Origin of the sequence: Mycobacterium alsense (assembly GCF_002086635.1) — a bacterium.
Taxonomy (GTDB): Bacteria; Actinomycetota; Actinomycetes; order Mycobacteriales; family Mycobacteriaceae; genus Mycobacterium; species Mycobacterium alsense.
The window spans coordinates 1-54,688 of the sequence record NZ_MVHD01000034.1; the positions used below are offsets into that span (position 1 = coordinate 1).

The window sequence follows — 54,688 nt, forward strand, 5'->3', positions numbered from 1 at the left end:
CAGCCAACCGCCGGTACCCCCGGCACCGCCCGCCGCGCCGTCGCCCCCGAACCCGCCCGCGCCGCCGAAGCCGATCAGGCCGGCGGGCCCACCGGCGCCGCCGGGTTGCCCGGTCACCCCACTCGACCCGCCGGCGCCGCCGTTACCGATCAACAAGCCGCCGGCCTGGCCGTTCGCGCCGCTACCCGGGGCCGCGTTGGCGCCATTGCCGATCAATGGGCGGCCGAGCAGCAGTTGGGTCGGCGTGTTGATCGCCCCCAACACGTCGTGGCCAAGGGCTTGCAGGGGTGAAGCGTTGGCCGCCTCGGCGGCCGCGTAGGCGCCGCCGGCGCCCGCCAGGGCTTGGACGAATCGCTCGTGGAACGCCGCCACCTGGGCGCTGATCGCCTGGTATTCCGCGGCATGGCCGGAAAACAGGGCGGCGATCGCCGCCGACACCTCGTCCTCGGCGGCGGCCACCAGACCGGTGGTCGGGCCCGCGGCCGCCGCGTTGACCGCGCTCAGAGACGACCCGATACCCGCCACGTTCTCGGCTGCGGTCGCCACGACGTCGGGCACTGTGACCAGGAACGACATCGCCAACCTCCCAAGTCCCCGAATGGGTCATCGCCGTGGGCGATCGGCGATAGCGCGATGCTAGCCCTTTCAGAGAGTGAATTAGATGCATTTGCAACGATTGGCGGCGGATTCACAGCGGGCGGTCGGGGCGGGGCGGCGCCGCAACATAATGGGTGTCGTGATCCCGCTACTCACGGCCTGCGGTGGCTTTCTGCTCGCCGTGCTGTGGATGGACCTGATCTTCGACGTCCAGGTCCTTCAAAACCGAAGCGCGGGAACGGAACTGCCCGAGCCCGTGCTTGCCTCCATCGCGGCCTACTACCACCGTGCGACGACCACGTCGCGACCGATGAGTCGGCTCATCGCGCTTGTCATGCTTACCCTGTTGGGCGCGTTGGGGTTTCGGGCCGCACAGGGCCACGACCCCGCCTGGCTGCTGACGACGTCGGCCGGGCTCGCGGGCGTCCCGATCGTGCTGGCGTTGACCCGCACGGTCCCCCACGCCGTTCGGCTCGGACGGCGCACTGACAATCCCGCCGAACAGAGCCGCCTGGCGCGAGCCGTCTGCCGGGATCACCTGGTCTGCGCCGGCGCCATGTCGGCGTTCGTGGCCCTGTGGATAGTGCGCGCCTCCTGACATGTCGTAGTGACGAAGCGCTGGTCAGGGGCGGCTGGCCACGTTGACCAGGTCCGTACTAAACTAGAACACGTTTCAGTTCTATTTCGCATCGGTCAAAGCTTCCAGGAGTAGGCATGCACACCGCGATCTGCGACGAACTCGGTATCGAGTTCCCGATCTTCGCCTTCACCCACTGCCGCGACGTCGTGGTCGCTGTCAGCAAGGCCGGTGGCTTCGGCGTGCTCGGCGCCGTCGGATTCACGCCCGAACAGCTGGAGATCGAGCTCAACTGGATCGACGAGAACATCGGCGACCACCCCTACGGCGTCGACATCGTCATCCCGAACAAATATGAGGGCATGGACTCCCACCTCTCCGGCGAGGAGCTGGCCGAGACGCTGCGCAAGATGGTGCCCCAGGAGCACCTGGACTTCGGCAAGAAGATCCTCGCCGACCACGGGGTGCCGATCGAGGACAGCGACTCGGACAGCCTGCAACTGCTCGGGTGGACCGAGGCGACGGCCACCCCGCAGGTCGAGGTCGCCCTCAAGCATCCCAAGGTGAAGATGATCGCCAACGCGCTCGGCACACCGCCGGCCGAGATGATCAAGCACATCCACGACGCCGGGCTCAAGGTGGCCGCGCTGTGCGGCTCGCCGTCGCAGGCTCGCAAGCACGCCGACGCGGGCGTCGACGTCGTCATCGCCCAGGGCGGCGAGGCCGGCGGGCACTGCGGCGAGGTGGGCTCAATTGTGTTGTGGCCGCAGGTCGTCAAGGAAGTGGCCCCGCTTCCGGTGCTCGCCGCGGGCGGCATCGGCAGCGGTCAGCAGATTGCGGCCGCATTGGCGCTCGGCGCCCAGGGGGCGTGGACCGGCTCGCAGTGGCTGATGGTCGAGGAATCCTCGAACACTCCGGTGCAGCAGCAGGCCTACGTCAAGGCGGGCAGCCGCGACACGGTCCGCAGCCGTTCGTTCACCGGCAAGCCGGCCCGGATGTTGCGCAACGACTGGACGGAAGCCTGGGAGCAGCCGGGCAACCCCAAGCCGCTCGGGATGCCGTTGCAGTACATGGTTTCCGGCATGGCCGTGCGGGCCACCAACAGGTACCCCAACGAGTCCGTCGACGTCGCGTTCAACCCGGTCGGCCAGGTGGTCGGGCAGTTCACCAAGGTGGAGAAGACGTCGACCGTCATCGAACGGTGGGTGCGGGAGTACCTGGAGGCGACCAACAGGCTCGACGAGCTGAACGACGCCGCGTCCGTCTGACGCCGACCCGGCGACCAGTCAACGGCTATTCGTCGCCGAGATCGTCGTCGAGATCACCGTCGAGATCGACGTCGAGATCGTCCGGGTGGTCGCGGCCGGTGAACACTTCCTTGGCCCGGTCCACCGCGTGCGTCGCGATGTCGATGGAGCTCTGGATGATGCCGCTGGCGCCGCCCGCGATGTCACCGCGGATGATGTCGCTGGCGTTTTCGACGATGTCCGAGGCCTTTTCGACGGCGTTGGTGGTGATGTCCCTGGCCGCGTCGACTGCATCTTTGGGATTGAAGCCCATCGGAGTCCCCTTTCGTGCGAGCCGGTTGAGTTGCAAGCCGGTTGATTCGACTCTAACCGCGGCGAGCGGGCGTCAGTAATGGACCAGCGTGCGCCAGTAGTCTTCGGGGATCTCGGCGCCGGACCGCAATACCCGCGCCAGGCCGACGGCCATCGCGACGCCGAGCAGCCCCAGCCACAGGCCGGCCAACCCGATGACGCCCCAGAGCACGGCGGTGACGGCCGGCCACGGCGACAGGACCGCGAGCACCGGGGCGAAGAAGAAGCCCGTGCCGATGTACCAGGCCGAGCCGGCGCGATCCGACGCGAGCACGAAGCGCAGCCAGCGCGGGACCGGCGCTTGGGCGGGCTTGGCGGCGCTCATGCGGTCACCCCGACGGTGGGAAGAACCCCGCCCCGGTGAACCACCCCTCCTGCCAGCCGCGATCTCCCAGGCAGAGCATCGGCAGCCCGGCGTCCGATTGCGCCGCGGCTTGCGGGCCCGGGCATTTCGCGCCGGCCTGCTGCACCCCGTACAGCGGGTAGGAGATCACCCAGTAGCCGATGGTGGCCGGGGGGAACTGGTTGGGCGGCGGGAAGTGACAAGCCTCGGCCTGCCCGCTGGGGCCGCGCCCGAAGATGAACCGCTCGTAGTTGTCGCAGGGGGCACCCAGCGAGGCCTGGTAGTTCATCCCCGGCACGTCGCCGTCGTAGTGCGGATCGGCGGCCGCGCACGGCGCCATCCCGATCGCGATGCCCGCTATGGAAGCGGCACTGAGCAATTCCCGAATCATGTTCCACCCCGCCTGTCGCCGGTGACCTGCACCAAAGCATATCGACTGCGCCGTGGGCCACAAGATCCTCGGTTCCGGTCGGCGCCGCCGACGCCCGTTGCGCCGCGGGTGCCCGGCCGCCGCCGGCGCTGAACATGTTGCAATTCGGGGCGGCGATATCGTTTCGGTCCTTCCCAACCGCGGTGCGGCAATGGTTTCCTTGCACTTAGACGCGTAAGAAGACGCCTAGAGGGCTTCGTATCGAGGAGTGCGCTATGTCAACCGCCGAGTCGACGGCCAAGAGGGTCCCCAATCTGCCGCCCGGCTTCGATTTCACCGATCCGGACGTGCACGCCGAGCGGCTGCCGGTGGAAGAGCTGGCCGAGCTGCGCCGAACCGCACCGATCTGGTGGAACGAGCAGCCGATCGGGGTGGGCGGGTTCGACGACGGCGGCTTCTGGGTGGTGTCCAAGCACAAGGACGTCAAAGAGGTCTCGCTGCGCAGCGACATCTTCTCCAGCCTGCAGAAGACCGCCCTGCCGCGCTACAAGGACGGAACGGTCGGCGAGCAGATCGAACGCGGCAAGTTCGTCCTGCTGAACATGGATGCGCCGCAACACACGCGCTTGCGCAAGATCATCTCCCGCGCCTTCACGCCGCGGGCCATCGAGCGCCTGCGGGGCGACCTTGCGGAGCGCGCCCGGCGCATCGTCGAGGAAGCGGCCGCGGAGGGTCGCGGCGACTTCGTCGAGCAGGTGTCGTGCGAGCTGCCGTTGCAGGCCATCGCCGGCCTGATGGGCGTGCCGCAGGAGGAACGCAAGAAGCTCTTCCACTGGTCCAACGAGATGGTCGGCGACCAGGACCCCGAATTCGCCAACAACGACGCCATCACCGCATCCGTCGAACTCATCACCTACGGGATGCAGATGGCCGCCGAGCGGGCCAAGAACCCGGGCGAGGATCTAGTCACCAAGCTGGTCCAGGCCGACATCGACGGTCACAAGCTCTCCGACGACGAGTTCGGGTTCTTCGTCATCCTGCTGGCCGTGGCGGGCAACGAGACCACCCGCAACTCCATCACCCAGGGCATGATGGCCTTCACCGACTTTCCCGACCAGTGGGAGCTGTTCAAGCGCGAGCGCCCCGCCACCGCGGCCGACGAGATCGTTCGGTGGGCCACCCCGGTCACGTCGTTCCAGCGGACCGCGCTCGAGGACTACGAGCTGTCCGGCGTGCAGATCAAGAAGGGCCAGCGGGTCGTCATGGTCTACCGCTCCGCCAACTTCGACGAGGACGTGTTCGACGACCCGTTCACGTTCAACATCCTGCGCGACCCTAACCCGCACGTGGGATTTGGCGGCACCGGCGCGCACTACTGCATCGGGGCCAACCTGGCGCGGATGACCATCGACTTGATGTTCAACGCGATCGCCGACGGCATCCCCAACCTGGAATCGATCGGCAAGCCCGAGCGGCTGCGCTCGGGTTGGCTCAACGGGATCAAGCACTGGCAGGTCGACTACCACACCGATGGCGCGGCGAAAGGCCCTGCCGCGCACTAAGCTAACCCGATGCCTACCCATCAAGCTGTCCGGATCCAGTCCGCGGGCGGCCCGCTCGAGCTGGCCGACGTCGAAACCGTCTCCCCGGCTCGAGACGAGGTGCGCCTGACCGTCACCGCGTGTGGCGTCTGCGGCACCGACCGCGCCTTCGTTCACGACGGCTTCCCCAACCAGTCCTGGCCGCTGACGCTCGGACACGAAATCGCCGGGACCATCGCCGAACTCGGCGAGGGAGTGGACAATTATGCGGTCGGCGAACGCGTGGCGGTCGGCTGGTTCGGCGGCTGCTGCTACCGCTGCGATCCTTGCCGCAAAGGCATTTTCATCCACTGCGCGAACGCGAAGGTCCCCAGCTGGCACTACCCCGGCGGTTACGCGGAATCGGTGACGGTGCCCGCCAGCGCGCTGGCCAGGATTCCGTCGGAGCTCTCCGACGTGGAGGCGGCCCCGATGGGCTGCGCCGGTGTAACGACCTACAACGCCCTGCGCCAGACGAAGGCGTTGCCCGGTGACCGCGTGGCGATCCTGGGCGTCGGCGGGCTCGGTCACCTCGGCGTGCAGTTCGCCCGCGCTATGGGGTTCGAGACCATCGCGATCGCGCGCGGTACCGGAAAGGCCGACGACGCACGGAAACTGGGCGCCCATCACTACATCGACTCGACCGCCGGCGACGTCTCCGAAGCGCTGCGCGCCCTGGGCGGGGCGGCGGTCGTGCTGGCCACCGCCGGCAACTCCCAGGCCATGGCGGACACGGTCGGCGGGCTGCTGCCGCAGGGCGAACTGATCACCATCGGCGTGAGCACCGACCCGCTGCCCATCAGCCCGGTGCAGCTGATCACCCCCGGGCTCAGCATCGTCGGCCATCCGTCCGGCACGGCCAAAGACGTCGAAGAGACCATGCATTTCGCGGTCCTGTCGGGCGTGCGGGCGTGGATCGAGGAGCTGCCGCTGGCGCGGGCCGCCGAGGGCTACGCGGCGATGGAAGAGGGCCGGTCGCACTACCGCACCGTTTTGACGATGTGACGGTCGGTCTGTGGACGCTGACCGCGGCCGACGGGGAGTTGTTGATCCGCACCGGCGTCGCGGGTAGGGCGGCGCGGATGGGCCACAACCTCACGATCGCGATGACGCGCTGGGAGGCCACGGTGGCCTGGCGTGACGCCGAACCGGTGACCGCGGAGCTGACCGTCGAGGTCGATTCGCTGGAGGTGCTGCGCGGCGAGGGCGGCGTCAAGGGGCTGACCGGCCCGGAGAAGGCCCTGGTGAAGTCGAACGCGCTGAAGTCGCTGGGCGCGAACCGCTATCCCGAGATTCGGTTCGCCGCGGACGATGTCGACAAGACCACGCGGGGGTACCGCCTCGCCGGCAAGCTGCACATCCGCGGAAAGTCCCGCAGGCACGTGATCGACTTGCGCACAGAGGATCTCGGCGACGCGTGGCGGATGTCCGCCGAGTCCGGCGTCCGGCAAACCGATTTCGGCGTCAAGCCCTACTCATTGCTGATGGGCTCGCTGAAGGTGGCCGACGAGGTGAAGGTGTCCTTCACCGCGCTGCGCGCCAAGGGCGACGGCGGCAAGTCCCCGGGCGACTCCCGAGGCCTTCCCTAGGGCTGGCTCGGAGCGGGCGGCTCGGCGTCACCGGCGTCGCCGGGTATGTGCTCTAGCACCCGGGTCAGGTAGGGGCCGCGGGAGTTCGGGTCGGGTTGCGTGTCCGCGGGCGGCTCCGTCTGCTCGCGGGTCTGCTCGCGCGGCGGGCCCGCCTCCGGGGCGGTCTCGCCGGCGGCGGGCTTCGACTGGGGTGCGATCGGCGCGGCGGCCGGAGGGGGCGCGATGGCCTGGGCGACTTGGGTTGCCGGCTCGTGCACCTGGTGCCTCGCCGGGGTGGGCTGGCTGGTCGGTGCCAGCTCGATGCCCACCGCGAGCGACACCGAGGCGACGAACGTCACCGCACCGGCGGCCAGGGCGGTCGCGGCGCCGGCGTGCGAGAACCTCCGGCGCGGTGCCGGGGGCGCCGCGACGGGCTCGCCGAGGTGGGCCACCAGCTGTTCGTCGGTGAACTCGGTGCTGCGGGCGGCCGCGAGCGCCGTGCCGCGGGCGATGGTCACCTGGGCCATCGTCTGCGCGAAAACCGGTACGGGCAGCGCCTTTTCGAGCTGCCACGAGAGTCCGTTGATGTCGCTGTCCGCGCCGACGACGACCACCCCGCCCGGGCGCCATCCCGTGGGTCGTTCGAACATGCCACGCAGCCAGGAAGTCAGCCCGTCGAAGCCGCCGCGCACCTGTTTGACGGCCGTCTGGGTCTCGCCGTCGTGCGTGTCGACCATGACGACGGTCGCGCACTCGTGCTCGAGGATGGCCACGGCGGTCTGCGCGTAGCCGATGACCGGTGCGATCGCGCGGGCCAGGGTCTCGACCGCCTCGAGGATCCGGACCGGCACCACGTTGTCGAAGCCGGCGTCGGTCAAGGCCTCCAGCAGGAGCGCGGCCTGCGCGGACGCATCGTCGTTCCAGGTCAGCCCGATGACACGCACCCGGCGATCGCCGGCGGCCGCGAGCGCGTCCACCCGCAACACCTCGTCGGCCACTTGTTCGGCGGTACTGAGGGCACGCACGCCGCCGCCGGTGCGCAGACCCAGCTCCCGGTGGTCCAGGATTGTGCCGTCGGCGCCGTGTCCTTCAGCGAGGACCCACCCGACGGTGGTCGGCGTCAGCGATAGCCCCAGTACCGTATCCAAATCTGCACCTCAATCAGTCCCGGGCCTGCCGACGCTCCCAACCGCACTGCCACGCACCTCAAAGCCCGATGGTGCGGCGGTTCGTGAGAGCCGGAACGGACCGGGATCGCGTGGTCTCCATCGGCTTGCTCCGTGAGAGCCTACGCGGTCGGGGCAAGTTCGGCTGCGCCGGTTCGAAATCCCCGTGAAGGTCACACTCCATGTCACGGGCGGTGCATAACGCGACGGCGCGGCTGCGGCGGCGAAAAGGCAGGTGGGGCCGCAATTTCAGCAGGCCGGGATTTCCGGATCATTCCGCTGAGGCAACCGAAGGCGATCGAAACCGATCGAAGGCAATCGAAGGCGTGGGTGGGTCGATGCCGGGGATTGCCGGCGGCAAGTCGGCGGATCGAACGGCCCGTTTTCGCATCCCGATGACTAACCCGATCACGAATTCCGTGCAAAAAATCGATATGAAACCGAGACAAGCTCGCGTCCTGATCGACATTTGGCCGAATCACCCGGTAAATTCCAGCTGAGATCGCCATCACATACGGACAAGGGGCAGGTATGACAGACGTGAGCGAGAAGGTGCGGGCCTGGGGGCGTCGGCTACTGGTCGGTGCGGCGGCTGCTGCCACCCTGCCAGGCCTGATCGGCCTTGCCGGCGGCGCGGCGACCGCGGGGGCATTCTCGCGCCCGGGGTTGCCGGTCGAATACCTGCAGGTGCCGTCCGCGGGCATGGGCCGCGACATCAAGGTCCAGTTCCAGAGCGGCGGCAGCGGCTCACCCGCGGTCTACCTGCTCGACGGCTTGCGGGCCCAGGACGACTACAACGGCTGGGACATCAACACGCCCGCGTTCGAGTGGTACTACAAGTCCGGCCTGTCGATCGTCATGCCGGTCGGCGGGCAGTCCAGCTTCTACGCCGACTGGTACGGCCCGGCGTGCGGTAAGGCCGGCTGCTCGACCTACAAATGGGAAACCTTCCTGACGAGCGAACTGCCCGGGTACCTGGCTTCCAACAAGGGCGTCAAGTCCAACGGCAGCGCCGCGGTCGGCATCTCCATGTCCGGCTCCTCGGCGCTGATCCTGGCGGCCTTCCACCCGGGACAGTTCGTCTACGCCGGCTCGCTGTCAGCCCTCATGGACCCCTCGTCGGGGATGGGGCCCAGCTTGATCGGCCTGGCCATGGGTGACGCCGGCGGCTACAAGCCCGACGCCATGTGGGGCCCGTCGAGCGACCCGGCGTGGCAGCGCAACGACCCCACGGTGCAGATCCCGAAGCTGGTCGGCAACAACACCCGGCTCTGGATCTACTGCGGCAACGGCACGCCGTCGGAGCTGGGTGGGGCCAACATGCCCGCCGAGTTCCTGGAGAACTTCGTGCGCAGCAGCAACCTGAAGTTCCAGGACGCCTACAACGCGGCCGGCGGCCACAACGCGGTGTTCAACTTCAACGCCAACGGCACCCACAGCTGGGAGTACTGGGGAGCCCAGCTCAACGCCATGAAGCCCGACCTTCAGGGCAGCCTGGGCGCGACCCCCGGCGGCGGCGGATAACCACGCCACATCCGCCTACGATCAGCCGAATCGCTACTGCGCCTGACGACGTCGTCGGGCGCATTAGCGCATTAAGGGCCTTTATCAACTCGTGTTGCCAGGGCTCATTTATTTAATTCTCACCATTCTCTAAAGCGGCGTTTCGGCTGGTGAGGAGCCCAATTGCGCTGCTAGAAGGCTTATCTCGCGGCATTTTCGAATCGGTAACGCTTCGGACACACCGCGCGAAATGTCTGACATGAGAAAAGTCTGCAAGCCTCTCGTCAAGTCCACGATGGTCGGCGGGTTCGTTGCAGCGCTGCTGACCTCCCCCGCCGGAGTGGCGCACGCCGCCCCCGTGGCCCCCAACTGGGACGCGGTCGCGCAATGCGAGTCCGGTGGCAACTGGCACGCCAACACCGGCAACGGCGAATACGGTGGGCTGCAATTCAAGCCGAGCACCTGGGCCCGATACGGCGGCGTCGGCAATCCGGCGGCCGCGTCCCGGGAGCAACAGATCGCGGTGGCCAACAGGGTTCTCGAGGACCAGGGGATCGAGGCATGGCCGAAATGCGGCGCCGCCTCGGGCCTTCCGATCGGCCTGTATTCGCACCCGGCACAGGGCATCAAGCAGATCATCAACGGGATCATCCAGGCGGCCATCCCGCACTGATTGATCCGGCCCGCCGCCGGGGCTCTATGACCGGACGCGAAGCTGTGTTTGGATCAGCCCATGGAAGGTTCGGCGACTGTTCACATGGCCGCGCCCGCGGACAAGATCTGGGAGCTGATCGCGGACGTCCGCAACACCGGGCGCTTCTCCCCCGAAGTGATCGAGGCGGAATGGCTGGGCGAGGCGACGGGACCCGCGCTCGGCGCCAAGTTTCGCGGGCACGTGCGGCGCAACGAGATTGGGCCGGTCTACTGGACGACGTGCAAGGTGACCGCGTGTGAACCCGGCCGCGAGTTCGGGTTCGCGGTGATGCTCGGCGACCGGCCGGTGAACAACTGGCACTACCGGTTGGCGCCCAGTGACGGCGGCACCGACGTGACGGAGTCGTTTCGGCTGAACCCCGCGCCGTGGCTGGGCATCTACTGGTTGTTCGGCGGGTTCCTGCGCAAGCGGCGGAACATCCGCGACATGACCAAGACGCTCAACCGCATCAAAGACTTGGTCGAGGCTGACGCGCTGTGAAATCCGTGAAATCGGTCTTCATCACCGGCGCGGGCAGTGGCATGGGCCGCGAGGGCGCCAGGCTGTTTCACGCCAAGGGTTGGCGCGTCGGAGCGGTCGACCGCAACGAGGACGGCCTGGCGACGCTGCGGCAGGAGCTGGGCGATGCTTCCGGTGACCGGCTGTGGACGCGGGCGGTCGACGTGACGGACAAGGCCGCTCTGGAGGGCGCCCTGGCCGACTTCTGCGCCGGCAACGACGGCGGCGGGCTGGACATGATGTGGAACAACGCCGGCATCGGCGAGTCGGGCTGGTTCGAGGACGTGCCCCACGAGGCCGCGATGCGCGTCGTCGAGGTGAACTTCAAGGCGGTGCTCACCGGGGCGTACGCCGCGCTGCCCTACCTGAAGAAAACGCCGGGCAGCCTGATGTTTTCGACGTCGTCGTCCTCGGGCACCTACGGGATGCCGCGCATCGCGGTCTACTCGTCGACCAAGCACGCGGTCAAGGGATTGACCGAGGCGCTGAGCGTGGAATGGCACCGGCACGGCGTGCGGGTCGCCGACGTGCTGCCGGGTCTGATCGACACCGCCATCCTCACCACGACCACCAACCATTCCGACGACGCGGGCCCCACGATGTCGGCCGACGAGCTTCGCGCCCGCGCCCCCAAGAGGGGCTTGTTCCGGCTGATGCCCGCGTCCAGCGTGGCGGAAGCGGCGTGGCAGGCCTATCACAACCCGAAGAAGCTGCATTGGTATGTGCCCAAGAGCATTCGGGTGATCGACGTGCTCAAGGGGCTGAGCCCGGAGTTCGTGCGGGGCCGCATCGTCAAATCCCTGCCGACGCTGGTGCCGAAGCGGCCATAAAGGAGGGGGACATGCAAAATCGTTTGCTCGCAATCGCTTTCATCGTAATTGCCGGAGCCGCCGTCGCGGGGTGCGGGCAGGCGCAGACGACGCCCCGCAAAGCCGCACGCGTGACCATCGACGGGACCACGCACACGGCGCGGCCGGCGGCGTGCAGCCAGATGCAGTCGTACCGCACCCTCGACATCGGCGACGAGAACGGCCACGTCGAGGCGACGGTACTGCTCAGCGGCTACCGGGTCATGCCGCAGTGGGTGAAGTTCCGCAACGTCGACGGGTTCACCGGCAGCTTCTGGCAGGGCGGGGTGGGCGACGCGCGCGCCGACGTCAACCACAACGCCTACAGCATCTCCGGCAGCGCATACGGGATCAGCAGCAGCAACCCCAACAAGGTGATCACCACCGACTTCAAGATCACCGCCGAGTGTTGAGCGAGGACCGGTGAAGGAGAGGCTGCACTGGCTCGTGATGCACGGCTTCATCCGGGGCGTCGCGGCGGTCGGCGCACGGCGGGGCGACCTGCAGGCCAGGCTGATCGTCGACCCCTCGGTGGCCGCAGATCCGGTGCCGTTCTACGAGGGACTGCGGGCGCTGGGCCCGCTGGTGAAGGGGCGCGTCAACTACCTGACGGCGGACCACGGCCTGGCCCACGAGCTGCTGCGCTCCGACGACTTCCGCGTGGTGAACATGGGCTCGAACCTGCCGGCGCCGCTGCGCTGGCTGGAGCGCCGCGTGCGCGACGACCTGCTGCACCCGCTGCGCGCGCCGTCGCTGCTGGCCGTCGAGCCGCCCGACCACACCCGCTACCGCAAGACGGTGTCGGCGGTGTTCACTCCCCGGGCGGTCGCCGCGCTGCGCGAAGGCGTCGAGCGGACCGCGACGGACCTGCTGGATCGGCTGTCCGCGGCGTCGGGCGCCGCCAGCGTCGTCGATGTCGTCGGGCGGTACTGCTCGCAGCTTCCGGTCGCGATCATCAGCGACATCCTGGGGGTGCCCGAGCAAGACCGGCCGCGGGTGCTGGAATTCGGCGAACTCGGCGCCCCGAGCCTGGACGTCGGCTTGCCGTGGCGCCAGTACCGCAGCGTGCAGCGGGGAATCGCCGGGTTCAACTTCTGGCTGGCCGACCACCTGCGCGAGTTGCGGCGCACCCCGAGTGACAACCTGATGAGCCAGCTGATCCAGACCGCCGAAAGCGGTTCCGCCGAAACGTATCTCGACCCCGACGAGCTGCAGGGCATCGCCGGGCTGGTGCTGGCCGCCGGGTTCGAGACCACGGTGAACCTGTTGGGCAACGGGATTCGCATGCTGCTGGACGCGCCGGAGCACCTGGACGCGTTGCGCCGCCGCCCCGAATTGTGGCCCAACGCCGTCGAAGAGATCCTGCGGCTCGACTCGCCGGTGCAACTCACCGCGCGGGTGGCGGTCAGGGACGTCGAGGTGGCGGGCGAGCGGATCAAACGCGGCGGGTTGGTGGTGATCTACCTGGCAGCCGCCAACCGCGACCCGTCGGTGTTCGACGATCCGCATCGCTTCGACATCGAAAGACCAAACGCGGGACGGCACCTCGCGTTCTCCGCCGGTCGCCACTTCTGCCTTGGGGCCGCCCTGGCGCGGGCCGAGGGGGAAGTCGGGCTGCGCACGTTCTTCGACCGCTTCCCCGAAGCGCGGGCGGCGGGCACCGGAAGCCGGCGGGAGACGCGGGTGCTGCGCGGGTGGTCGACGCTGCCGGTCGCCCTGGGGCCGCCGGCGCGGTCGATGGCCACCGCCTGACGGGTCGGTGCGACCGCGACACCGAACCTACGCACACGACACGCCGAACGGCCTGCGCGTAGCTTCGGTCTCGAGGAATGCCTGCGAGCAAGGCGAGCCGGCGCAGGGCCTCGCGGCGGTTCTGTGGGCCGTCGACGTGGTCGGTCGTGATCTCCTCGGCGAGGTAGCCCGCAGCGCGGTCACCCTGGTGAGTTTCCTTCCCCGAACCGCGGTTGACACGTGTTGGACAACCCTGTTTATTTGCGGCTATGGCTCAAGCTTCGAAGGTCGCGGTCGAGGATGTCGTCGTCGGGATGTGGCAGGCCCTGTCGCGACGGGATTGGGATGCGGTCAAGACGTTTTTGGCCGACGACTGCCTCTACGTCGACATGCCGCTCCCCGCTTTCGGGGCGCGCGGCCCCGAAGACATCGTCAAGCGGCTCAAGGTGGGACTCGAGCAGCTGGCCGGCTACGAGAACCACGACGGCGTGCTGGTCTCCAACGGCGCCGACGTCATCTACGAGCACTCGGAGACTTGGACTTTCGCGTCGGGCGAGCAGGGCGTGCTGAGGTTCGTCACCGTCCACAAGGTCGATGACGGCAAGATCAGGGTCTGGAAAGACTATTGGGACATGCAAAGCCTCGTGTCCTTCGCTCCCCCGAACCACTTCGAGAACCTGGCGACCGGGGATACCAGCTGGGTTTTCGACGCGTCAGCATTGGTCTGACACGGTCTGGCGACTGGTGTCAGTTGACCTCAGTGACACCCATTGCCCGGCGGCGCCTCCCTTGACTTGAGCTTGCTGCGACGAGGCAACGGCGTCGTTCAGATCGGTTCGACTAGTATCGGAACACGGTGAGCTCCTCGTCTCACGACTTGCAAAGCGAAGCAACCGATTACTACTCGTTTCTAACTCCCTACGAGGCGTAGCTTCGAGCGATGAGCGTCTTCAGGAATGTGGCCGCCACTTCCCGACTGGCGAGGTCTAGCGCACTTCGATGCGGGTAAATTTGTTTCTACCGTCGCGGGTTATTGTCAGCGGCGCGTCAAGGTCAGACTCTTTGGTTATGGAATGGGGCCCGCCGACCCCGCGTCTTTTATGATGTAGACCCAAAACCTGGGGACAGTCAATTCGCCGCCCATCGTCGTCTTGTAGGTGTCCGCGCCACGGACCTTACACCACATAGTGACAATGTCGTTTTGGACCACATTTGCGAGGATTGATGGATCTTGCGCGTCAATCATCGTGTTCTGCAAGTAGTCGTCTGGCTGGGCGCCGGTATTCGCCCGAAATTCTGCGTTGCCTGTCGCTGCGTCGAACTGGGTCACAACTCCATACACGATGATCTTCCGGCCTTTGTTGGACTCAGGGTCTTTTACCAAAAGCGCGTAGTCGCGTGGGGAGATCGCTTGATACGTCGCCGCATCCAAATCTTCGGGTGAAATGGTTGGCGTCGATGGAGCTGCAGGGGCCGAGGTGTCCGAGTCCGGCGCCGGCAGGGCTGCCGAGCTGCCCGTCGTTTCAGAGCTGTCGCCGCAAGCAGTCGCTCCGACGAGAACGCTAACACTGATCAGCGCACTAACCGGAAGCTTCCAATCGCTCACTTGTCATCCCCCTCGCGGGTAGTACACGGCGTTGAGGATCATTTAACCAGCCAGATCGTCGATACGTGCTACATTCCGTGCCTAATATTGTTTCCTATATCAATGTAGGGCGGCGGGTCTGTAAACATGCGCTTCACCGCCCGAATCGTGCCACGCTGCCGCGCCGTGTGCAGAGGGTGATGATCGCTCCGCCTGTCGGGCAGGGCTAGTTGTACTGTTGTTAACACTCGTTGTAGGGCGCTGAGATAATGCCGCGTCCCTTGACGATATTTTCGGAGCGACTTGTCTCGGCCGGTTAGCCCAAGTGGCCCGGTTCGTCGGGCAGGACGGTGCCAGGGTTGACAGGATAGGTCTCGTCGTCGGCGATCTGGTCGCTCACCCAGCCGCCAGGATAGAAGGTGCAATTGCTATACCCGTCGCCACCAAAGCAACTACTGCTTGGGTTCTCATAGTGTGCAGGAATCCCAATGACCCGGTGCCGCATCCAGGACCCGTCAGGTTGAATCGGTCCATCGCAGATCTCACGGCGCTGTGAACCTAAGAAACCCCACGGCGAGATCTGGCAGTTGGGAGGTTCGGCATTGGCGGTGGCCGCATGGATAATGGCTGGCGTCACGCCGACGCTAAGTAAGCTAGTGGCGCTCGCTGCGATGAATGCTGCGCGGGATAACATGCTGCAAACTCCTTGCTCCGATCTCTACTGTGTTGACGTTGATTGATTTATCCGATGGGAGCGTATTCGACAGCGGTGGAATCACATCGGGTTTTTAAAAATTAGTCCAAATTCGTTTGCAGGCGTCCATACCTTTGGACTGCAAAGCCTCGTGTCCTTCGCTTCCCCAAACCACTTCGAGAACTTGGCGACCGGGGACACCAGCTGGGTTTTCGACGCGTCAGCGTTGGTCTGACGGAGTTCTCACTGCGCCCCAGCGGGGCCAAGCCCGGTGTCGCGCACGCCAGATGCCGTTGCCACTTTCGACGTCAGCCGCCGCAGTAGTTATGCGTCGTGTCGTTGCAGTAATTTGCGCCCCTCGTGCCGATGCTCACTTGAAGGGCCACACCGTTGTTGCCTGACACGGAAGCCGGCGGTCCGGTAAACGGGTCACCAATGCCGGTGACGAGCTTGATCGTGACCGGCTCACCCACGGTGTACTCGCTCGGATTCGACGCGGCGCTGACGCTTCCGGTCGCCGTGTCACCCAGGACTGATACCAGCATGACGTCTACGGTCGCCTGCGGTGCGTCGGCATAGTCGTTGTGCCCATCACACGCGCTCGGGCAGGCGGAGATGTCGGCATACGTTAACCGACCCGACCCGTCGCTATCGACCGTCAGTTTCGATGCGTGGGCGTGCCAGGAACCGGTGAATGGCGCTATTCCGGGTACGTCGGCGGCGGCCTTCGGTGCATATCCCAGCGCGGCGATCCAAAATATCGCCAGTGCAACCCTTTTCATTTCTGGCCTCCAGTCAGTACGGGCGAGCCGTCCGGCGGTGGGCCGAGCGTGAGGCGCTGCGTTCCGCACCTCGTTCATTGTGTCCACAAATTAAGGCGTCTACCCGGCGTTCCGCGTACTTTTGTTCAATCGCCACTGGAATCCGATCGGCACCGATCACGGCAGCTTGATCACCGACACGTACATCTCGACGATCGGCCGGAACAGGTCCACGTCGTCGAGCTGGCTGCCCAGCACGATCGAGTCGCTGGTGGCGACCAGCACCTGGGCAAAGGTCTGCGCCGGAATCGTCAGCGTCCCGCCGAGCCGGTCGACGCCCTTGACGATGTACTTCGCCAGCGCGTCGACGGCCTCCAATCGCTTGGCGGCCACCCGGTCGCGCACCTCGGGGTTGCGCAGCAGATACAGGGTGAACTCGTGGCCCAGGGCGGCGTGCTCGGCCCCGCGATCGCGGCTCAGTTGGCTCCAGCGCTCGGCGATCTCGTCGAGCTCCCGCGCGCCGACCTCGGTCGAGGCCGCCATCACCTCGGTGAAGTTGTCGAAGTAGCGCCTCCAGTAGCGGTCGCTGACGGCGAGAAAGAGGTCTTCCTTCGTCGAGAAGTGCTTGTAGATAGCGCCTTTGGTGTAGCCGGCGGCATGCGCGATGTCGTCGAGCGTGGCCGCGACGAATCCCTTCTCGCCGAACACCTCCTGGGCGGCGTCGATCAACAGCGAGCGGGTGTGCTCGATGCGGCGTTCCCGCGTCCAGCGCTCAACCATGCTCGAGATTCTGCCAGATAATCTGAGAATCTCTTTCGATTCCCAGATACTCATGAGTATATTGCTGAGCGGGAGCAGCGCGACGACCGACCCGGAGGGAAAACCGCGTCATGACCGAGCTATCTGGCAAGCGAAACCCCGTGGTCGCCGAAAAGCTCGGCGGAGCCGCGGAACTCGGCGCGCAGGCGCGGGGGTCGGTCAGGCCGGTCACGGTCTGGGCCACCGTCGGCGTGGCGGTGCTGGCCCTCCAGGTGTACGTGTGGATCCGCTGGATCACCGGGCCGTACTTCACGCGGGTGCCGACCGGGCCGAGCGATCCGCCGCTCTACATGAAGGTGCCGCTCGTCGCGAATGCGGTCATCCTTTGGGCGGCCCTACCGCTTGCCGTCTGGTGGTTTTTCATCAGGCCGTGGCGCCGCGAACGGCGCATCACGTTGGACGGCATGCTCCTGATCGCTATGGGACTGATGTTCTTCCAGGATCCGTTGCTCAACTACTTCAACACGTGGTGCACCTACAACACCTGGCTGTTCAACCGGGGCTCTTGGTCATCGGAAATTCCGGGCTGGGTGTCGCCCGAGGCGCCCGGCCGTCAGGTAGCCGAACCGCTGCTGACGAACGCGCCGGGCTATGCCTACGGCGTTCTGTTCATTACCATCGTCGGGTGTTGGGTCATGCGAAAGATCAAGGCGCGCCGGCCGAATATCAGCAACCTTCGACTGGTCGCGGTGACCTATGCGATCGCATTCCTTTTCGACTTCGTCATGGAAGGGCTGGTCCTGTTACCGATCGGTTTCTACACGTACCCGGGCGCCATCCGATCCGTGTCGATCAATGCCGGCACGTACTACCAGTGGCCCGTCTACGAAGGATTGATGTGGGGCGGCGTGCAGGCCGCGCTGTGCTGTCTGCGCTACTTCACCGACGATCGCGGCCGAACCGTCGTCGAGCGCGGACTGGACGACGTTCGCGGTGGATTGGCGAGGCAGCAGCTGACCCGGTTGCTGGCGATCTTCGCCGGCGTTAGCGCCTGCTTTTTCGTCTTTTACAACGTCCCCGCGCAGTGGATCGGCATGCACGCGGACCCCTGGCCCGAAGACCACCAGAAGCGCTCCTACTTCAACGGCGGCATCTGCGGCGACGGCACCGACACGCCCTGCCCCAACCCCGTTTTGCCGATACCGACCAAACGCTCCGGCTACGTCGACATCCACGGCCAGCTCGTCCTCCCGCCGGGCGCGCAACTGCCGGAAACCGTCCCCTTGCAACGGGGCAAGTGAGGTAGCCGCCTATACGTGCGGCAGCCAGCCCGACCCGTGGGGCGACAGGACGAACCCGCGCCCCTGGGGGTCCGTGCACGCGGTGGTGCCCGCGTTGTCGACGCCGCAGACCACGCCGTTGACCGTGATCGAGTGCATCGGCGGCAGGGTGGCCAGCGGGTGCCCGTAGGCCTGGCCGTTGGGAGCGATCGGGTCGTTGGTTTGCCCAAGCCCCGACGCGGTTCCGATCGAGTTCACGCTGCCGGCCCCGGGTGCGGGAGGGACGGCGGGGAAGTTGTTGCCCGTGCACTGCGCCTCCCCGGAGAAGAAGTCGCACGTGATGCCGTCGGGGGTCAGAAAGTACACCGTGTTCAGCGGCGCGCGTCCGGTGTTGGGCAGCCCAATCGTGTAGTCCTGCACGTTGACTGGCGCGTAGCCGCCGAGGTCGGGGAACTTGGGTGGGTCGGCATGGGCCGCACAGGCGCCCGTCGCGGCGGCGCCGATGATCCCGGTGGCGATGACTAACGTCTTGGCGATCATGTTCGTCCTATCAGCGAGACCTAGCGGTTGGGATTGACCTCGAATTGCTGCGTGTTGTACGGGTTGTTGGTGTTCGTGTTCCATTGGCTGACGAACAGATTCAGCCTATCCAGCGTGGAACCGGGCAGGATGTAGCCGCCGTAGTTCTGGGGCACGTAGTTGGGTCCCTGTGGGTTGCTTTGCTGCGCAACGACGGTCATCGGCGTGCCGCCGCCGAAGAGTTTCGTGGGCTCGTTCGCGACGCGAACCTCGAGGTTTCCGGTTCCCTGGTTGAAGCCGGACAGCACCGGCTGGCCGCCGACCTCGCGAAAACTGAGCTCCCCGAACGGGGTGCGGCTGATCGGCGGGGCGGATTGGCCGGCGGCGCCCCAGCCGGTGCCGGTCCAGGGCTGCCAGGCGGAGCGGTCGGTGACGTGGCCGGGATCGACCCGGTACATGCTGACGCCCTGGCTGCGGTCGAACGAGTCCGCGGCGATGTACACGGTGCCGTCGGCGGCCTGGAACCCGCTGATCTGCGTCGGCGCGGCCCCCGGCGCGCGCCACGAATCCCGGATGGGCTGCCAGCCCTGACCCGGGTCGTTGGTGACCTGGACCAGCCACGAACCGCCGTCGGGATTCAGCTTGGTCGTGCCCGTGGCCATCATGTAGGTGGTGCCGTCGCGCATCCGGATGCTCCCCGCGGGCAGCGTGTTCTTGCCCGCCGCCTGCGGGGGCGGGGGGAACAGGACGTTCGGGCTGCCGTCCGGCCCGGTCAAGGGCTCACCGAAATGGGGCCGGCCGTCCCGGTCGAAGGTGACCGGCACGGCGACCGACGGATAGTGGGTGCCGTCGCCCATCTTGTCGCCGGCGAACGAGTCGCCGAAGATGGCGACGTAGCTGCCGTCGGGCAGCTGAACCACCTCCCCCAGGTCCGCCGCCCCGATCCCCGGGATGCCAGGGGTGGACCCGGTGCCGGCGACCGGACCCAAATCCCTTGCCTCGCCCGGCTTTAGCGGGCCTTCCGCCCAGTCCTCCAGGGTTGCCGGCGGGTCGTAGCCGTCGGTGCGCAGGGTGGCCATCGATTTCCGCAACGTCGCCGCGTAGCCGTCGCGCGTCGATCGCAGCTGCGCCAGCGCGGACTTGGTGTCGGCGATGGCGTCGTCCTCGCACGTACGGATGAACGCGTCCAGGGCCGCCCTGTCCTCGGCGGTGAGGTCGGGGTTCTTCTCCATCTGCACCGCCTGGCCGATCAGGTCGTCGAGCGCCCGCAGCCGGCCTTCCAGGGCCGCGATCTGCCCGGCCCCGGCCTTTTGCGCCTCGGCCAGCGCGGCGGCGATGTTTTCCAGGTCGACGGCGATCTTGGGCAACTGCAGCGACTGCGCGCCCAGGGCCTTGGTCACCCGCTGCACCTCCGCTGAGCCGTTGATCGGATGATCGCCGTTGTGGTGGTTCCATGCCGCGTCGAACCGGCTGCGGGCTTGCTCGAACGCGGCGCTGGACTCCTGGGTGCAGCGGCCCGCGCCGTGGAAGGCCTCCGCCAGATTGGAGATCTGGGCGGGCTGGCCGGACCGCAGGCTGTCATTGATCGCCCAGGGGTCACCACCCGCCTGGGCGATCAGGGCCGCGATGCTTATGTAGCGCAGCTGCACCGCGCGTCCAGCAAACCCGAGTTGAAAAGCATCGCCACCCCTTTCCGGACAAGACTACAGGCGACGACGCGCCGGTCAAGCCGGTCAGCGGCGGGCCCCAGCAAAGGAGCGGCGCGCCCTGGTGCTAGGACTCGGCGAGCGCCTTGAGGCGCTTCAGGGTTTCGGACAGCGTGCGCCCCACCTGTCGCACGGCGACGCGGTCGGCGATGTAGCCGAGGATTCCGCCCGGCGCCTGATACGACAGGCGGAACGTCACCTTCGTCCTGCCCTCGGCGCCCTCGCGCAGCCGGATGCGCCCGCGCAGCGCGACGCCGGTGATGCCCACCCACGCCACGTCGCGGCGGTCGTCGAATTCGACCACCTCGATCAGCCCGCCCACCGGCACCGAGCCGATCTTCCAGTGCACGGTGTAGCGCGCCCCGAGCCCGCGGTCCACGTCGTTCGACGACTCCCACCGCTCCAGGTTCGTCATGAACGACGGGTAGCAGTCCGGGTCGCTGACGATCTTCCAGACCGCGTCGCGGTCGGCGTTGATGACGCAGCGGCGTTCGACGCGCATCAGCCGATCACCGGGAAGCGGCGACGCGCGGCCAGGCGGTCGACGCCACCCTGCAGGCTGGCCATCACCTTGTCGTGCACCGCCTGGTCGTCACCGTCGACCTCGATCGGGTCCTGCACCTCGATCGCGATCTTGGCCGGCAGCGGAATGTGGCCCGCCAGGTCGCTGATGTTGAGTCCCCACGGCAGCGCCAGCGATATCGGGATGCTCTTGAGCCGCAGCAACTTGTCCGCCATCAGCAGCCTGGCCAGCCACTGGCCGCGGTTGAGGAACAGCGCGCTCTCCTGGCCGCCGACGCTGGCGACCGGGACGATCGGCACGCCCGCCTCGCGGGCCAGCCGCACGTACCCCATGCGGCCGCCGAAGTCGACCTTGTGCCGTTCCCACGACGGGCGGAAGACCTCGTAGTCGCCGCCGGGGTAGACCAGCAGCGCCGCCCCGGAATCCAGTGCCAGCCGGGCGTTTTCGGGGTTGGCGGCGACGGTGCCGAATTTGCGCAGCGAGCGCAGCGGCGGCGCGGAGACCACGAGGTTGTGGGCCAGCTGGTAGAACGGCCGCTCGACGCCGAAGTAGGAGCAGAACGCCAGCGTGAACACGAAGGTGTCGGGCGGGACGTTGCCGCCGCTGTGGTTGCCGACCAGCAGCACCGGGCCCTCGGGCGGGATCCGGTCCAGGCCGCGCACGTCGGCCCGGAAGTACAGCGACGCCAGCAGCCAGGTGCCCGGCAGCTGGTCGCGGATATAGTCGGGGTCGCGCTGGTCGAGGTCGGCCTTGGGCACCCGCGACACCACCTGGTCGCGGGCCCATTCCAACATTCCGCCCACCGTCGGCATAAGCGCCCGTATACCCGCGCCGCGCCGCGGGTCAAACGCGGTAGATGCGGGCGGCGTTCTCGCGGGCGATCAAATCGACCACCCGGATGGCGTCCTTTTCGCTCCAGTCGCCGGCGGCGACGAAAGCGCGCAGCACGCGGTGAATGCCGTTGCGCCACAGCGCCGCACCGAGATAGTGCAACTCGGCGGGCCCGAACCCGTCCGACGAGTACAGGATCCTTCCGAAGGGCGCCATCTCGAGCAGCCGGGCGATGAACGCGGGCGCCCGCGCCCCCAGGTAGTTCACGCTCAGCCCGCCGTCGAGGTAGACGTTGTTGAAGGCCTGCGCCAGATACCCCGCCTCGCGCTCGTAGGGGTAGCAGTGCAGCAACACGATCGGGGTGTCGGCGGAATGCTCCAGGAAATCGCGCAGCAGCAGCGGATTGGCCTTGGACAGGTCGCAGTCCCGGTCGCCGAAGCCGACGTGGAACTGCAGCGGCTTGCCCAGCCGCAGCGCCCGGTGCAGCCCGAACCGCAGCAGGACCCGGTCCCGCAGCCGGGTGCCGCCGTTGTCGCGCCACCGGTCGGCCGCCTCGGCCACCTGCGCCGCGGTCGGCTCGGACAGGTCGCCCTCGAACCCGCCGCGGTAGGCCAGGATGGACTTGGTGCCGACCGCCGTGGCCGCGCGCCGGTGCAGGATCTCCTCGAACGCCGAGGCGTAGTGGCCCGGTGCCCGCGCGGCCTGCTCGGCGACCTGCTCGAGGCGAACGATTTCGTGGGCGCGGTTGCCGGACAGTTCGGCCATCTCGGCCGTGCCGGCCGTGGCCGTGTCATCCTGGATGCCCGTGTCGATCAGCCAGTCGCTCACGTTGGCGGGCGGCAGGAACAGCCGCGCCAACTCCGCCTCGCCGTGTTGCCTGCGGCGGTCCCAGTAGGCTTGCGGGTCAACGTGTTCGGGCAGGCCCAGGACGGGCCCGCAGTGGGCGCGCACCGCGAAGCCGAGCTGGGAGTCGAAGCCCGAGCCCGCCAGCGGCTCGGTGTTGGCCTCGTTGAGGGCGTTCTCGAAGCGCCGCCGATCCCCCGCCGCCAACCAGCACCCATGCGCGTGCTGATCGATCAGCGCCACCTGTGCGATGTGTTGGGCGAGCGCGGACGGGTCGGAGGCCACGGCAAGTCCCGTCACAGGCTCCACGCCATGCGGAACCGGTCGGCCAGTTGCTCCTTGTCCAGGTTGCCGTAGCGCTTTTGCTCCAGGCGGCGGACCGCGACCACCATGTCGACCACGGGGTCGCCCAGGATACGCCGCAGCAGCGCCGAACCGTCCAGTGCGGCAATGACTTCCGGTTGTGCCTCGGGCAGGCGCACGACGCCGGCATCGTCGCGGTCCGACTCCGACAGGCGAGCCGGGTCGATCGTGATTTCCCGCGGCAGCGCCGCCTGGCGCTGGATCCCGTCGAGCGCCAGGCCGAGGATGGCCGCCGTGGCCAGGTAGGGGTTGGCCGACGGGTCGACGATCTTCACCTCGACGTTGCCCCCGTACGCGGCGCCGGGTCCGCCCCGGACGAATCGCACCGCCGCCTCCCGGTTCTCGGTGCCCCAGCAGGCGTAGGCACCGGCCCAGTTGCCGGGCCGCATCCGCAGGCCGGACACGATCGATCCGCACAGGATGCCCTGGGCCTCGGGCAGGCCCGCGACGACGCCCGCGACGGCGCTCTCCCCCGCCGCCGTCATGCCCGCCGGTCCGCTTCCGTCGGAGAACAGGGGGCCTTCGGCGGATTTCAGCGAGAAGTGTTGGTGCGCACCGGATCCGACGCTGTCCGCGAACGGGGCTGGCGACAGGCTGACGCGCAGCCCGTGGCGGCGCGCGGCCCGGCCGATGATCAGCCGGATCAGCGCCAGGTGATCGGCGGCCGCCACCGGCGACGACGGCGACAGCGAGATCTCGAACTGGTTGGCGCCGTACTCGGGATGGAACTGCTCGATGCCGACGCCGGCCGCCGTGGCCGCGGCGTTGACGTCGCGCACGAACGCCTCGTGTTCGAGCACGCCGGCGAGGCCGTACTGCGCCCACAGGGCGGAGGGCAGGCGGCCACCGTCGGGACCCACCAGCAGGAACTCGATTTCGTGGCCGATCGTCGCCTCGATGCCGGCGTCCCGCAGCGCGGCCTCGACGCGGTTCAGCGTCCCCCGGGCGCAGAGCGGGACCGGTGTGCCGTCCTGCTCGAAGAACGCGGCCGGCGCCCAGGCCAGCCCGTCGCCGACGATCCGCAGGGCGGCCAGGTCGATGCGCAGCCGCTGGTCGCCGACCACGCCGACGTCGTCGGTGAACGCGATGCCGGTCTGATCGATGGCGAAGGCGTGCCACGAGGGGCTGGCGCCCAGGCCCGGATCGGCGAACGTGTTGGTCCGCCGGATGGGGACCGTCTTGGCCTGGGTGAGCCCGGCGGGGTTCACGACGGTGCCGATGACGGTGTCGACGCCTTCGGCCTCCAGCTGGGCGATCGCGGCGGCGGCAAGGGGGGTGGCTGCCATGGCGCTAATTGTGCAGCGTCGGTGACCCGATCAGTTCTGGCGGCCGACCAGCTCGGTGACGAACCGGTCGATGAAGCCGTCCAGGGGCGCCTTGCCCGCCGGCCGGATGACGAACTTCGTCAGCCCCGCGTCGATGTAGGCGTCGAGTTGCCGGTGCAGCCGATCCCAGCCGGCGGCGATCAACTCGGCGGGATCGACGCCCGGGCGACGGCGGCGAACCGCCGCGGCCACCTCGTCGGGCAGGTCGGTGCCGTCCAGCACGGCCAGCGAGATGCCGAAGTGGTCGGGCTCGATGCGCCGGCCGGCCCGCTCCGCGGCGCGTTCGATCGCCTCGCGCCCGGCGCGCGCCTCGTCCGGGGTCAAGAAGCTGCCCAGCCAGCCGTCGGCCAGCGCGCCGATGCGCCGAAACGCCGCGGGCGCCGAGCCGCCCAGCCAGATGTCCAGCGGGGGCACGGGCCGCGGGGCGACCCCGGCGCCGTTCACCGTGAAATACCGGCCGCGGTAGGTGGTGTCGTCGTCGACCAGCGCCGCGCGCAGCACCCGCAGGGACTCGTCGAACACCGCCGCCCGCTCCCCGTCGGGCACCACGAACACCTCGCGCTCGGCCGGAATCGCCGACCGCAGGCCGAAGACGGGCAGGACCCGCTTGGGCGCGACGGCCGCCAGCGACGCCAACTGCTTGGCCACCAGCACCGGATGCCGCCCCGGCAGCACAGCCACCGAGGTACCCGCCTTCAACCGGGTCGTCCGGGCCAGCGTGTAGGCCATGCCGACGACGGGATCGACCGCCGGGGAGTAGACGAGCTCGGAGAACCACAGCGAGTCCACGCCGGAGCTCTCCAGGTGGTCGACGATGCCCGCGAGCTGGCCCGGGGCGGTGTCCGCGCCCAGCCCGACGCCGAAGCGAATCTTCACTCGTGCCCTCCTGGCCCGCCCCGGCTGCACCGCTCGTGCCCGCATGGGGCCGCCGGCGGTCAGCCGCGGCTTGGCAGCGTCAGCTTGCAGGCCTGGCCGATGTCGAGGGTCCGCAGCATCCGCCCCATGCCGACCCACAGGGCGCACGACAGCGCGAGGTCTGCGAGCAGCTCCTCGGAGAAGTGCTCGCGGCAGCGGCTCCAGAAGTCCTCGTCGTCGCGCAATTTGGTGTGCTCGGTGCCGAACCGGTGCGCGAACTCCGCCGCCAGGCGCTCCTGTTCGCTGTATCCCGGCCAGGTGCGCCACTCCAGGGCGTGTTCGTAGAGCTCCTCGTCCACGCCGGCGGCGGGCCCGTCGGCGTCGCGGGTGTTCATGCACACGGTGCATTCGTTGTCGTGGGCGATGACGGCCCGGGCCAGCTCGCGGGTGCGCATGGGCAGCCGGTTCTTGGTGTAGACGGCCTGGCTGAAGTTGGCGATCGCGCCGCCGAGGTCGGGCGACTTGGCGGCCCAGCCGTAGACGTCGTCGTCAGCGAATGTTCCGATTCGGCTCATGGCGTGATGGTACGCCCGCCGCAATGGCGGCGGGCGGCGCCTCGTCATGCCAGTCGCGTTGGGCCAGAACCCGATGCGCGACGCGATCCAGGGCGGCCTGCACCTGGCCACGGTCCGGTCGGCCCTCGAAGCCCGGCGACCGGGCCAGCTTGTCCACCAGCCAGGCCACCAGCAGCGAGTGCACGTACTCGACCTGCTGCGACCCCGCCGGCGTCAGCCACATCTCGTCGCCGTCGAAGTGCGCATAGCCGGCGGTGGCCAGCCGGGAGAAGGTGGGCTCCAGCACCTCGAACGGTATGCGCAGGTACTCGGCCATGTCGGTGAGCCGGGCCACCCCGTACATCTGCCGGTAGCGGTTGATCCGCAGGACGCCCCACAACCCGGCGACGTCGAGGCGGCAGTCCGGTCGCATCGCGATGCTGCGCAGCCGCATGCCGGGGACGCCGCGCAGCACGCGCGCAACGGCGTTCTCCAGCAACACTTCCGAGCTGTCGGTGGTCGGCATCCCGAACCCGTCGCCGAGATCGACCGCGCTGCTGTGGATGTCGCGCAGCGGGACCTCGCGCAAAAACAGCGCCAACACGAACCCGAGCAGGGCCACCGGCGCCGCCCAGAAGAAGACCTGCGCGAGCGAGTCGGCGTAGGCCGCCACGATCGGCGCGGCCACGTTGGCCGGCTGCCGATGCAGGGCGCCCGGTGAGCTGACGGCGGCCGGGGGCGCGCCGCTGGCCGCCAGCGCGGGACCCAGCCGGCCGTTGAGGAAGTTCACGAACAACGAGCCGAATATCGCTGCGCCAAAGGAACTCCCGATGGTGCGAAAGAACGTGACCCCCGAGGTGGCCACGCCCAGGTCCTCGAAGTTCGACGTGTTCTGCACGATGAGGACCAGCACCTGCATGGACAGCCCGATCCCGCCGCCCAGAACGAGCAGGTAGACCGATTGCCACAGCGCCGACGTCGACGGGTCCATCCGCGACATCAGCAGGAAGGCAAGCGCCATCAGCGCCGTGCCGGCCACGGGAAAGATCTTGTAGCGGCCCGTGCGGCCGACGATGGTGCCGCTGCCCGTCGAGGTGATCAGCATCCCGACCACCATCGGCAACGTGCGCAGGCCCGAGGTGGTCGCGGAGACGCCGTCGACGTACTGCATGTACGTCGGCAGGAACGTCATCGCGCCCAGCATCGCGAAACCCACGACGAAGGACAGCACGCAGCACACGGTGAACACCGGGTCGCCGAACAACCGGACGGGCAGGATCGGCTCCGCCGCACGGCTTTCCACCCACACGAACGCGACCAGCGCGACCACGGCGCCGACGAACAACCCGACGATCGTCGCCGACCCCCACGAGTACAGGGTGCCGCCCCAGCTGGTGGCCAGCGTCAGTGCCGCGGCGCCGGCGCCGACGAACGCGATGCCGGCGTAGTCGATGACGGGCTTGCTCGACGAGGTCAGCGCCGGGATCGCCGCGGCCGCAACGACAATGACGGCGATCGAGATCGGCACGTTGACCCAGAACGCCCACCGCCAGGTCAGGTAATCGGTGAAGTAGCCGCCCAACAGCGGGCCGATGACCGTCGTGACACCGAAGACCGCGCCCAGCATGCCCTGGTAGCGGCCCCGCTCCCGCAGCGGGACGACCTCGCCGATGAGCGCGCTGGCGGTCACGGTGATGCCGCCTCCCCCGATCCCCTGCAGCGCCCTTGCCGCGACCAGCATGGCCATCGACTGCGCCAGCCCGCACAGCACGGATCCCACGACGAAGAAGACCACCGCGGCCTGGAATACGCGCTTGCGGCCGAACAGATCTCCGAGCTTGCCGACCAGCGCCGTGACGACCGTCGACGCCAGCAGGTAGCTGGTGACGACCCAGGATTGGTGCCCGGCGTCGCCCAGGTTGGCGACGATGGTCGGCAGCGCGGTCGCGACGATGGTCTGGTCCAGCGCGGCCAGCAGCATGCCGAGCACGACGGCGACGAAGATCAGGTTCCGCCGTTGCGGGCTGATCCGCGCGTTGCCCGGCGCGGCGGCCGGCCGGGGCTGGGTCGCGGTTTTCGGGCTCGTCATGCCTGCCTTCCGTGGGCGCGTCGATCCTTACGGGTGCCCAGCGTCAGGCGGCGGCAATCAGTGGCCCCGGCGCGTCAGCTCGGGGGCCGCGAGACGCACTGGGCCGAGTACAGCTCCTCGCCCAGTTTCTCCATCAGCTCCAGCTGCGTCTCGAGGTAGTCGATGTGCTTTTCCTCGTCGGACACGATCTTCTCCAGCAGGATGGCGCTGGTGCTGTCCTGCTTCTCCCGGCACATGATGATGCCGGGCTTGAGCCGGTCCATCACCTCGTACTCGATGGCCAGGTCGGCCTCGAACTGCTCGCGCAGCGTCTGCCCGATCCGCAGCGAGAAGAGGCGCTGGTAGTTCGGCAGCCCGTCGAGCAACAGGATGCGGTCGGTGAGCTCCTCGGCGTGTCGCATTTCGTCGAACGACTCCGCGCGCGTGTGCTCGGCCAGTTCGGTGAAGCCCCAGTTCTCCTGCATCTTGCCGTGCAGGAAATACTGGTTGATCGCGGTGAGCTCACTGGTCAGTTGCTCGTTGAGCAGGCGCAAAACGTCCGGATCACCTTGCATGATCACTCCTACGGTGTGAGGCTCGGCTGGGACCCGGACCGCACCGGAGGTGGCTGGGCTGGAGCGCACGGCGCCGGGGCGTTCGGGGTTACGACCAGCACTTTGCCACGCGAATTTCGAATCTTCCAGCAAGGTTTGGCTTTGCTCACTGAGGTTAGGAATGACTTACGTCACGGTTTGTTAGGTTAGACTCCGCTAAGGAAGTTAGGTTAGACTCCACTAATATGCGGTGGTTTCGCTCGGCTCGTGCGGGGGTGCGCTGATGTACGTATGCCTCTGTGTCGGGGCCACCAATCAGACCGTGTGCGACGCCGTCGCGCGGGGCGCATCGACGTCCAAGGAGATCGCCGAGGCCTGCGGGGCCGGTGGCGACTGCGGGCGCTGCCGGCGCACGCTGCGCGCGATCCTCGCCGCGGAGCGCGTGCGCGAGCCCGCCCCGTCGCGCTAGAGGCCGTCAGCGCTTGTTGAAGTCCGCCAGGGCCGCGGCGTTCGCCTGGGCGCCCATCAGTTCGGCGAAGTGAGCGTTCTCCCGCGCGGTCGCGGCGGCGATCTCGGGGCGGACCGGTTCCATCATCGTGTGTTTGACGGCCATCAGGCTCGAGATCGGGCGTGCGGCAAGCACTTCGGCGTGCCGGCGGGCCTCCGGCAGCAGCTCGTCGGGACCGCACACCCGCCATACCAGGCCCATCCGCAGCGCCTCGTCGGCGTCCACCCATTCCGAGGACATCAACAGCCAGGCGGCGTTTTGCCGGCCCACCAGCTGCGGCAGCAGGTACGACGACGCGGCTTCGGGGGCGACGCCCAGGCTGGTGAACGGGCACTTCAGGCGGGCCGTCGACGACATGAATGCCAGGTCGGCATAGCCCAGGATGGTGGCGCCGATCCCCACGCCCACGCCGTTGACCGCGCAGATCAGGGGCTTGGGGAACGCGCTGAGCGCAGCGATCAGGCCGGTGAAGCCGTGCTTGCCGGGGGTGAAGTTCGGGTCGGTGATGCGCGCCTGCATCTCGGCGAGGTCGGTGCCCGCGCTGAACCCGCGGCCCGCGCCGGTCAGCAGGACGACGGCCACCTCGGGATCGTCGGCGGCCGCCAGCAGCGCTTCGGCGGTGGCGTCGTAGAGGGCCTCGTTGAACGCGTTGAGGGCCTCGGGCCGCTTGAGCGTGAGGGTGCGCACCCGCTTTTCGTCGTCGATCTGCAGCGTCACGGGTGCAGCGTAGACGGCAGCGGCTCAGCCGTTGCTGTAGACCCGGGTCGGGGCGATGAGCACCACCGCGCGCCGCTCGGCGGCCATCACCCGGTCGTACTCGTCCCAGTCGTCGTGGGTGCCGCCCGCGGCGGTGAAGACCTCGCGCAGCAGCAGCCGCAGCTGGTCGGCGTCGTTCAGCCAGGGCCGCGGGTCGTCGGGGCCAGCCAGTTCGGCGCGGCCCTCGACGGTGGCCCACTGCCAGCCGTCGCGGAACGTGACGGCCAGCTGCGGCCGCTCGCGCAGGTTGGCCAGCTTGACCTTGCCGTAGGTGGTGAAGCCCAGGGCCGGTTCCCCGGTCGCGGGGTGCGGCAGCCGTCCGACGTTGACCAGCGACGCCTGCACCGTGCCGTCGGCGCGCACGGTGGACACCACGGCCAGGCCGTTGTCCGCGGCGGCCAGCGCCACCGCCTCGTCCAGTGTGGTCATGCGGACCCTCCGTCCCGAAACGGTGTCTTGATGACGTAGCGGCTGGTCGGCACCGTGTCGATGTTCTCGTTGGCGCCGAATGCCGTTGTGCTGGCGACCATCCGGCCGATCCGGTGCTGCAGGTCGTCGTCGTCGGCGGCGCCGAAGAACGCCTTCAGGTCGGTGATGGCCTCCGCGGGGAACAACTCCTCTACGATGCCGGCGATTCCCGGTGCGTCCTCGGTGAGGTGGCGCACCACGAAGTTCTGGGTGTAGCCGAACGTCGACTGCGTCTCGATGGCCACCGAGGTGTGGTTGAGCTGCCAGCGGGTCAGCCAGGTCGCCTGGCCCATGCCCTCGGGCCGGCGCAGCAACGCGATGTTGGCCAGACCCGTTGTGCGACAACCGAGTTGGGGCGGTGCGGCGAGCGGTACCGACTCGGTCACCAGGTAGGCGGCGAGCCGTTCGCATTCGGCCGCCAGCAGCGCCAGCGCTTTCGCCGCCTGCTCGCCGTAGCACTGCTGGGTCCACAGGCTCACCACCGCGGCGACCGGCGGGTCCAGCGTCGTCAGCGTCATCAGCGAGTGGCGCACCGCGTCGTCGCGGACATTGATAGAGAGGCCCGATAGACCTAGATCCAGCAGCGCGTCGGCGACCGGCCCGCGCTGCCGCGCACACCAGTCGTCGTTCGAGTCGGCACGCATCAGCACGGCGATCACCTTTTCCATAGGCCGAACCTACCGCCGGCGCATGGCTGTTTGAGCTATTTGGCCGGGCGCACCTGGTGTTCCTCGGCGATCAGCGTGCCGACCGTTTCGGCCAGCCGCCGGTAGGCCTCGTCGCGGCCGCTCGACGAGCGGAACACCAGGCCGATCCGCCGTCCCGGGCGGGGCGCGGCGAACTGTGCGAGCCCCAGGCGGCTGCGGGCGGACTCCACGGGCACCGCGCTCTGCGGGATGAGCGTCACCCCCAGCCCGCCGGTCACGCACTGCACCGCGGTCGCCAGCGACGCCGCGCGGGTGTTTGCCACTTCCGCCCGCACGCCGGCGTTCTGGCAGACATCCAGCGCCTGGTCGCGTAGGCAGTGGCCCTCGTCGAGCAGCAGCAGGGGCAGCTCGGCCAGCGCCGTGGCCGGCACCCGGCGCTTGCCCGCCAGCGGATGCCCCGGCGGCAGGGCGAGCACGAAATCCTCGTCGTAGATCGGAATTGCGGTCATGCCGGGCGCATCCGCGGGCAGGGCGATCAGCGCGGCGTCCAGCGCCCCGTCGCGCAGCAGCCTGAGCAGCCGGTCGGTCTGGTCCTCGATCACCCGCAGGGTCAGCGCGGGCAGGCGTTCGGCCAGCCCGGCCAGCAGCGTCGGCAGCACGTAGGGCGCGACGGTGGGAATCAGGCCCAGCCGCACGGCGCCCTGCAGCGGATCGGACGCCCCCGCGGCCGCGGCGGTGAACGCGTCGACGGCCTCGACGACGGCGAGCGCGCGCGGCAGGAGCTGCGTGCCCTCGGTCGTCAGGAAGACGCGCCGCGTCGACCGCTCGATCAGCTGGGTGCCCAGGCCCGCCTCCAGCGCCGCCAGCGCCTGCGACAGCGTCGACTGGCTGACGCCGAGAGTTGTTGCGGCGCTGCTGAAGTGCTGCTTTTCTGCCACCGCGACGAAGGCGCGGAGCCCGGCGATGGTGGGCTGATAGATCTTATCGGACATACCTATAAGTATAGTGCTATATATCACCTTTACTTCAACCACGAGACCAGGCATCATGGTGGCAGAAGGCTAATCTTGAATGAATCCAGATAACCAGATAAGAGGTGCGACATGTCCCTGCTGACCATCGGCGACCAATTCCCCGCCTACCAGCTCACCGCCCTGATCGGCGGCGACCTGTCGAAGGTCGACGCCAAGCAGCCCGGTGACTATTTCACCACGATCACCAACGAGGACCACCCCGGCAAGTGGCGCGTGGTCTTCTTCTGGCCCAAGGACTTCACGTTCGTGTGCCCGACGGAGATCGCGGCGTTCGGCAAGCTCAACGACGAGTTCGAGGATCGCGACGCGCAGGTCCTGGGTGTCTCGATCGACAGCGAGTTCGTCCACTTCCAGTGGCGCGCGCAGCACGAGGACCTCAAGAAGCTGCCGTTCCCGATGCTCTCGGACATCAAGCGGGAGCTTTCCCTGGCCACGGGCGTGCTGAACGATGAGGGCGTCGCGGACCGGGTGACCTTCATCGTCGACCCGAACAACGAAATCCAATTCGTCTCGGCCACCGCCGGATCCGTGGGGCGTAACGTCGACGAGGTGCTGCGGGTCCTGGACGCTCTGCAATCCGACGAGCTGTGCGCCTGCAACTGGCGCAAGGGCGACCCGACGATCGACGCCGGCGAGCTGCTCAAGGCTTCTGCGTAAATACCTCAAGGCTTAGGAGGGCGAAATGAGCGTCGAAAACCTCAAGGACGCGCTGCCGGAGTACGCCAAGGACCTCAAGCTCAACCTCGGCTCGATCACCCGCACCACGGTGTTGGACGAGGAGCAGCTCTGGGGCACCCTGCTGGCCAGCGCCGCGGCCACCCGCAACACGCAGGTGCTGGCCGAGATCGGCGGCGAGGCGGCCGACCACCTGTCCGCCGAGGCGTACCAGGCGGCGCTGGGCGCGGCGTCCATCATGGCGATGAACAACGTGTTCTACCGCGGCCGCGGCTTCCTCAACGGCGCCTACGACGACCTGCGGGCCGGGTTGCGGATGAATATCATCGCCAACCCGGGTGTGGCCAAGGCGAACTTCGAGCTGTGGTGCTTCGCGGTGTCGTCGATCAACGGCTGCCCGGACTGCGTCGGCGCACACGAGCACACGCTGCGGGAGGCGGACGTGAGCCGGGAGACCATCCTCGAGGCGCTGAAGGCCGCGGCGATCGTTTCCGGTGTGGCACAAGCGATCGTGGCCGCCCAGACGCCGGCCGCGGTCGGCTGATCGCGGCATGGTGAGCGCGCCGTCCTGGGTCGAACACGCGATCTGGTGGCAGGTCTACCCGCTGGGATTCGTGGGCGCGTTCCCGGAGTCATCCGAGGCGCCGCGGCCGGGCCAGCACCGGCTGCGGCGCCTCGTCGACTGGCTCGACCACGCCATCGCGCTGGGCGCGTCGGGGATCGCGCTGGGACCGATCTTCGCCTCGCGCACACACGGATACGACACCACCGACCACTACCGCATCGATCCCCGGCTCGGCGACGACGCCGACTTCGATCACCTCGTCGCCGAGGCGCATCGACGGGGGCTGCGCGTGCTGCTCGACGGCGTCTTCAACCACGTCGGCGTGGACTTCGCGCGCTTTCGCGAACAAGCGGCGGACTGGTTCAGCGGCGATACCTTCGAGGGCCACGCCGAGCTGATCACGCTCAACCACGACAACCCCGAGGTCATCGACTACACCGCCGACGTGATGGCGCACTGGCTGGGCCGCGGCGCGGACGGCTGGCGCCTCGATGCGGCCTACATTGTGCCGGAACACTTCTGGGCGTCCACGCTGCCGCGGGTGCGCGAGCGGTTTCCGGATGCCTGGTTCGTCGGCGAGCTGATCCACGGTGACTACGCCGCGGTGGTCGAGGCGGCCGGGTTCGACTCGGCGACCCAGTACGAGCTGTGGAAGGCCATCTGGAGCGGCCTCAACGACGGCAACTTCTTCGAGCTGGACTGGGCGCTGCAGCGCCACAACGCGTTCCTGACACGCTTCGCCCCCTTGACGTTCGTCGGCAACCACGACGTCACCCGCATCGCCAGCAAGCTGGAGCGGCCCGAGCACGTGGCCCAGGCGCTGGTGATCCAGCTGACCGTCGGGGGCGTGCCCTCCGTGTACGCCGGCGACGAGCTCGGCTTCCGGGGCGTCAAGGAGGAGCGGTACGGCGGCGACGACGCGGTGCGCCCCGAGTTCGGCGCTCCCCCACCGGAATTGGATGCCTTCGGCGCCGACGTGTGGGCGCTGCACCAGTTCCTGATCGGGCTGCGCCGCCGCCACCCGTGGCTGCACTCCGCGTCGACGACCGCGCTGCGGCTGGACAACCGCCACTACGTCTACGAGACCCGCAGCGGGGACGACGCGTTGCTGGTCGCGCTCAACATCGACGAGGAGCCGCTGCGACTGACCCTGGCGGACGTGGGCGCCGCGCGCGGGCGGGTGATCGGCGGTTCGGCGGCCCCGCCGCGGGAGGTCGTGGACGCTCTGGTGGTCGAACCTCACGGGTGGCGGATCGTCGGCCCCGTCTAGGAGCCGTCCAGCCGGTCCAGCGTGAGCGGATCCTGCCGGCCGCCGTAGTACTTCTCGAGCAGCGCCAGGAACTCCTCGTTGTCGTCGGTGGCGCGGGCGAACAGCGTCATCGACGAGCGCAGCTTCAGGTCGTCGGGCGAACCGAAGATCTCCGGGACCGAACGGCCCTCGACCTCGTTGACCAGCCGCGCGCACTCGCGCAGCCGCGGCCCGAGCAGCTCGTGGCGCAGGTAGGCGCGGGCCTCGTCGAGCGAGGCGATGCCGTAACGCGCCGCGGTGGGGCTGCCGCCCAGGCCGCGCAGCTGCGGGAAGACGAACCACATCCAGTGGCCGCGCTTTCGCCCGGCGCGCAGCTCCGCGACCACGTCGCGATAGACCGGGGCCTGCGCGTCCACGAAGCGCTCCAGGTCGAAGGGGTCGCCGGTCGGGTCCATGGGACTACCGTGACACACATGCCGGTCGAGCGACGAGTGCCCAGGGTGCGCGACCTGGCGCCGCTGATCCGGTTCAGGCGACCGCGGCTCGGCGCGACCGGGCGCCGCCTGGATGCCGCGCTGACCATCGAAGACCTGCGCCGCATCGCCAACCGCCGCACCCCCAAGGCGGCGTTCGACTACGCCGACGGCGCCGCCGAGGACGAGCTGTCCCTCGCCCGGGCCCGACAAGCGTTCCGCGACATCGAGTTTCATCCGACGATCCTGCGCGACGTCAGCAACGTCACCGCCGGGTGGAACGTGCTGGGGCAACCGGTCGTCCTGCCGTTCGCGATAGCGCCGACCGGGTTCACCAGGCTGATGCACACCGAGGGCGAGATCGCCGGCGCGCGGGCGGCCGCCGCGGCCGGGATTCCGTTTTCGCTGTCCACGCTGGGCACCTGCGCGATCGAAGACCTGGTGACCGCTGTCCCCCAGGGGCGCAAGTGGTTTCAGCTGTACATGTGGCGCGACCGGGAGCGCTCGATGGCGCTGGCGCAGCGCGCGGCCGACGCGGGCTTCGACACGCTGCTGGTCACCGTCGACGTTCCGGTCGCGGGGGCGCGGCTGCGCGACGACCGCAACGGCATGACGATCCCGCCGACGCTGACGCTGCGCACCGTGCTGGACGCGGTCCCGCACCCGAAGTGGTGGTTCGACCTGTTGACCACCGAGCCGCTCGCGTTCGCGTCGCTCGATCGCTGGCCCGGCACCGTCGGCGAATACCTGAGCACCATGTTCGACCCCAGCCTCACCTTCGACGACCTCGAGTGGATCAAGGCCCGATGGCCGGGCAAGCTCGTCGTCAAGGGGATCCAGACCCTCGGCGACGCCCGCGCCGTCGTCGACCGCGGCGCCGACGGCCTGGTGCTGTCCAATCACGGTGGGCGCCAACTGGATCGCGCGCCGGTACCGTTCCACCTGTTGCCCGCCGTATCACGAGAGCTGGGCAAACACACCGAGATCCTGCTCGACACCGGCATCATGTCGGGTGCCGACATCGTGGCGGCCGTCGCGCTGGGGGCCCGGTGCACGCTGGTGGGCCGGGCCTACCTCTACGGGCTGATGGCCGGCGGCGCGGCGGGGGTGGCGCGCGCGATCGACATCCTGGCGAGCGGTGTCACCCGGACCATGGCGCTGCTGGGGGTGACCTGCCTCGAGGAGCTTTCGCCCAAGCACGTCACGCAGCTGCGGCGCCTGGGGCCACGCCCGGGCGAGTGACGCTACTGCAGGCGCGCGACCTGTTCGGTGCGGTTGCGCACCAGGTCGTTGAAGGCCTGGCCGGGGCCGATGTGCCGCCACAGCTGCGGCGGATAGTGCGTGACGTACATGGTGCGGCGGCCCCCGGCGCCGGAAGGCTGCGGGGAGGCGTGCATCAGGTCCTGGATGTGCACGGTGACGTCGCCCGGGGCGGTGTCGATGGCGACGATCGGCACGTCCTTGAGCCGCTGTTCCCACCGGTAGTGGATGGCCTGGCCGTGGCTGCCCGGAACGACCAGCAGGTTGCCGGTCGAGGAGTCCGAGCCGGTGAGCTGGATGCCGACGCTGACCGCCGGGCACATGATCGCGTGCCCGCCCATGCCGCAGTCCTGGTGCCACGGGATGTTGGACAGCCCGCTGGTGTTTCCCGGCACCTTGAGCAGCACCGCGGCGCCTTCCATCCGGTCGGGCGCCGGGCGCAGCGCGGGGTCGAGGAGGGCGCCGAGCCTGCGCACCCTGGGGTCGTCCTCCAAAGCGGCGAGGACAGGCGAGTGCAGCGTCGCGTAGACCAGGCGACACAGCGCGCTGGCGCCGCCCTCGGCCGTGACCCACCAGGACCGGTCGTCGCCGGGGCGCGCCGCCGCGGCGAGGCGGTCGACCTCGCGGTTGGCGAGCCGCATCTCCTCGGCGCCGAACACCCCCTTGACGTGCAGGTAGCCCATCGTTTCGAGCTGCGCGGCCAGCTCGGAGTCTTCGGCGTCGAGCGTGAACACCGCGCGCGCGTCGCGTCCGCGGAGGTCGGCCCTGGCCGGGTCGTACGGGGGGACGCCCGCGTGCAGGTAGCGCAGGATCGGGTCCCAGTCGGCGAGCCGCTCGAACCCGCCCCGCCGGAAGTCGAGGTCGTCGCTGAGCAGCAGGTTGATCACCGTGCGGACCTGGCCGACCATGTCGTCCCAGGCCGGTCGGGAAAGCCGCACGACGGTACCGGCGCCGGCAGGGACGCCCGCGCCGTCAGACCCGTCGGCGCGCCCGTTCTCGACCCGGATCGTCGAGCCGTCGGCGGAATAGGTGATCGCGTCGTCGTCGACGAGGAAGGTGACGTCGCCGGCGGCGGCGAGATCCCTGGCCGCGGATTCGAGGATGTCCGGGTCGAGGAGACGCATGTCGGGCCGTGACAGCGGCATGGATCGATTATGCCGCCGGGCGAACGCCGCGCGGGAACAAACCGGCGCCGGGCTGGGTTAAGCGCATCAGACTCAACTTTTGGAGGATTGATGGCTGAAGCCATGTCAGTGCCCGTGCTGTTCACCGGCACGATCGTGTTGCCCGGGATGGTGGTGCCGATCGCGCTGGACGACGCGGCGCGCGCGGCGATCGACGCCGCGCAGGCCAGCGAGTCCGGGCAGTTGCTGATCGCCCCGCGGCTGGACGATCGCTACCCCACCCACGGGGTGATCGCCAGGATTCTGCAGGTCGGACGGATCGCCGGCGGGGGCTCCGCGGCCGTCGTGCGCGGCGAGCGCCGGGCGACCATCGGGGCCGGGGCCTCCGGGCCCGGCGCGGCGCTGTGGGTCGAGGTGACCGAGGCGCCCGAGGGCGAGGTCACCGACGAGGTCAAGGCGCTGGCCGCCGAGTACAAGAAGCTGCTGCTGGCGATGCTGCAGCGCCGCGAGGCCTGGCAGATCGTCGACTACGTCAACAGCCTGACCGACCCGTCGGCGCTGGCGGACACGTCCGGGTACGCGTCGTACCTGACTGACGTGCAGAAGCGCCAGCTGCTGGAGACCGTCGACGTCGCGGAGCGCCTGCGGGTCCTGATCGACTGGACCGGCTCGCAGTTGGCCGAGGTCGAGGTCAGCGACAAGATCGCCGAGGACGTCCGCGAGGGCATGGAGAAGACGCAGAAGGAGTTCCTGCTGCGCCAGCAGCTCGCCGCGATCCGCAAGGAGCTGGGCGAGGGCGAGCCCGACGGTTCCGACGACTACCGGGCCCGCATCGAGGCGGCCGAGCTGCCCGAGAAGGTGCGCGAGGCCGCGCTGCGCGAGGTGGGCAAGCTGGAACGCGCCAGCGACCAAAGCCCGGAGAGCGGCTGGATCCGCACCTGGCTGGACACCGTGCTCGACCTGCCGTGGAACGTCACGACCGAGGACTCGACGGACCTGGCCGCGGCGCGGGCCATCCTGGACGCCGACCACCACGGCCTCGACGACGTCAAGGACCGCATCGTCGAATACCTGGCCGTGCGCACCCGGCGGGCGCAGCGTGGGCTGCAGGTCGTCGGCGGCCGCGGCTCCGGGGCGGTGATGGTGCTCGCCGGCCCGCCCGGCGTCGGCAAGACGTCGCTGGGCGAGAGCGTGGCCCGGGCGCTGGGCCGCAAGTTCGTGCGCGTCGCCCTGGGCGGTGTGCGCGACGAGGCCGAGATCCGCGGCCACCGGCGCACCTACGTCGGTGCGTTGCCGGGCCGCATCGTGCGCGCGATCGGCGAGGCGGGTTCGATGAATCCTGTTGTGCTGCTTGACGAAATCGACAAGGTCGGATCCGACTATCGCGGTGACCCGAGTGCGGCGCTGCTCGAGGTGCTCGACCCCGCGCAGAACCACACGTTCCGCGACCACTACCTGGATCTGGACCTGGACCTGTCCGATGTGGTGTTCCTGGCGACCGCCAACGTGGCCGAGAACATCCCGTCGGCGCTGTTGGACCGCATGGAGTTGGTGGCCATCGACGGCTACACCGAGGACGACAAGGTCGCGATCGCGCGCGACTACCTGCTGCCCCGGCAGCGGGAGCGGGCGGCGCTGACGGACGACGAGGTCGTCGTCACCGAGGCGGCGCTGCGCAAGATCGCGGCCGACTACACGCGTGAGCCCGGGGTGCGGCAGTTCGAGAGGCTGCTGGCCAAGGCGCTGCGCAAGGTGGCGACGAAGCTGGCCGAGGCCGACGCACCGGTGCGTATCGACGAGTCCGACTTGGTGGATTACCTTGGGCGGCCGCGGTTTACGCCCGAGTCGGCCGAACGCACCGCGGTGCCCGGCGTGGCCACCGGCCTGGCCGTCACCGGCCTGGGCGGCGACGTGCTCTACATCGAGGCCGGGTCCACCGACGGGGAGCCCGGTTTGCAGCTGACGGGTCAATTGGGTGACGTGATGAAGGAGTCGGCGCAGATCGCGCTGTCCTACGTGCGTTCGCACGCCGCGGAACTGGGTGTCGACCCGACGGCGCTGGACCGGCGCGTCCACGTGCACGTGCCCGCGGGCGCGGTGCCCAAGGACGGCCCGTCGGCCGGGGTCACGATGGTCACCGCGCTGGTTTCGATGGCCACCGGGCGTCAGGTCCGCTCGGACGTCGGCATGACCGGAGAGGTCACGCTGAACGGCCGGGTGCTGCCGATCGGCGGCGTCAAGCAGAAGCTGCTTGCCGCCCAACGCGCCGGGCTGTCAACGGTTTTCATCCCGGCGCGCAACGAGCCGGACCTGGACGACGTGCCCGCCGAGGTGCTCGAAAGGCTGGACGTGCGACCGATGACCGACGTCGCCGAGATCGTCGCCCAGGCGCTGGAACCGGTGAGCGAGACCGCGACCGCGGCGGCCTGACACCGACCGGGCGGCCCGCCCGGTGAGGCGTGTTGCGCATGTGCCGATTGCGTTGGATGTGACGCCGACGAGTCGGAGCGGCGGGTTTCCGCTTCTCGGAGGTCGGGTATCTGGGGTCGGGAGGGGGTCACCCTACAGCGCCGATACGGAGCTGAGGGCTATTCGAACAACAGGCAATGCAGTCGATTGCTGACAAGGAGTTCACATGAAGCTCAACAAGGTCGCCGCCACGGCGGCAATGGCCAGCGCTCTCGGGTCCGCGGCACTCGGAATCGGTGCCGGATTCGCGCAAGCCGACCCGAACGGCCCGAACGTGCCGGGCCCGAATGTGCCCGGCCCGAACGTGCCAGGACCGGGGCAGGTACCCGGGCAGGTGCCGGGGCCGGGCCCGGTGCCGGGTCAGCCGATCTGTAACGGTGGGCCCGGTGTCAACTGCAACGGGCCGGGCACGCCGCTTCCGCCCGGGCAGCGCGGCTTCCCGCCTCCGGGGCACTACAACGACCCCATCGGTTATGGGTATCCGGCGCAGTGGATGCCGCCGGGTCAACCGGTCGAGTACCCGGTCGTGTTCAATCCGGCCGTGAACCAGTGGGGCGTTTTCCTGCCCGGTGGCCAGTTCGTCGCATACGCGACCTAGCGGCACAAACAGACAGCCGCCTCCAGGAATTGGGGGCGGCTGCCTGCTTCCGGGGGCTTGACGGCGTGATCGGGCCGCGGATATTGCAGAATCGGCGGTATGAGCGGGAGGCGGGATCTCAAACGGCGAGTGGTCCACCGCGTCCAACGGCTCGTCGTCAACCCCGTGGGCCGGCAGCTCCCGGGGACGATGCTCGAGACCGTCGGGCGCAAGAGCGGGCGGCCGCGCCGGACGCCGATCGGCGGAAGCGTCGTGGACAACCAGTTCTGGATGGTTTCCGAACACGGGGACCATTCGGACTACGTCTACAACATTAAGGCCAATCCCGCGGTGCGGGTGCGCATCAACGGCCAGTGGCGCAGCGGTACGGCACACCTGCTGCCCGACGACGACCCGTGGCAGCGGCTGCGGAGCCTGCCCCGACTCAACGGCGCGGGCGTACGGACGATGGGAACCGAGTTGCTCACCATTCGCGTGGATCTGGACTGAGAGTGCCATGGCCTACGACGAGGACTTGGTCAACCGGATCCGCGAACTGCTCGGCGCCGAGCGAAGCGTCGAGGAGAAGCGCATGTTCGGCGGGCTGGCGTTCCTGGTCAACGGCAACATGGCCGTGGCCGCCAGCGGCCAGGGCGGCCTGTTGGTGCGGGTGCCGCCCGACGACACCGACAAGCTGCTGCGGCGCGCCCACGCCGGCCCGATGGTGATGGCCGGCCGGGAGACCCGCGGCTGGCTGCGCGTCGACGCCGCCGGCGTGCGGACCAGACGCCAGCTGCAGGGCTGGGTGGGCCTGGGCACGGGCTACGCCCGCAGCCTGCCGCCCAAATGACGACCCGGTTTGCTCGAACGCGGTGCGGGTACGTGGTGCGGTATGGACCAGCCGAAGCAGATCGTGCGACGGCTGCTCGAACTCGCCGGCACCACCTACGCCGCGGAGGCCGGCATCAAGGTCCGCGACAAGCCGATGCCGCTGTTTCAGTTGCTCGTGCTGTGCATGCTCGCCAGCAAGCCGATCGACGCCGCGATCGCCACGGCGGCCGCCCGTGAGCTGTTCCGGACGGGCCTGCGCACACCGAAGGCGGTGCTCGCGTCGGACCGGCGGACCATGATCCGCGCGTTCGGGCGCGCGCACTACGTGCGCTACGACGAAAGTTCGGCCACCCGGCTCACCGACATCGCCCAGCGTGTGCGCGGCGACTACTCCGGCGACCTGCGCGCAATCGCCGAACGCAGCCGCCACGATGTCGCCGAGGCGAAGCGGATGTTAAAGGGCTTCAAGGGAATTGGCGACACCGGCGCCGACATCTACCTGCGCGAGGTGCAAGACGTCTGGACCTGGGTGCGGCCGCACTTCGACGACCGCGCCACCGCGGCGGCCAAGCAGCTCGGCCTGCCGGCGCAACCGGGCAAGCTGGGGGCGCTGGCGCAGGGTGCCAACGCGCAACTGGCCGCGGCCCTGGTCCGGGCCTCGCTCGACGAGGATCTGCGCCGGCGGGTGGCCGGATGAACCGCCGTTGACGATCCGGATCGGCACGTCCGGCTGGTCCTACCACCATTGGGCGGACGTGCTGTACCCGCCCGGCCTGCCCTCGGCGCGCCGGTTGGCTCGCTACGTCGAGGTTTTCGACACCGTCGAGCTGAACGCGAGTTTCTATCGCTGGCCCAAGGACGCCACGTTCGCCGGGTGGCGCGATCAGCTGCCCGAGGGCTTCAGGATGTCGGTCAAGGCGCACCGCGGGCTGACCCACTACCGTCGGCTGTCCTCGCCCGAGCCGTGGATCGAGCGGTTCGAGCGATGCTGGCAGCTGCTGGGTGATCGCCGCGGGGTGCTGCTGGTGCAGCTGCATCCCGAGCAGCAGCGCGATGACGCCCGCCTGGACGCGTTTTTGCGCGCCGTCCCCGAGTCGATCCGGGTGGCCGTCGAGCTGCGCCACCCGTCGTGGAACGACCCCGCCGTGTACGAAACCCTGGAACGCCGCCGCGCCGCGTACGTGGTGATGAGCGGCGCCGAGTTGGCGTGCGTCCCGCGGGCCACCACCGACCTGGTGTACGTCCGGATGCACGGACCCGAGCCCGCCTCGATGTACACCGGTTCCTACACGGCCGACGACCTGCGCTGGTGGGCGGGCCGCGTCGCCGAGTGGGACCACGAGGGCCGCGACGTGTGGATGTATTTCAACAACGACCTGGGCGGCCACGCGGTCCGCAACGCGCTGACCTTGCGGGAACTCCTGGGCTAAGTAGGCTGGCGCACATGGCCAGCTCGAGCGCATTCGTCATCATCGGCGGCGGACTTGCCGGAGCCAAGGCGGTGGAAGCCTTGCGCGGCAACGGGTTTGACGGCCAGATCATCCTGTTCGGCGCCGAGAACCAGTTGCCCTATGAACGTCCCCCGTTATCCAAGGAGTTTCTGGCCGGGAAGAAGTCGCTCGCGGAGTTCACCGTGCACGACGCCGACTGGTATCGCGACAACCGCGTCGACCTGAGGCTCGGCGCGCGGGCGTCGTCCGTGGATGCCCAAAAGCACACCGTCGGGCTTGCCGACGGCACCGCGGTGGCCTACGACAAGCTGCTGCTGGCGACGGGATCGGACTCCCGGCGCCCACCGATACCCGGATCCGACGTCGAGGGGGTGCACTACCTGCGGACCTACGACGACGCCGAGGCGCTGAATTCCATTCTCACCGAGGGTTCTTCGCTGGCCGTCGTGGGCGCGGGGTGGATCGGGCTGGAGGTGGCCGCCGGCGCCCGGCAGCGCGGCGTCGACGTGACGGTCGTCGAGACCGCCGGCCAGCCGCTGCAGGCCGCGTTGGGGGAAACCGTCGGCGCGGTGTTCGCCGACCTGCACCGCGAGCACGGGGTCGATTTGCGGCTGCGCGCGCAGGTCGAGGAGATCACCGCCGACGGCGGTCGAGCCACCGGGCTGCGGATGCGCGACGGGTCGACGGTCGCCGCAGACGCCGTGCTGGTGGCCGTCGGCGCCAAGCCCAACGTCGAACTCGCCGAGGGGGCCGGGCTGGCCATGGGCGAGGGCGGTGTGCTCGTCGACGCGTCGCTGCGCACCAGCGACCCCGACATCTACGCCGTGGGCGACATCGCCGCCGCCGAACACCCGCTGTTCGCCGCCCGCATCCGCACCGAACACTGGGCCAACGCGCTCAAACAGCCCGCGGTCGCGGCGGCCGGAATGCTCGGCAACCCGGGCGAATACGCCGAGCTGCCCTACTTCTTCACCGACCAGTACGACCTCGGCATGGAATACGCCGGCCACGCCCCGAGCTTCGAGCGGGTGGTGTTCCGCGGCGACGTGGCGGGCCGGGAATTCGTCGCGTTCTGGCTCGACGCCGACGACCGGGTGCTGGCCGGGATGAACGTCAACATCTGGGACGTGCTCGACGACGTCAAGGCCCTGATCCGCGCGCAGGCCCCGGTGGACGTCGAGCAACTGGCCGACCCGAAGTCACCCCTGGGCGAGCTACTGGCCTGACGTCTCGACCGGGGTCCAACTCCCGTCGATGACGTCGGGCGGCCGCTGGACCACCAGGCGCTCCCGCTCGGCGCGCCGGCGCTTGATCCGCAGCCGGGCGTCGGCCGGCATGCTGACCAGCTCGTCGGCGGTCAGGTAGTAGACGTCGTCGACGGCGTCGATCAGGTCGGCCGCGACCCGCCGAGATCCCAACTCGCGCAACGTCATCCGTAGCTGGTGGGTGAACCGTATCGTGGTGTCGTGGGCCAGCTCTCGCGACCCGCGGGCGTTGGCGGCGATGCGCCGGGCCAGGTTCGGCGGCGGGACCCCCTCGGCGGGCGCGTCACCGCCCTCGACGACCTCGGCGGCCGCCTTGAGCAGCATGGCCGGGTCGTCGCCGAACACCGCGCTTTCCAGCTCGGCCTCGCCGGGCCCGCGGTGCCCGATCCGGGCGACGGCGGCGTCCAGGGCGGCGGCGGTGTCGGGCGACAACGCGCGGACGCTGCCGACGTTGCCCTCGGCGGCCAGCGCGCTCAACGGCGGGTCGGCCCTCAGCGCCGCCGCCAGCTTGGCCGTCTCGGCCGCGATGCGGGTGCTCTCCATGACCATGCCCAGCCCGGACACCCTGGACGCCGCCCGGGTGTGCTCGAGCGCCGCCGCGGTGACCCCGGAGTCGATCAACCACAACGCCGTGAGGATCCAGCCCTGGTGGATGCGGTCCCGCAACAGCGGCACCTGGACCTCCAGCGCCGCGTCCGGCAGCGCCGCCACCAGCGCGGGGTCCAGGCACTCCGCGTCGGCGGCCGCGCCGTAGGCCCGTGTGTCCGGCTTGAGGTGGCGCATCAGGGTCAGTGACCGCGCCGCGACGACCGCCTTGGCCATCGACCCCAGCGCGCCCTCGGCCAGCTTCGGCTCGCCGAACGGCAGGACGTCGCCCACCTGCGGCTGGTCGACCAGGGCGTGGCGGGCGACGGCGTCCTGGTCCCAGCCGGGCAGCTGGGTCGCGGCGACGACGTTGGCCGACACCCCGACGTAGGCGCGATGGCCGAACACCGCGATGGCCCGGCTGGCCCACTCGTCGTCGACCACGCCGCCGAGCGCGAGGACCTGACCCACCACCCGGCTGGCCGCGCGCAGCCCGCTCAGCTGGACATCGAGCGTCATCGGGGTCAGCGGACCCGGCAGCGCCTCCGCCAGTCTTGCCGCACTGAACACCGGAAACCGGGGATCGATCCGGTCGTCGAATTCGCCCTCCATGCCCTCGGGGGCCGCGCTGTGCACGTGGTCGGGCGGCCGGGGGCGCGGGAGCACCTCCACCGGAAGGGCCAGCCGGCGGTCGTGGCCTATCGCGCCCGCGGGATGGAGCCGCCGCCCGACCAGCCCGCGCGCGGTGTCGGCGACCGCGTCGAGCGCTTGCCACCCGAATTGGAATCCCCAATCCTCTTGTGCCGCAGTGATATCCATGTCCGGTATCAATTGCGGCCAGCTGCGGACCCGATGCAGCGGCGCGCGCGGGTCGACGGCCCGCAGCAGCCGCCACGCGGTGATGACGTTGGTGGTGTCGGGGGTGGCGAGGTCCACCACGCCGGTGCGGTCGGTGTTCAGCGAGAACACCAGGAAACGCACCAGGTCGTCGACGTGCAGGACCCGCATGGGCTCGTTGGAGGGCTTGCTGCGCAGCAGGGTGGCGACGGTGCGGCACACCATCCAGTCGAGCTGGCGGCCGAGCGGCGGTGCGATCCGGATGACGAGGTTGGGCGCCCAACTGCCGGACACCAGCTCCTCGGCCTGCCCGTACAGCTCGGGCCGGCCCGCGGCCTGGGACACGAACAGCAGCCGCGCGCCCGCGCGGGCGGTCGCGTGGGTCACGTGGGCCAGCCCGTCGATGTCCGCGCTGCCCGGCGCGCCGGTTTCGATCGGCGCCAGGTGGAGCACGGCGTCGGCGTCGTCGGCCAGGTCCTGCAGGACGGGGTGGCGCACCGGCGCGCAAACGAACTCGACGCCGGGATCCAGGTAGGGGTGCGGGTGCTCAGCGATCCCGGCCACCGTGTGCCCGGCGGCGATCAGCTGGCGTGCGACCAGCCTCCCGACCGCGCCGGTGGCGTCGGTAACCAGGACCCGCAACCTGCGTCACCTCCTGAAACCGCCCAACCATGCAAACCGACAATAGGCACGTCGCCGTTACCCTACGCGACCGTTACCGCTGCTGAGGCCCGCTTGGGCCGGCTGGCCCGGCGTGATTCGCGCGGTCGGCTACCGCAGCGCCGCGCTGCCGTCGGCGCCGACGGCAACCTTGGCGCCACCGATATCTTCGCGCACCGTCGCTTCGGCGGCGGCGGGATCGGTGATGACGGCCAGGGTGCGCGACCCGTCGGGGGTGCGCACCGCCACGAAGGCTTTCTCGGGTTTTCCCTCGCGGTCGAACGGCGTGGTCCAGGACTCGACGGTCCCGACGCCTTCCCACTCGACCAGCCCGTCGCGGGTGGGCTCCCGGTCCACCGCGGGCTGGGCGTCTTCCCAGCGGAACCCGGCCGGCGGCGGCTCGCTGCCGTAGACGCCGAAGCTGTGTTTGGTCAGGTAGCCCCCGTTGGCGGTGACGAGGGCGCGGCGCCCGGGATTGGCCACCAGCAGCTCGGCCGTGGTGGCGATGGAATGCATCACGTAGTTGCTCCACGGGCCGCCCGCGAACGTCAAGCCACCGGTGACGGTGAGCGGGCGGGCGGGGTCGTCGGTGCCGAGCCCGAGCTCGGCCGCCGCGACCTGGACGGCCGACGGGAAGCACGAGTACAGGTCGACATAGTCCACGTCGTCGATGCCCAGGCCGGCCAGCTGCAGCGCCCGCGCGCCGGCGATCCGGATGGCCACCGAGCGGTGCAGCTCGTCGCGCTCGGCGACGGCCGGGGTGTCGTGCGCGTCGGTGCCCGCGTGCGGGAAGACCCACCGTTCGGCGGGGATGCGCAGGTGCCTCGCTCGCTCGACCGACGTCAGGACCAGCGCGGCGCCCTGGTCGACCATGTTGTTGGAGTTCATCAGCTTGGTGTAGGGCCAGCTGATCATCCGGTTCTGCGGGCCGGGCCGCGCGATCTCCTCGGCGGTGACGGGTTTGCGGATCCAGGCGTGCGGATTGTCGACCGCGACGGCGTTGAACCGGGCCCACAGCCGGCCGATGCGCTCGATGTGCTCCCCGGGCGACTCTCCGTTGGCGATGCGCAGCGCCTGCTCGAACAGCGGGTAGACGTAGGCGGGCCGGTCGAGCCGGATGCGGATCTCGGCGTCGCCGGCCATCGGGACGTCGTCGTCGGTGACCGTGGCCATCGGGACGGACGGGTCCTGCGCGGTCCATTCGAGCCGGCCGCCCCGGGCCTTCAGGGCCCGGCGGGTGCGCCAGGTCTCGGCGCCGGCCAGCAGCACGACGCCGGCGCGGCCGCGCCGGATGTCCAGGCAGGCCTGGTTCACCAGCGACTGCGGCACGTTGCCGCCCACGGGGCTGTACAGGGTGCCGAAGTCGGTCGCGCCGAGCCGCTCGCCGAGCAGCAGCCCGGGGTCGCGGTACTGAGCGGACAGGATGTTCACCACGCGGATGGAGTCCACGGCCTCGATCACCCGGGCGTCCGCGGCCCGCCGCGCGGCGGCGACCATCAGGTCGACCGGTTCGACGGAGCGCGCCGACGGGTCGACGTCGTCGCGGTGGTTGACCTGGCCGTGGCCGATCAGCACCGGTGTCCTGGGGTCGAGAGGCATACCGACGAATTTAGCGTGGCTATGGATCGGGCCGGCCCGCGGCCGGTGCGCCGCCGAGCGTCGCGCCGTAGCGCGTCGGCTATCGTCGCAGGCCGCGGACCACCCAGGGAGGACTTCACCGATGAGCGCCCACTTGAGCTACGTCGAGGCCGTGGTCGTCGGCGCGTTTCAGGGCGTCACCGAGCTGTTCCCGGTCTCCAGCCTCGGGCACGCGGTGCTGGTGCCGGCGCTCGTCGGCGGCCAGTGGGCGCGGGACCTCAACGTGTTCACCCCCGATTCTCCGTACCTGGCGTTCATCGTCGGCCTGCACGTCGCCACCGCCGCCGCGCTGCTGGTGTTCTTCTGGCGCGACTGGTTGCGCGTCGTGGCCGGCTTCGTCTCGTCGCTGCGCCGCCGCCGCGTCCAGACGCCCGACGAGCGGCTCGCCTGGCTGATCATCGTGGCCACCATCCCGGTCGGGCTGGCCGGGTTGGCGCTCGAACACTCGTTCCGCACCACGCTGGGCAAACCCGTCCCCGCGGCGGCGTTCCTGTTGGTGAACGGGATCGTCATGTACGTCGGCGAGGTGTTGCGCCGCCGCGTGTCACCCGCCGGCGACGGGGAGCACGCCGACCACGCCGCCGAAGCCATCGACAACCGGCTGGCCGAGCTGCCGATGCGCCGAGGGCTGCTGATCGGCGCCTCCCAGATCCTGGCGCTGTTTCCCGGTATCAGCCGATCGGGCATCGCGATCGTTGCCGGGCTGTGGCGCGGCCTGTCGCACGAGGACGCCGCCCGGTTCTCCTTTCTGCTGGCCACGCCGATCATCCTGGCCGCCGGGGTCTACAAGATCCCGGACCTGTTCGGGCCGCGCGCGGCGGGGATCGGCGGGCAGGTCCTGGCCGGCAGCGTCGCCTCCTTCGTCTGCGCCTACCTGGCCGTGCGGTATCTGACCCGGTATTTCCAGACGCGCACGCTCACGCCGTTCGCCGTCTATTGCGCGGTGGCGGGCGGCGCCGGGCTGGTGTGGCTGGGATTGCACTAGCGGTTACACCGGCCGCGGGGGCATTTGCGCCGCGCGCCGCCGAGTGCTGTGCTTACCCCATCGCCTACCTGACACCCGTCAACTTCCGGGGAGGACGAACATGGCAGACACCGCAGTGGGCCTGAAGGTCCAAGACAAGGTCCGGCAAAAGGTAATCGTGATCACCGGCGGGGCGCGGGGAATCGGCCTGGCGACCGCGACCGCGCTGCACAACCTGGGCGCCAAGGTCGCGATCGGCGACATCGACGAGGTGCGGGTCAAGGAGTCGGGCGCCGCGCTGGGCCTCGACGTCTACGGCAAACTCGACGTCACCGACCCGCACTCGTTCGCCGACTTTCTGGACGACGTCGAGCGGCAACTCGGCCCGATCGACGTGTTGGTCAACAACGCCGGCATCATGCCCGTCGGCCGGATCATCGACGAGCCGGACGCGGTCACCCGCCGCATCCTCGACATCAACGTCTACGGCGTGATGCTGGGCAGCAAGCTGGCGGTGCAGCGCATGGTCCCCCGCGGGTCCGGACACGTCATCAACGTCGCCTCGCTCGCCGGCGAGCTCTACGCCGTCGGACTGGCCACCTACTGCGCCAGCAAGCACGCGGTGGTGGCGTTCACCGACTCGGCCCGGCTGGAGTACCGCAAGGCCGGCGTGAAATTCTCCATGGTGTCGCCGACGTTCGTCAACACCGAACTCACCGCGGGCACCGCCGGCGTCAAGGGCTTAAAGAACGCTGAACCGGCCGACATCGCCGACGCGATCGTCAAGCTGGTGGCCCGCCCCAAGCCCAGGGTGCGGGTCACCCGCGCGGCCGGCGCGATGGTCGCGGCGCAGAAGTTCTGGCCGCGCCGGATGGCCGAGGGCTTCAACCGCATCCTCGGCGGCGAGCACGTCTTCACCGACGACGTCGACGTCGAGAAGCGCCGCGCCTACGAAGCCCGCGCCCGCGGCGAGGAGTAGGGACGGGCACGGACGGGAACAATCGACGGGGTGACCCACCAATCCGTCCCGACCGACGTTCGTTCCAACGCCCTTTCCCAAGCCCGTTCCGACGTTCTTTCCGACGACGAGCTTGCCGGCATCGACAGATACTGGCGCGCCGCCAACTACCTGTCCGTCGGCCAGATCTACCTGCTCGACAACCCGCTGCTGGCCGAACCGCTGGCGCCCGAACACGTCAAACCGAGGCTGCTGGGGCACTGGGGCACCACCCCGGGGCTCAACCTCGTCTATGCGCACCTCAACCGGATCATCCGCAACCGCGACGCCAACGTCATCTACGTCACCGGGCCCGGCCACGGCGGACCCGGTCTGGTGGCCAACGCCTACCTCGAGGGCACCTACAGCGAGGTGTACACCGGCATCGAGGAGGACACCGAGGGGCTGCGAAAGTTGTTCCGGCAGTTCTCTTTTCCCGGCGGCATCCCCAGCCACGCGGCGGCCCAGACCCCGGGCTCCATCCACGAGGGCGGCGAGCTCGGCTACGCGCTCGTGCACGCCTTCGGCGCCGCGTTCGACAACCCGGATCTGGTCGTGGCCTGCGTCGTGGGCGACGGCGAGGCCGAGACGGGGCCGCTGGCCGCGGGCTGGCATTCGAACAAGTTCCTCAACCCGGTCACCGACGGCGCGGTCCTGCCGATCCTGCATCTCAACGGCTACAAGATCGCCAACCCGACCGTGCTCGCCCGCATCCCCCACCCCGAACTGGAATCGCTGCTGCGCGGCTACGGCTACCGGCCCATCACGGTCGCCGGTGACGACCCGAACGACGTGCACCGGCAGCTGGCGGCCGCGCTCGACGACGCCTTCGACGACATCGCCGCCATCCAAGGGGCAGCGCGCTCGAACAAGGAACGCGGCGAGGCGGTGCAGCGCCCGGTGTGGCCGATGATCGTGCTGCGCACCCCCAAGGGCTGGACGGGTCCGAAGGTGGTCGACGGCAAGCGGGTCGAGGGCACCTGGCGTTCCCACCAGGTCCCGCTGGCCCAAACCCACGACAATCCCGAGCACCGCGCGCAGCTCGACGAGTGGCTGCGCAGCTACCAGCCCGAGGAGTTGTTCGACGGCACCGGCGCGTTGCGCCCCGAGCTGCGGGCGCTGGCGCCCCGGGGGGATCGCCGGATGAGCGCCAACCCGCACGCCAACGGCGGGCTGCTGCTGCACGACCTCGACCTGCCCGACTTCCGCGACTACGCCGTGGCCGTACCCCGCCCGGCCGCGGACACCCACGAGGCGACCCGCGTGCTGGGCGCTTTCCTGCGCGACGTGATCGCCCGCAATCCCGACCGGTTCCGTCTGATGGGTCCCGACGAGACGGCCTCCAACCGGCTCGACGCCGTGTACGGGGCGACGGACAAGGTGTGGCTGTCGGCGCTGCAGCCCGACGACGAGAACCTCGCGCCCGACGGCCGGGTGATGGAGGTGCTCTCGGAGCACCTGTGCCAGGGCTGGCTGGAGGGCTACCTGCTGACGGGCCGGCACGGCCTGTTCAACTGCTACGAGGCGTTCGTCCACATCGTCGACTCGATGCTCAACCAGCACGCGAAATGGCTTGCCAGCAGCCGGGAGTTGCCGTGGCGGCGGCCGATCGCGTCGCTGAACTACTTGCTGACCTCGCACGTGTGGCGCCAGGACCACAACGGCGCGTCGCACCAGGACCCCGGGTTCATCGACCTGGTCGCCAACAAGCGGGCCGAGCTGACGCGGGTGTACCTGCCGCCCGACGGCAACACGCTGCTGTCGGTGGCCGACCACTGCCTGCGCAGCCGCGACTACATCAACGTCATCGTCGCCGGCAAGCAGCCCGCCCTGGCCTACCTGGACATGGACGCGGCCATCGCGCACTGCACGCGCGGGCTGGGCATCTGGGAGTGGGCCGGCACCGCGACGTCTTTGGCGGCCGAACCGGATGTGGTGCTGGCCTGCGCGGGCGACATCCCGACGCTGGAGACCCTGGCCGCCGCCGACATCCTGCGCCGCGAGCTGCCCGATCTGCGGGTTCGCGTCATCAACATCGTCGACCTGATGCGGCTACAGCCGGACTCCGAGCACCCACATGGGCTGCCGGACAAGGAGTTCGACGCGCTGTTCGGTGTCGACACACCGGTGATCTTCGCTTACCACGGCTACCCGTGGCTGATTCACCGGCTCACCTATCGGCGCGCCAACCACGTCCACATGCATGTGCGCGGCTTCAAGGAGCGGGGCACCACGACGACGCCGTTCGACATGGTGATGCTCAACGACCTCGACCGGTTCCATTTGGTGATGGACGTGATCGACCGGGTGGACGGGCTGGGCAACCGGGCCGCGGTGCTGCGCCAGCGCATGGCCGACGCCCGCCTGGCCGCGCGGATGTACACCCGCGAGCACGGCGAGGACGACCCCGCGATCGCGGGGTGGACCTGGGAAGGCGAGTGAGCGGAACGAAGTGACGGGAACGAGGCGACCCATGTGGCTGGGAAGGCGAGTGAGCGGAACGAAGTGACGGGAACGAGGCGACCCATGTGGCTGGGAAGGCGAGTGAGCGGAACGAAGTGACGGGAACGAGGCGACCCATGTGGCCGGGAAGGCGAGTGAGCGGAACGAAGTGACGGGAACGAGGCGACCCATGTGGCCGGGAAGGCGAGTGAGCGGAACGAAGTGACGGGAACGAGGCGACCCATGTGGCCGGGAAGGCGAGTGAGCGGAACGAAGTGACGGGAACGAGGCGACCCATGTGGCTGGGAAGGCGAGTGAGCGGAACGAAGTGACGGGAACGAGGCGACCCATGTGGCCGGGAAGGCGAGTGAGCGGAACGCGAGTGATTCGCCGAGACTGAAGCCCCGCACACCCGTCGCGGTGGGCCGGGGCGCCGCTAAACTGGCGCAATGCCCGACGCGACGGTGGCCGCCGACACCCACCCGGTGGTGTCGCAGCTGTCGGCGCTGCACCGGTTGCGCATCCACCTCGACATCGCCGTGGTCGTGGCGGTGCTGGTGCTGACGAACGTGATCGCGCACTTCACCACGCCGTGGGCGAGCATCGCCACCGTCCCGGCCGCCGCCGTCGGCCTGGCGATCCTGATGCGCGCCAGCGGCTTGGACTGGACCGACCTCGGGCTGGGCCGCGAACACTGGAGGTCCGGCCTGGGGTATGCGCTGGCCGCGGTGGCCGTGGTGGCGTCGGTGATCGCGGTCGGGATCCTGCTGCCGGTGACCCGCCCGATGTTCCTGAACAACCACTACGCCACGATCTCCGGGGCCCTGATCGCCTCGATGGTCATCATCCCGCTGCAGACCGTGATCCCCGAGGAGCTGGCGTTTCGCGGCGTGCTGCATGGGGCGCTGAACCGGGCCTGGGGGTTCCGCGGGGTGGCGCTGGCCGGGTCGCTGTTGTTCGGCCTGTGGCACGTCGCCACCTCGCTGGGGCTGACCAGCAGCAACGTCGGCTTCACGCGGCTGTTCGGCGGCGGGTTCGCCGGCATGGTGGCCGGGGTGACGCTTGCCGTGCTGGCCACCGGGGCGGCCGGGTTCGTCTTCAGCTGGCTGCGCCGGCGCAGCGGCAGCCTGATCGCGCCGATCGCCTTGCACTGGTCGCTGAACGGCCTCGGTGCGCTGGCCGCCGCGCTGGTCTGGCACCTGTCGACCTAACGGTTCCACCCGAGGTCAGACGAGTAGCACCGCCGCCCCGGCGATGCGGCCCTCGCTGAGATCGGTCAGGGCCTCGTCGGCCCGGTCGAGCGGGTATTCCGGCGTGGTCACCTCGATGTGGTGCTCGCCGGCGAAGTCGAGGAAGGCCCGGGCGTCGGCCCGGGTGTTCGACGTGACCGACCTGACCTGGCGCTCGAAAAACAGGTGGCGCTGGTAGTTCAGCGGCGGGATGTCCGACAGATGAATGCCCGCGATCGCCAGGGTGCCGCCGCGGTCGAGGGCCTCCAGCGCGGGCAGCACCAGCTCCCCGATGGGCGCGAAAAGGATCGCGGCGTCCAGGCGCACCGGCGGCGGGTCGGCCGCCCCCTGGGCCGACGCGGCCCCCAGCTTGAGTGCGAGCCGCTGCGCGTCGGCCCCGCGGGTCATCACGTGCACCTCGGCGCCCTGCGCCAGCGCGACCTGCGCGGTGATGTGGGCGCTGCCGCCGAAGCCGTACAGGCCCAGCCGTCCGCCCGGCGGCAGCTCGGCGCGCAGCAGCGAGCGGTATCCGATGATGCCGGCGCACAGCAGCGGGGCCAGCTCGCTGTCGCTGTACCCGCTCGGCAGGTGATGTGCGAAAGCCGCTGGGACGGTGGCAAATTCGGCGTAGCCGCCGTCGGCGTCCCAACCGGTGTAGCGCGACTGCGGGCACAGGTTCTCGGCGCCGCGACGGCAGTATTGGCACACCCCGCAGGTGTGCCGCAGCCACGCGATGCCGACCCGGTCCCCCGGCGCGAAATCAGCGCCGGCGTCGGATCCCACCTCGACGACCTCGCCCACCACCTCGTGGCCGGGCGTCACGCCGACGCGGTGCACCGGCAGGTCGCCCTCGGCGACGTGCAGGTCGGTGCGGCACACCCCGCACGCGCGCACCGCGACCAGCAATTCCGAGGGTTCGGGCCGCGGCACCGCGGCCGTGACTTGCTCGAGCGGGGCGGTGCGCACGGGCCCGGGCCGCCGCACCCGCCAGGCGCGCATCGTCGCCGTGTCCGTCGCCGGGGCCATTCCTACATCATGCCGCTATTCGCCACGGCGGCAACGGGTTACCCGCGATCGCCCGTCAGGCGGGCAAGGCCTGCTGTGGCGCCTGCGTCGGCGTAGGGGTGACCTCCCCCGCGGGCGCCTGGCCCGCCGGAGCCGGTGCGGGCGCGGGAGCAGGTGCGGGAGCCGGTGCGGGCGCGGGAGCAGGTGCGGGCGGTGGCGCGCCCGGGGCCGGCGGGGCCGGCGGCGGGGCCCAGGGCTGGATCGACTCGGCGAGCGCCTTGGCGGCTTCCCTGTCCACCGGGTTGTTCGAGGTCCCCAGCCACACCACGAACCAGCGCTGCGGCGGCCCGTTCCCGGCCGAGGGCGACCCCACCACGCCCGTCCAGATCTGGCCGGTCGGCTTGGCTGGGTCGCTGAACTTCACCTCGTAGTACGACGCATTGCCGGTGATGCCGTTGGCGGCGGTCAGCGGGGTGGTGTCCTGGTTCATCCGGGTGCCGGGGTAGGGCATGAAGAACTCACCCATGTCCGAGCCCAGCCGGACGGCGGCCTTGGAGTTGGTGGCCTCGGCGCTGGCGTAGAGCTTTTGGTCCAGCCGGCCCATCACGATGCGGGTGTCGTTCGCGACCGGCGGCGGCTGCCCCGGCATCGGCGGCGCGCCGGTG

Annotated in this window: 59 protein-coding genes and 1 pseudogene (1 of these 60 cut by a window edge); 31 read left to right on the forward strand and 29 right to left on the reverse strand. The window is 69.4% G+C overall.

All coding sequences use genetic code 11. The annotated features are described in order from the left end of the window. Positions 1-576, reverse strand: a 576-nt coding sequence (locus tag BST11_RS17835) for a PE family protein (protein ID WP_142276418.1), incomplete at its 3' end; no start/stop codon positions are given. A 160-nt stretch (positions 577-736) separates the two neighbouring features. Between BST11_RS17835 and BST11_RS17840 the strand changes: the two genes are divergently transcribed. Together BST11_RS17840 and BST11_RS17845 are read left to right on the forward strand one after the other, a co-directional pair. Continuing rightward, positions 737-1,195: a hypothetical protein gene (locus tag BST11_RS17840; RefSeq protein WP_120313711.1), complete on the forward strand. Its 459-nt coding sequence runs from the start codon at positions 737-739 to the stop codon at positions 1,193-1,195. Positions 1,196-1,311: 116 nt separating this feature from the next. Next, positions 1,312-2,442, forward strand: coding sequence for a nitronate monooxygenase (locus BST11_RS17845; protein ID WP_067326176.1), 1,131 nt, complete (start codon positions 1,312-1,314; stop codon positions 2,440-2,442). 25 nt (positions 2,443-2,467) lie between these two features. On the opposite strand, the gene BST11_RS17850 is transcribed toward BST11_RS17845, so the two are convergent. From BST11_RS17850 to BST11_RS17860, 3 genes are all read right to left on the reverse strand, one after another. Continuing rightward, complete coding sequence (locus BST11_RS17850) at positions 2,468-2,734, reverse strand: Rv1893 family protein (protein ID WP_067326179.1); 267 nt, start codon at positions 2,732-2,734, stop codon at positions 2,468-2,470. A 72-nt stretch (positions 2,735-2,806) separates the two neighbouring features. Further along, complete coding sequence (locus BST11_RS17855; RefSeq protein WP_067326182.1) at positions 2,807-3,097, reverse strand: hypothetical protein; 291 nt, start codon at positions 3,095-3,097, stop codon at positions 2,807-2,809. Positions 3,098-3,101: 4 nt separating this feature from the next. Continuing rightward, positions 3,102-3,506: a hypothetical protein gene (locus BST11_RS17860; protein WP_067326185.1), complete on the reverse strand. Its 405-nt coding sequence runs from the start codon at positions 3,504-3,506 to the stop codon at positions 3,102-3,104. A 254-nt stretch (positions 3,507-3,760) separates the two neighbouring features. On the opposite strand from BST11_RS17860, the gene BST11_RS17865 reads away from it, so the two are divergent. From BST11_RS17865 to BST11_RS17875, 3 genes are read left to right on the forward strand one after another with little or no spacing between them, the layout of a single operon-like run. Next, positions 3,761-5,047, forward strand: coding sequence for a cytochrome P450 (locus BST11_RS17865; protein ID WP_067326188.1), 1,287 nt, complete (start codon positions 3,761-3,763; stop codon positions 5,045-5,047). Positions 5,048-5,056: 9 nt separating this feature from the next. Beyond that, positions 5,057-6,070 (forward strand): alcohol dehydrogenase catalytic domain-containing protein, encoded by a 1,014-nt coding sequence (locus BST11_RS17870; RefSeq protein ID WP_067326191.1) that lies wholly within the window; start codon positions 5,057-5,059, stop codon positions 6,068-6,070. Next, entirely contained in the window at positions 6,067-6,654 is a 588-nt protein-coding gene (locus BST11_RS17875) for a YceI family protein (RefSeq protein ID WP_240492174.1), read from the forward strand. Before BST11_RS17870 ends, BST11_RS17875 begins: the two co-directional genes overlap by 4 nt. Here the strand turns inward: BST11_RS17875 and BST11_RS17880 are convergent. After that, complete coding sequence (locus tag BST11_RS17880) at positions 6,651-7,781, reverse strand: DUF7159 family protein (protein ID WP_083139242.1); 1,131 nt, start codon at positions 7,779-7,781, stop codon at positions 6,651-6,653. The two genes, BST11_RS17875 and BST11_RS17880, sit on opposite strands and share 4 nt — an antisense overlap. Positions 7,782-7,981: 200 nt before the next feature. Here BST11_RS17880 and BST11_RS27200 point away from each other — a divergent pair, with 200 nt between their 5' ends. The 8 genes from BST11_RS27200 (at position 7,982) to BST11_RS17915 (ending at position 13,822) form a co-directional block, all read left to right on the forward strand. After that, entirely contained in the window at positions 7,982-8,299 is a 318-nt protein-coding gene (locus BST11_RS27200; RefSeq protein WP_142276419.1) for a hypothetical protein, read from the forward strand. Between the two features lie 31 nt (positions 8,300-8,330). Further along, positions 8,331-9,323 carry a diacylglycerol acyltransferase/mycolyltransferase Ag85B gene (gene ag85B / locus BST11_RS17885; RefSeq protein WP_068207507.1) on the forward strand — a complete coding sequence of 331 codons (993 nt, stop codon included), beginning with the start codon at positions 8,331-8,333 and terminating at the stop codon, positions 9,321-9,323. Between the two features lie 229 nt (positions 9,324-9,552). Next, the gene (gene rpfC, locus BST11_RS17890; RefSeq protein WP_067326200.1) at positions 9,553-9,975 is read left to right on the forward strand and encodes a resuscitation-promoting factor RpfC; all 423 of its coding nucleotides are present in this window, start codon (positions 9,553-9,555) and stop codon (positions 9,973-9,975) included. A 42-nt stretch (positions 9,976-10,017) separates the two neighbouring features. Continuing rightward, a complete protein-coding gene (locus BST11_RS17895) occupies positions 10,018-10,497 on the forward strand; it encodes an SRPBCC family protein (protein WP_165607972.1) in 480 nt (159 codons plus the stop codon). 5 nt (positions 10,498-10,502) lie between these two features. Then, positions 10,503-11,345, forward strand: coding sequence for an SDR family oxidoreductase (locus BST11_RS17900; RefSeq protein ID WP_083139280.1), 843 nt, complete (start codon positions 10,503-10,505; stop codon positions 11,343-11,345). Positions 11,346-11,356: 11 nt separating this feature from the next. Continuing rightward, positions 11,357-11,776 (forward strand): lipoprotein LpqH, encoded by a 420-nt coding sequence (locus tag BST11_RS17905; protein WP_067326206.1) that lies wholly within the window; start codon positions 11,357-11,359, stop codon positions 11,774-11,776. Between the two features lie 10 nt (positions 11,777-11,786). Beyond that, positions 11,787-13,115, forward strand: coding sequence for a cytochrome P450 (locus BST11_RS17910; protein ID WP_083139243.1), 1,329 nt, complete (start codon positions 11,787-11,789; stop codon positions 13,113-13,115). Positions 13,116-13,363: 248 nt separating this feature from the next. Beyond that, a complete protein-coding gene (locus BST11_RS17915) occupies positions 13,364-13,822 on the forward strand; it encodes a limonene-1,2-epoxide hydrolase family protein (protein ID WP_067326213.1) in 459 nt (152 codons plus the stop codon). A 338-nt stretch (positions 13,823-14,160) separates the two neighbouring features. Here BST11_RS17915 and BST11_RS17920 read toward each other — a convergent pair whose 3' ends face one another. After that, entirely contained in the window at positions 14,161-14,700 is a 540-nt protein-coding gene (locus BST11_RS17920) for a hypothetical protein (RefSeq protein ID WP_131806142.1), read from the reverse strand. Between the two features lie 295 nt (positions 14,701-14,995). After that, positions 14,996-15,373, reverse strand: a complete 378-nt coding sequence (locus BST11_RS29295) for a CDGP domain-containing protein (protein ID WP_420866140.1) — start codon at positions 15,371-15,373, stop codon at positions 14,996-14,998. 145 nt (positions 15,374-15,518) lie between these two features. Here BST11_RS29295 and BST11_RS27205 point away from each other — a divergent pair. Further along, positions 15,519-15,608 (forward strand): annotated as a pseudogene (locus BST11_RS27205) (nuclear transport factor 2 family protein); the annotation flags it as partial. 73 nt (positions 15,609-15,681) lie between these two features. On the opposite strand, the gene BST11_RS17930 reads toward BST11_RS27205, so the two are convergent. Both BST11_RS17930 and BST11_RS17935 read right to left on the reverse strand, forming a co-directional pair. Further along, positions 15,682-16,155, reverse strand: a complete 474-nt coding sequence (locus BST11_RS17930) for a hypothetical protein (protein WP_083139245.1) — start codon at positions 16,153-16,155, stop codon at positions 15,682-15,684. A gap of 156 nt (positions 16,156-16,311) precedes the next feature. Next, positions 16,312-16,914, reverse strand: coding sequence for a TetR/AcrR family transcriptional regulator (locus BST11_RS17935; RefSeq protein WP_067318676.1), 603 nt, complete (start codon positions 16,912-16,914; stop codon positions 16,312-16,314). A 110-nt stretch (positions 16,915-17,024) separates the two neighbouring features. On the opposite strand from BST11_RS17935, the gene BST11_RS17940 reads away from it, so the two are divergent. Beyond that, on the forward strand, positions 17,025-18,194 hold the full coding sequence (locus BST11_RS17940) for a spirocyclase AveC family protein (RefSeq protein ID WP_083139246.1): 1,170 nt from the start codon (positions 17,025-17,027) through the stop codon (positions 18,192-18,194). Positions 18,195-18,203: 9 nt separating this feature from the next. On the opposite strand, the gene BST11_RS17945 is transcribed toward BST11_RS17940, so the two are convergent. The 10 genes from BST11_RS17945 to bfr form a co-directional block, all read right to left on the reverse strand. After that, on the reverse strand, positions 18,204-18,713 hold the full coding sequence (locus BST11_RS17945; RefSeq protein ID WP_067318672.1) for a hypothetical protein: 510 nt from the start codon (positions 18,711-18,713) through the stop codon (positions 18,204-18,206). Between the two features lie 20 nt (positions 18,714-18,733). Continuing rightward, positions 18,734-20,341 carry a putative alpha/beta hydrolase gene (locus BST11_RS17950; protein WP_083139247.1) on the reverse strand — a complete coding sequence of 536 codons (1,608 nt, stop codon included), beginning with the start codon at positions 20,339-20,341 and terminating at the stop codon, positions 18,734-18,736. A gap of 124 nt (positions 20,342-20,465) precedes the next feature. Then, entirely contained in the window at positions 20,466-20,900 is a 435-nt protein-coding gene (locus tag BST11_RS17955) for an SRPBCC family protein (RefSeq protein ID WP_068206842.1), read from the reverse strand. Then, a complete protein-coding gene (locus BST11_RS17960) occupies positions 20,900-21,733 on the reverse strand; it encodes a lysophospholipid acyltransferase family protein (RefSeq protein ID WP_083139248.1) in 834 nt (277 codons plus the stop codon). The genes BST11_RS17955 and BST11_RS17960 overlap by 1 nt, the downstream gene beginning before the upstream one ends. A gap of 31 nt (positions 21,734-21,764) precedes the next feature. Then, positions 21,765-22,880: an amidohydrolase family protein gene (locus BST11_RS17965; RefSeq protein ID WP_083139249.1), complete on the reverse strand. Its 1,116-nt coding sequence runs from the start codon at positions 22,878-22,880 to the stop codon at positions 21,765-21,767. Positions 22,881-22,891: 11 nt separating this feature from the next. Beyond that, positions 22,892-24,244 carry a type I glutamate--ammonia ligase gene (locus BST11_RS17970; RefSeq protein ID WP_083139250.1) on the reverse strand — a complete coding sequence of 451 codons (1,353 nt, stop codon included), beginning with the start codon at positions 24,242-24,244 and terminating at the stop codon, positions 22,892-22,894. A gap of 30 nt (positions 24,245-24,274) precedes the next feature. Then, a complete protein-coding gene (locus BST11_RS17975; protein WP_083139251.1) occupies positions 24,275-25,159 on the reverse strand; it encodes a TIGR03854 family LLM class F420-dependent oxidoreductase in 885 nt (294 codons plus the stop codon). A gap of 59 nt (positions 25,160-25,218) precedes the next feature. Continuing rightward, positions 25,219-25,713, reverse strand: a complete 495-nt coding sequence (locus BST11_RS17980) for a carboxymuconolactone decarboxylase family protein (RefSeq protein ID WP_083139252.1) — start codon at positions 25,711-25,713, stop codon at positions 25,219-25,221. Continuing rightward, positions 25,688-27,781, reverse strand: a complete 2,094-nt coding sequence (locus BST11_RS17985; protein WP_083139253.1) for an MDR family MFS transporter — start codon at positions 27,779-27,781, stop codon at positions 25,688-25,690. The genes BST11_RS17980 and BST11_RS17985 overlap by 26 nt, the downstream gene beginning before the upstream one ends. Before the next feature lie 74 nt (positions 27,782-27,855). Beyond that, on the reverse strand, positions 27,856-28,335 hold the full coding sequence (gene bfr / locus BST11_RS17990) for a bacterioferritin (protein WP_067318685.1): 480 nt from the start codon (positions 28,333-28,335) through the stop codon (positions 27,856-27,858). 262 nt (positions 28,336-28,597) lie between these two features. On the opposite strand from bfr, the gene BST11_RS17995 reads away from it, so the two are divergent. Further along, positions 28,598-28,783, forward strand: a complete 186-nt coding sequence (locus BST11_RS17995) for a (2Fe-2S)-binding protein (protein WP_083139254.1) — start codon at positions 28,598-28,600, stop codon at positions 28,781-28,783. 6 nt (positions 28,784-28,789) lie between these two features. Here the strand turns inward: BST11_RS17995 and BST11_RS18000 are convergent, their stop codons facing one another. Genes BST11_RS18000 through BST11_RS18015 form a run of 4 tightly spaced genes read right to left on the reverse strand, consistent with a single transcriptional unit; the run spans position 28,790 to position 31,685 of the window. Continuing rightward, complete coding sequence (locus tag BST11_RS18000) at positions 28,790-29,539, reverse strand: enoyl-CoA hydratase/isomerase family protein (protein WP_083139255.1); 750 nt, start codon at positions 29,537-29,539, stop codon at positions 28,790-28,792. Between the two features lie 24 nt (positions 29,540-29,563). Continuing rightward, positions 29,564-30,007 carry a TIGR03618 family F420-dependent PPOX class oxidoreductase gene (locus BST11_RS18005; protein ID WP_083139256.1) on the reverse strand — a complete coding sequence of 148 codons (444 nt, stop codon included), beginning with the start codon at positions 30,005-30,007 and terminating at the stop codon, positions 29,564-29,566. Next, on the reverse strand, positions 30,004-30,714 hold the full coding sequence (locus BST11_RS18010; protein ID WP_083139257.1) for an EthD domain-containing protein: 711 nt from the start codon (positions 30,712-30,714) through the stop codon (positions 30,004-30,006). Before BST11_RS18010 ends, BST11_RS18005 begins: the two co-directional genes overlap by 4 nt. 35 nt (positions 30,715-30,749) lie before the next feature. Continuing rightward, positions 30,750-31,685, reverse strand: coding sequence for a hydrogen peroxide-inducible genes activator (locus BST11_RS18015; RefSeq protein WP_083139258.1), 936 nt, complete (start codon positions 31,683-31,685; stop codon positions 30,750-30,752). Positions 31,686-31,796: 111 nt separating this feature from the next. Between BST11_RS18015 and BST11_RS18020 the strand changes: the two genes are divergently transcribed. Genes BST11_RS18020 through BST11_RS18030 form a run of 3 tightly spaced genes read left to right on the forward strand, consistent with a single transcriptional unit; the run spans position 31,797 to position 34,237 of the window. Continuing rightward, a complete protein-coding gene (locus BST11_RS18020; protein ID WP_083139259.1) occupies positions 31,797-32,384 on the forward strand; it encodes a peroxiredoxin in 588 nt (195 codons plus the stop codon). 25 nt (positions 32,385-32,409) lie between these two features. Then, positions 32,410-32,946 (forward strand): alkyl hydroperoxide reductase, encoded by a 537-nt coding sequence (locus BST11_RS18025; protein ID WP_083139260.1) that lies wholly within the window; start codon positions 32,410-32,412, stop codon positions 32,944-32,946. A gap of 7 nt (positions 32,947-32,953) precedes the next feature. Beyond that, positions 32,954-34,237 (forward strand): alpha-amylase family protein, encoded by a 1,284-nt coding sequence (locus tag BST11_RS18030; RefSeq protein WP_083139261.1) that lies wholly within the window; start codon positions 32,954-32,956, stop codon positions 34,235-34,237. Here the strand turns inward: BST11_RS18030 and BST11_RS18035 are convergent. Next, positions 34,234-34,671: a DUF1810 domain-containing protein gene (locus BST11_RS18035; RefSeq protein ID WP_083139262.1), complete on the reverse strand. Its 438-nt coding sequence runs from the start codon at positions 34,669-34,671 to the stop codon at positions 34,234-34,236. The two genes, BST11_RS18030 and BST11_RS18035, sit on opposite strands and share 4 nt — an antisense overlap. Before the next feature lie 18 nt (positions 34,672-34,689). Here BST11_RS18035 and BST11_RS18040 point away from each other — a divergent pair, with 18 nt between their 5' ends. Continuing rightward, complete coding sequence (locus tag BST11_RS18040) at positions 34,690-35,931, forward strand: alpha-hydroxy acid oxidase (RefSeq protein ID WP_083139263.1); 1,242 nt, start codon at positions 34,690-34,692, stop codon at positions 35,929-35,931. Positions 35,932-35,933: 2 nt separating this feature from the next. Here BST11_RS18040 and BST11_RS18045 read toward each other — a convergent pair whose 3' ends face one another. After that, positions 35,934-37,094 (reverse strand): phytanoyl-CoA dioxygenase family protein, encoded by a 1,161-nt coding sequence (locus BST11_RS18045; RefSeq protein ID WP_083139264.1) that lies wholly within the window; start codon positions 37,092-37,094, stop codon positions 35,934-35,936. Between the two features lie 90 nt (positions 37,095-37,184). On the opposite strand from BST11_RS18045, the gene lon reads away from it, so the two are divergent. The 7 genes from lon (at position 37,185) to BST11_RS18080 (ending at position 43,627) form a co-directional block, all read left to right on the forward strand. Beyond that, complete coding sequence (gene lon / locus BST11_RS18050; protein ID WP_083139265.1) at positions 37,185-39,503, forward strand: endopeptidase La; 2,319 nt, start codon at positions 37,185-37,187, stop codon at positions 39,501-39,503. A gap of 205 nt (positions 39,504-39,708) precedes the next feature. After that, positions 39,709-40,140, forward strand: coding sequence for a hypothetical protein (locus tag BST11_RS27975; RefSeq protein ID WP_169834927.1), 432 nt, complete (start codon positions 39,709-39,711; stop codon positions 40,138-40,140). A 99-nt stretch (positions 40,141-40,239) separates the two neighbouring features. After that, positions 40,240-40,629 carry a nitroreductase family deazaflavin-dependent oxidoreductase gene (locus BST11_RS18060; RefSeq protein ID WP_083139266.1) on the forward strand — a complete coding sequence of 130 codons (390 nt, stop codon included), beginning with the start codon at positions 40,240-40,242 and terminating at the stop codon, positions 40,627-40,629. 7 nt (positions 40,630-40,636) lie between these two features. Next, the gene (locus BST11_RS18065) at positions 40,637-40,969 is read left to right on the forward strand and encodes a TfoX/Sxy family protein (protein ID WP_083139267.1); all 333 of its coding nucleotides are present in this window, start codon (positions 40,637-40,639) and stop codon (positions 40,967-40,969) included. 42 nt (positions 40,970-41,011) lie between these two features. Then, positions 41,012-41,647: an endonuclease gene (locus tag BST11_RS18070; protein WP_083139268.1), complete on the forward strand. Its 636-nt coding sequence runs from the start codon at positions 41,012-41,014 to the stop codon at positions 41,645-41,647. Between the two features lie 7 nt (positions 41,648-41,654). After that, on the forward strand, positions 41,655-42,380 hold the full coding sequence (locus BST11_RS18075) for a DUF72 domain-containing protein (RefSeq protein ID WP_083139269.1): 726 nt from the start codon (positions 41,655-41,657) through the stop codon (positions 42,378-42,380). 14 nt (positions 42,381-42,394) lie between these two features. Further along, complete coding sequence (locus BST11_RS18080) at positions 42,395-43,627, forward strand: NAD(P)/FAD-dependent oxidoreductase (RefSeq protein ID WP_083139270.1); 1,233 nt, start codon at positions 42,395-42,397, stop codon at positions 43,625-43,627. Here the strand turns inward: BST11_RS18080 and BST11_RS18085 are convergent. After that, complete coding sequence (locus BST11_RS18085; RefSeq protein ID WP_083139271.1) at positions 43,616-45,730, reverse strand: Rossmann-fold NAD(P)-binding domain-containing protein; 2,115 nt, start codon at positions 45,728-45,730, stop codon at positions 43,616-43,618. The two genes, BST11_RS18080 and BST11_RS18085, sit on opposite strands and share 12 nt — an antisense overlap. A gap of 129 nt (positions 45,731-45,859) precedes the next feature. Beyond that, a complete protein-coding gene (locus BST11_RS18090) occupies positions 45,860-47,347 on the reverse strand; it encodes an acetyl-CoA acetyltransferase (protein ID WP_083139272.1) in 1,488 nt (495 codons plus the stop codon). 121 nt (positions 47,348-47,468) lie between these two features. On the opposite strand from BST11_RS18090, the gene BST11_RS18095 reads away from it, so the two are divergent. The 4 genes from BST11_RS18095 to BST11_RS18110 all read left to right on the forward strand — a co-directional run bounded on the left by BST11_RS18095 (position 47,469) and on the right by BST11_RS18110 (position 53,000). Next, complete coding sequence (locus BST11_RS18095) at positions 47,469-48,371, forward strand: undecaprenyl-diphosphate phosphatase (RefSeq protein WP_083139273.1); 903 nt, start codon at positions 47,469-47,471, stop codon at positions 48,369-48,371. 100 nt (positions 48,372-48,471) lie between these two features. Beyond that, complete coding sequence (locus BST11_RS18100; protein WP_067318622.1) at positions 48,472-49,329, forward strand: SDR family oxidoreductase; 858 nt, start codon at positions 48,472-48,474, stop codon at positions 49,327-49,329. Between the two features lie 30 nt (positions 49,330-49,359). Beyond that, positions 49,360-51,789 carry a phosphoketolase family protein gene (locus tag BST11_RS18105; RefSeq protein ID WP_083139274.1) on the forward strand — a complete coding sequence of 810 codons (2,430 nt, stop codon included), beginning with the start codon at positions 49,360-49,362 and terminating at the stop codon, positions 51,787-51,789. Between the two features lie 449 nt (positions 51,790-52,238). After that, positions 52,239-53,000 (forward strand): CPBP family intramembrane glutamic endopeptidase, encoded by a 762-nt coding sequence (locus BST11_RS18110; protein WP_083139275.1) that lies wholly within the window; start codon positions 52,239-52,241, stop codon positions 52,998-53,000. Between the two features lie 15 nt (positions 53,001-53,015). Here the strand turns inward: BST11_RS18110 and BST11_RS18115 are convergent, their stop codons facing one another. Next, positions 53,016-54,044, reverse strand: a complete 1,029-nt coding sequence (locus tag BST11_RS18115; protein WP_083139276.1) for a zinc-binding alcohol dehydrogenase family protein — start codon at positions 54,042-54,044, stop codon at positions 53,016-53,018. Between the two features lie 55 nt (positions 54,045-54,099). Beyond that, positions 54,100-54,688: the 3' portion of an alanine and proline-rich secreted protein Apa gene (locus BST11_RS18120; RefSeq protein ID WP_083139277.1), read on the reverse strand. Its footprint extends 380 nt past the window's final position; 589 of the gene's 969 nt are visible here — the last part of the coding sequence; its start codon lies beyond the right edge, outside the window — the gene reads right to left on this strand; its stop codon occupies positions 54,100-54,102.

Excerpts from the sequence above, each read along its gene's own strand:
- BST11_RS17855 (WP_067326182.1), bottom strand. The coding sequence starts at position 3,097 with ATGAGCGCCGCCAAGCCCGCCCAAGCGCCGGTCCCGCGCTGGCTGCGC.
- BST11_RS17945 (WP_067318672.1), bottom strand. The coding sequence starts at position 18,713 with ATGATCGCCAAGACGTTAGTCATCGCCACCGGGATCATCGGCGCCGCC.
- BST11_RS29295 (WP_420866140.1), bottom strand. The coding sequence starts at position 15,373 with ATGTTATCCCGCGCAGCATTCATCGCAGCGAGCGCCACTAGCTTACTT.
- BST11_RS18070 (WP_083139268.1), top strand. The coding sequence starts at position 41,012 with ATGGACCAGCCGAAGCAGATCGTGCGACGGCTGCTCGAACTCGCCGGC.
- BST11_RS27975 (WP_169834927.1), top strand. The coding sequence starts at position 39,709 with ATGAAGCTCAACAAGGTCGCCGCCACGGCGGCAATGGCCAGCGCTCTC.
- BST11_RS18110 (WP_083139275.1), top strand. The coding sequence starts at position 52,239 with ATGCCCGACGCGACGGTGGCCGCCGACACCCACCCGGTGGTGTCGCAG.
- BST11_RS18005 (WP_083139256.1), bottom strand. The coding sequence starts at position 30,007 with ATGACCACACTGGACGAGGCGGTGGCGCTGGCCGCCGCGGACAACGGC.
- BST11_RS18065 (WP_083139267.1), top strand. The coding sequence starts at position 40,637 with ATGGCCTACGACGAGGACTTGGTCAACCGGATCCGCGAACTGCTCGGC.
- rpfC (WP_067326200.1), top strand. The coding sequence starts at position 9,553 with ATGTCTGACATGAGAAAAGTCTGCAAGCCTCTCGTCAAGTCCACGATG.
- BST11_RS17860 (WP_067326185.1), bottom strand. The coding sequence starts at position 3,506 with ATGATTCGGGAATTGCTCAGTGCCGCTTCCATAGCGGGCATCGCGATC.
- bfr (WP_067318685.1), bottom strand. The coding sequence starts at position 28,335 with ATGCAAGGTGATCCGGACGTTTTGCGCCTGCTCAACGAGCAACTGACC.
- BST11_RS17955 (WP_068206842.1), bottom strand. The coding sequence starts at position 20,900 with ATGCGCGTCGAACGCCGCTGCGTCATCAACGCCGACCGCGACGCGGTC.
- ag85B (WP_068207507.1), top strand. The coding sequence starts at position 8,331 with ATGACAGACGTGAGCGAGAAGGTGCGGGCCTGGGGGCGTCGGCTACTG.
- BST11_RS17870 (WP_067326191.1), top strand. The coding sequence starts at position 5,057 with ATGCCTACCCATCAAGCTGTCCGGATCCAGTCCGCGGGCGGCCCGCTC.
- BST11_RS18090 (WP_083139272.1), bottom strand. The coding sequence starts at position 47,347 with ATGCCTCTCGACCCCAGGACACCGGTGCTGATCGGCCACGGCCAGGTC.
- BST11_RS18035 (WP_083139262.1), bottom strand. The coding sequence starts at position 34,671 with ATGGACCCGACCGGCGACCCCTTCGACCTGGAGCGCTTCGTGGACGCG.
- BST11_RS18095 (WP_083139273.1), top strand. The coding sequence starts at position 47,469 with ATGAGCGCCCACTTGAGCTACGTCGAGGCCGTGGTCGTCGGCGCGTTT.
- BST11_RS18025 (WP_083139260.1), top strand. The coding sequence starts at position 32,410 with ATGAGCGTCGAAAACCTCAAGGACGCGCTGCCGGAGTACGCCAAGGAC.
- BST11_RS17995 (WP_083139254.1), top strand. The coding sequence starts at position 28,598 with ATGTACGTATGCCTCTGTGTCGGGGCCACCAATCAGACCGTGTGCGAC.
- BST11_RS18030 (WP_083139261.1), top strand. The coding sequence starts at position 32,954 with ATGGTGAGCGCGCCGTCCTGGGTCGAACACGCGATCTGGTGGCAGGTC.
- BST11_RS17850 (WP_067326179.1), bottom strand. The coding sequence starts at position 2,734 with ATGGGCTTCAATCCCAAAGATGCAGTCGACGCGGCCAGGGACATCACC.
- BST11_RS17845 (WP_067326176.1), top strand. The coding sequence starts at position 1,312 with ATGCACACCGCGATCTGCGACGAACTCGGTATCGAGTTCCCGATCTTC.
- BST11_RS18060 (WP_083139266.1), top strand. The coding sequence starts at position 40,240 with ATGAGCGGGAGGCGGGATCTCAAACGGCGAGTGGTCCACCGCGTCCAA.
- BST11_RS17970 (WP_083139250.1), bottom strand. The coding sequence starts at position 24,244 with ATGGCAGCCACCCCCCTTGCCGCCGCCGCGATCGCCCAGCTGGAGGCC.
- BST11_RS17865 (WP_067326188.1), top strand. The coding sequence starts at position 3,761 with ATGTCAACCGCCGAGTCGACGGCCAAGAGGGTCCCCAATCTGCCGCCC.
- BST11_RS17940 (WP_083139246.1), top strand. The coding sequence starts at position 17,025 with ATGACCGAGCTATCTGGCAAGCGAAACCCCGTGGTCGCCGAAAAGCTC.
- BST11_RS17935 (WP_067318676.1), bottom strand. The coding sequence starts at position 16,914 with ATGGTTGAGCGCTGGACGCGGGAACGCCGCATCGAGCACACCCGCTCG.
- BST11_RS17915 (WP_067326213.1), top strand. The coding sequence starts at position 13,364 with ATGGCTCAAGCTTCGAAGGTCGCGGTCGAGGATGTCGTCGTCGGGATG.
- BST11_RS18010 (WP_083139257.1), bottom strand. The coding sequence starts at position 30,714 with ATGGAAAAGGTGATCGCCGTGCTGATGCGTGCCGACTCGAACGACGAC.
- BST11_RS27200 (WP_142276419.1), top strand. The coding sequence starts at position 7,982 with ATGTCACGGGCGGTGCATAACGCGACGGCGCGGCTGCGGCGGCGAAAA.
- BST11_RS18045 (WP_083139264.1), bottom strand. The coding sequence starts at position 37,094 with ATGCCGCTGTCACGGCCCGACATGCGTCTCCTCGACCCGGACATCCTC.
- BST11_RS18015 (WP_083139258.1), bottom strand. The coding sequence starts at position 31,685 with ATGTCCGATAAGATCTATCAGCCCACCATCGCCGGGCTCCGCGCCTTC.
- BST11_RS17905 (WP_067326206.1), top strand. The coding sequence starts at position 11,357 with ATGCAAAATCGTTTGCTCGCAATCGCTTTCATCGTAATTGCCGGAGCC.
- BST11_RS18115 (WP_083139276.1), bottom strand. The coding sequence starts at position 54,044 with ATGGCCCCGGCGACGGACACGGCGACGATGCGCGCCTGGCGGGTGCGG.
- BST11_RS17985 (WP_083139253.1), bottom strand. The coding sequence starts at position 27,781 with ATGACGAGCCCGAAAACCGCGACCCAGCCCCGGCCGGCCGCCGCGCCG.
- BST11_RS18100 (WP_067318622.1), top strand. The coding sequence starts at position 48,472 with ATGGCAGACACCGCAGTGGGCCTGAAGGTCCAAGACAAGGTCCGGCAA.
- BST11_RS17930 (WP_083139245.1), bottom strand. The coding sequence starts at position 16,155 with ATGAAAAGGGTTGCACTGGCGATATTTTGGATCGCCGCGCTGGGATAT.
- BST11_RS18020 (WP_083139259.1), top strand. The coding sequence starts at position 31,797 with ATGTCCCTGCTGACCATCGGCGACCAATTCCCCGCCTACCAGCTCACC.
- BST11_RS18080 (WP_083139270.1), top strand. The coding sequence starts at position 42,395 with ATGGCCAGCTCGAGCGCATTCGTCATCATCGGCGGCGGACTTGCCGGA.
- BST11_RS18040 (WP_083139263.1), top strand. The coding sequence starts at position 34,690 with ATGCCGGTCGAGCGACGAGTGCCCAGGGTGCGCGACCTGGCGCCGCTG.
- BST11_RS17980 (WP_083139252.1), bottom strand. The coding sequence starts at position 25,713 with ATGAGCCGAATCGGAACATTCGCTGACGACGACGTCTACGGCTGGGCC.
- BST11_RS17960 (WP_083139248.1), bottom strand. The coding sequence starts at position 21,733 with ATGCCGACGGTGGGCGGAATGTTGGAATGGGCCCGCGACCAGGTGGTG.
- lon (WP_083139265.1), top strand. The coding sequence starts at position 37,185 with ATGGCTGAAGCCATGTCAGTGCCCGTGCTGTTCACCGGCACGATCGTG.